We start from the raw sequence: 56275 nt of genomic DNA on the forward strand, positions 1-56275 counted from the left end.
CGGGCACGCATCAGTTGATACAGCAGACTGTCTTCCTTGCCGCCAGGCTTGGCCTGCTCGGCGCGGTTGCGTGTGTCGGCGATCCGCGATTCGCTGACCGGGTGAGTCAGCAGAAACTCCGGAGGTCTGGCGTCGAATCGATATTGGCGCATGAGGCGCTCGAACATGGTCGGCATGTTACGCGGGTCATAACCGGCCTTCTCCAGGTTGAGAATGCCGATGCGGTCGGCCTCCTGCTCGTTCTGGCGCGAAAAGCGACGTTGCTCCTGGATTGCAGCCGCCTGTGAGCCGGCGATGGTGGCGATACCGGCATCACCGGCACCTGCGGCAGCCATGACAATACCCGCCAGCATCGCGGCCATTACCGGCACCTGCATACGCTGCTGGGCCTCCATGCCTCTGGCGAAGTGGCGTTGCGACAAGTGAGCCAGCTCGTGGGCCAGTACCGACGCGTATTCGCCCTCGGTCTGGGCGTTGAGGAACAGGCCGCCGTTGACACCGATGATCCCGCCGGGTGCGGCAAAGGCGTTGAGTTGCGGGCTGTTGATCAGGATGAATTCAAGACGCCGGTCCTGAACCTGGCTGGTCTCGGCCAGGCGGTACACCGAGGTCTCGACGTAGTCCTTGAGTTGCGGGTCCGACAGCTGCGCCACCTGGCCACGCAGCAATCCCAGCCACGCTCGACCCAGGCGGTGTTCCTGTTCGGGGGAGACAATCGAGGAGCTGGCGTCGCCAAGTGAAGGCAGGTCATCAGCCATGCCATGCGTAGCGAACAGGCAAGCGAGGGTGAGCAGTGTAGGACGCAAAAAATTCATGCACGAAGCTCTGGTCAGAAGAACCTGTACTGTAGCTGGCTCAATGGCGTGCTGACCAGAGTGAGGTATTCTTGCCGCCTTATCCGCCATGCCTTTTCGGACATGGTTTGTAATTCGATGTGTCCGCCTGGAGAGAAACGATGTCTGACGCTGTAGTGCGCCCCAAGGTGTGCGACGCCGAACTGGATGCCAGTGGTCTCAACTGTCCGCTGCCTCTGCTGAAAGCCAAGATGGAACTCAATCGTCTGGCCAGTGGCGCGGTGCTGAAGGTGATCGCGACTGACGCCGGATCGCAGCGGGATTTTCGAACTTTTGCCAGACTTTCCGGGCATGAGTTGCTGCATGAAGAGGTCGACGCCGGCACTTATCTTTATTGGCTGCGCAAGGCTTGAATCACCACTGCCGTTTTTTTTGAAAAGGATGTTTGATGTTCAATGTGCTTCGCAATTGGGTGCAGCGCTACTTCTCCGATGAGGAAGCGGTGGTACTGGCGGTCTTGCTGTTTCTGGCGTTTACCCTTGTCCTGACCCTGGGCGGAATGCTCGCGCCGGTCATTGCGGGGTTGGTGCTGGCCTTCCTGATGCACGGGTTGGTCAGTGTTCTGGAGCGCCTGCGCATGCCTGAAATGGCCGCAGTCGGCTTGGTCTTCACGCTGTTCATCGGTGCGCTGCTGCTGTTCCTGCTGGTGCTGGTACCACTGCTCTGGCACCAGTTGATCACGCTGTTCAACGAAGCACCGGGCATGCTTGCCAAGTGGCAGTCTGTACTGCTGTTGCTGCCCGAACGTTACCCGCATCTGGTTTCCGACGAGCAAGTGTTGCTGGCGATCGAAGTCGCCCGTGGTGAAGTGGGCAAGATCGGTCAGTTGGCGCTTACCTTCTCGATCTCCAGCCTGCCATTGCTGGTCAACCTGATGATCTACCTGGTGCTGGTGCCGATTCTGGTGTTCTTCTTTCTGAAGGATCGGCACATGATCGGCCGCTGGGCGCGCGGCTATCTGCCTCGCGAGCGTGCGTTGATCAACCGGGTGGCGGATGAGATGAAGCGTCAGATTGCCAATTATATTCGCGGCAAGGTCATCGAGATTTTCATCTGTGGTGGCGTGACCTACATCGCGTTCGCCGCGCTCGGGCTCAACTACGCAGCGCTGCTGGCGATGCTGGTCGGCATATCTGTGGTCGTGCCTTACGTTGGCGCGGTGGTGGTCACAGTGCCGGTGGCGTTGATCGGATTGTTCCAGTGGGGCTGGGGGGATCAGTTCATCTACCTGATGATTGCCCACGGCATCATTCAGGCGCTGGATGGCAACGTTCTGGTGCCGTTGCTGTTTTCCGAGGCCGTCAACCTGCACCCGGTTGCAATCATTTGCGCCGTGCTGCTGTTTGGCGGGCTGTGGGGATTCTGGGGGATCTTCTTTGCGATTCCGCTGGCCACGTTGTTCAAGGCCGTCCTCGATGCCTGGCCGCGTAATGAACCCACTGTGGCACCACTGCTTTAAGCAGCAAGTCTGGATCGTTGCGGCACCTTGCGTGCCGCAACGCTTATCGGAATATCAGCCTTTGTTCAGGGCCTCGGCCTGCGCCAGTACTTCAGCCACATGGCCCGGCACTTTCACGCCGCGCCATTCCTGACGCAGTACGCCTTCCTTGTCGATCAGAAAGGTGCTGCGGTCAACGCCCAGGTATTCCTTGCCATACAGCTTCTTGAGCTTGATGACGTCGAACAACTGGCAGACGGCTTCGTCCTTATCCGAAATAAGCTCGAACGGGAAAGACTGCTTGGCCTTGAAGTTTTCATGGGTCTTCAGGCTGTCTCGGGAAACACCGAGCACAACCGTATTGGCCGCCTGAAACTGCGCGATATGGTCACGAAAGTCCTGACCCTGCGTGGTGCAGCCGGGCGTGTTGTCTTTCGGGTAAAAATAAATCACGACCTGCTGACCCTTGAGCGCGGACAGCTCTACGGTCTGTCCGCTGGTCGCAGGTGCCTGAAAGTCGGGAACCGGTTGATCTACTGTGACGGTCATGGGAACTCCTTACATTGGGGCTTGTGGGCGCCAGGGTTCGATCAGTGCGTCGAGATTCAGCGCGTCGGCGAAATCGAGGAATTGATCGCGCAGCCAGCTGATCTGGGTCCCGGCAGGCAGTGTCACCGTGAATGTGGCATTAAGCATGGTGCCACCGGTCTGCGGAGCCTGATACGTGTCACAGATCAGATTTTCCAGCTCGACGTTGTGGTCAATGAAGAACTGGCACAGCTCATTGATGATGTCCGGGCGGTACGCCGAGCTGACGTAAGCTACGTAGGGCAGGGCTTCCGGGCGGTTCTCCAAGGTAGCGCTGCGTACCACGCTGGTGGTGAACGCATGCTTCTTGGAGAGGCTCGACAGGCCGGTTTCAAGGCGCGCCAGAGCGTCCCAACTGCCTGACACCTGAAGAATCAGCGCACTGCACTCACCGTGGCGAGTAAGGCGCGAGGTGACTACCGAGCAGCGGTTTTCATGGCTGGCACGGCACAGGACGTTGGTCAGCTCCATGGGGTTTGCGCCAAGGGCACTGATGACAAGGAATTGTTCGCGAACTGTGGGGGTGGACGACATGCAGCATTCCTAGACGATGAGCGGTCGGTACTTTTTCGGACTTGCGGGGCTGTTTCGACAATCGATGGCGCGAGATACCTTCCCGGGTCCCGGAGCGCCTGCCTTGCATGGAAGTACCATGACGGGGCTGGAGTGCACTGGGGCAGGGCTTCTGGCGACAAATTCGACCGATTGAGCGAGGTGCGCAGGTGACCAGTACCGATCAAAGGACGAAGGGTAGCGAAAACCATCGCTCAGGGGAATGCTCAGAGCGCGGTACTTCGCTTGTACAAGGCTGATAGCGCCAGTACCATTACGGCTCTCTTTTTCCGGCAGGAGCGGTTGCATGATTGCGGGCAGTATGGTGGCACTGGTCACACCAATGGATGCACAAGGTCGTCTGGACTGGGACAGCCTGAGCAAACTGGTTGACTTCCACTTGCAAGAGGGCACCAACGCCATTGTTGCCGTCGGCACCACCGGTGAATCGGCGACGCTGGATGTGAGCGAACACATCGAGGTCATCCGCCGTGTGGTTGCCCAGGTTGCAGGACGTATTCCGGTCATCGCCGGTACAGGCGCCAACTCGACGCGCGAAGCCGTCGAGCTGACCACCAACGCCAAGACCGCTGGCGCCGATGCGTGCCTGCTGGTAACGCCTTATTACAACAAGCCGACGCAAGAAGGCCTGTTTCAGCATTTCAGCCACATCGCCAATGCCGTAGACATCCCGCAGATCCTCTACAACGTGCCGGGCCGTACGGCCTGCGACATGCTGCCAGAGACTGTTGCGCGTCTGTCTGCGGTAAAAAACATCATCGGCATCAAGGAAGCCACCGGCAACCTGCAGCGCGCCAAGGACATTCTGGCCAGCGTCAGCAGTGATTTTCTGGTGTACTCCGGTGACGACGCTACGGCAGTCGAATTGATGCTGCTGGGCGGCAAGGGCAATATTTCCGTCACTGCCAACGTTGCACCGCGCCTCATGAGCGATCTGTGCGAAGCGGCCATGCGTGGCGATGCCGAGACGGCGCGGGCGATTCACGAAAAGCTCATGCCGCTCAACAACACCCTGTTTATCGAATCCAACCCTATCCCCGTGAAGTGGGCCTTGCATGAAATGGGTAAGATGCCAGCCGGTATCCGTCTGCCGCTTACCTGGCTCAGCGAAGCCTGTCACGAACCGCTGCGTCAGGCCCTGCGCCAGTCCGGCGTCCTGGTTTAATTGAGGAAGTATCACGCAATGAAGCGATTGGCCGGACTTTCCGCACTTGCTCTTATTATCTCCAGCACCAGCGGTTGCGGTTGGCTCTGGGGCGAAGATGGTTACTTCCGTGATCGCGGTAGCGATTACCTCCAGGCTACCCAGACCCCACCCATGCAGGTGCCTGCCGATGTGTCCGGCGTCAAGCGCCTCGACCCGTTGCTGCCGATCCCGCGCAATGTGGCTGACAGCACCCAGAAAGAAGGCGAATACACGGTTCCTCGCCCTCTGCCACTGGGCACGACTTCCGAGTCGAGCGATTTCAGTCTGCAGAAAAGCGGCGATGCGCGCTGGATTCTGGCTCAGCGTCAGCCAGCCGAAGTCTGGCCGGTGGCTCATCAATACTTTGAAGACAATGGTTTCCGTATCGCTGAAGAGCGCCCGCAGACTGGCGAATTCAGCTCCTCGTGGCAGCGTCTTGATGAACTGTCCGCTTCGGTTGCCAAGCGCCTGAGCGCCGCTGGCGTTTCAGCCGACGCTGAAACCCGCGTGCGGGTTCGTATTGAGCCGGGCGTGCAGCGCAATACCAGTGAAGTCTATGTGGTAAGCGTCGAGCGTCCTGCCGGCAGCACTGCCGATGTGGCCTTCCCGACGCGCACCACCAACCTGGGCCTCGATGCCGCACTGACCGACGATCTGCTGGCCAGCATGGGTCGCAACGCCGAGAAGGGCGGTTCTATTTCCCTGTTGGCGGCACGTGACTACGACACCCCGAGCCGTGTTGCCTTGAGCGAAGACGGTAGCGGCAACCCGGTATTGAACCTCGGTGCCGATCTCGACCGTGCGTGGTCGAGTGTCGGCCGTGCGCTGGATCAAGGTGACTGGCGCGTCGAGGACATAAACCGCAGCCTGGGTCTGTACTACATCAACCTGGCTGAAAAGGCCAAAACGCCTGAAAACGAGCCTGGTTTCTTCGGTCGCCTGTTTGGCAGCAAGTCGAGCAAGGAAGAGATCGATGCCCGTGCCGAGCGTTATCAGGTTCGCCTGAGCAAGGTGGGTGATAACGTTCAAGTGACCGTCGAGAAGAACATCAATACCGTTGCGCCTGCGGATATCGCGCGTCGGGTGTTGAGCGTTATTCAAGACAACCTGGGTTAAGTGCGTTTCGCGGTTCTCGGCAGCGGCAGTCGTGGCAACGGCACGCTGGTCGCAAGCAACGATACATACGTACTGGTCGATTGCGGTTTCTCCCTGCGGGAAACCGAACGGCGCCTGGCGCGTCTGGGCGTCGCTGCAAACCAGTTGAGTGCGATTCTGGTAACCCACGAGCATGCCGATCATGTGCATGGCGTGGGTTTGCTGTCGCGGCGCTACAATGTGCCGGTCTACCTCAGCAGCGGCACATTGCGCGGTATGCGCAAACCGGTTGAAGTTGCCGGTTTGCTGGCGGGCGGAGAGAGCTTGCAGGTTGGCGCGCTGGGCATCGATGTGGTGTCTGTCGCTCATGATGCGCTTGAACCGACGCAGTTTGTCTTCAATGACGGCAAGCGCCGCTTCGGTCTACTGACCGACCTGGGCTCTTACTGCTCCAACGTATTGCAGCATTATCAAGGCCTGGATGCCTTGATGATCGAGGCCAATCACTGTCGCGACATGCTTGCCCGAGGCCAGTATCCGGTCTTTCTCAAGCAGCGCGTTGGCTGTGAAACAGGTCATTTGAACAATCATCAGGCCGCCAGCCTGGTGAGCGAGCTGGGATGGCAGGACCTTCAGCACCTGGTGCTGGCGCATCTGAGCAGCAAGAACAACCTGCCGCATCTGGCCCGGCAATGTTTTGTCGACACCCTTGGGTGCGACCCGGACTGGCTGCAACTGGCCGATCAAGATTCAGGGCTCGACTGGCGACATATCGCCTAGCCCAACTACTTAGCAAGCGGAGCCCATCATGGAAAAACGTGAAGAACTCTACCGCGGCAAAGCCAAATCGGTTTACAAGACCGACGACGCTGACCGCTTGATCCTGCTGTTCCGTAACGACACTTCGGCGTTCGACGGCAAGCGCATCGAACAACTGGACCGCAAAGGCATGGTGAACAACAAGTTCAACGCCTTCATCATGCAGAAGCTTGAAGAAGCGGGTATTCCCACCCAATTCGACAAGCTGCTGGGCGACAACGAGTGCCTGGTCAAGAAGCTCGACATGATCCCGGTCGAGTGCGTCGTGCGTAACTATGCTGCCGGCAGCCTGGTCAAACGTCTGGGCATCGAAGAGGGTACCAGGCTCAATCCGTACACCTTCGAACTGTTCCTCAAGGACGACGCCAAGGGCGACCCGTTCATCAACGAATCCCACGTTGTGGCATTTGGCTGGGGCACTGCCGAGCAACTGGTTCGCATGAAAGAGTTGTCGATCAAGGTCAACGAAGTTCTGACCAAACTGTTCGACGACGCTGGCCTGCTGCTGGTCGACTTCAAACTCGAATTCGGCGTATTCCACGGTGAAATCGTCCTCGGCGACGAATTCAGCCCGGACGGCTGCCGCCTCTGGGACAAGGACACTCGCAAGAAAATGGACAAGGACCGCTTCCGCCAGGGTCTGGGCGACGTCATCGAAGCTTACGAAGAAGTCGCAAACCGTCTGGGCGTGCCGCTATAAGCGGAAAAAACACGCAAGCGCTTGATAGCACGAAAAAAAACAGCAGAAGGGCTTCGCCTTCTGCGCTGATACTGTTATGATGCGCGCCGTTGGAGAGATGCCAGAGTGGCCGAATGGGACGGATTCGAAATCCGTTGTACCTTCACCGGTACCTAGGGTTCGAATCCCTATCTCTCCGCCATATTTAGCTAGGAAATAAGCTACTTACGATAAAGTGTAAAGTAAGGTGTTTTTTAGCAAGAGAGAAGTGATCCCAAAAAGCCCGCATGGCGTGATAACGTTTTGCGGGCTTTTTGTTTTCCGTTGCCAAGGGTAACCAGAGAACCTTAGTCGTGACGGCTTGCTCCTGGCTGTCTACTCACCTTTTCCTCTGCATTTATTTACTGCAAGAGTCCTGTGAGCGCGTGAGCGGGCTTCTCGGGGAGGTCGGTAGTCCCTACGGCTGGGTCTTGTTCCCGCTCGTCTTGACGGTAGGGCTAAAGCACCACTAGATAGGCTGGCTCTCAAACCACCGGAGCCCTTGTGGTATCGTGGAGGGATGCCTATCTGACGGTACAATTTGCTCTGCCGGTAGGCCAAACACTTTTCAGTTAGTTAGCTGCAAAGCAGCTCGTTCAGGGCGCGAACCCAAAGAGAACAACGAAGCTTATGAGACCTCCAAAGCAACATACTGCGAAAACCAAGGATGACATTGCGAGTGCGGAGGCTCAGATTGTTGAGCTATCGAAGCGAATTGAATTCTATCTGACTGAATATTCTATTGAGCTTTTGTCTGCCAAGGTCACGAATGGCGAATTTGTAGTCCCTCCCTATCAGCGTAGCTTCACGTGGGAAGACGACCGAAAATCACGATTTATCGAATCGGTCCTTTTGGGCTTACCAATCCCGTTTCTGTTTTTCTGGGAGATGCCAAACGGTAAACTGGAAATCGTCGATGGATCACAGCGACTGAGGACCATTGCTGAATTCGTGCATGGTGATTTTCGCTTAGGAGAGCTTGAGAGCTTGACCAAGCTTTCAAATTTTAAATTTTCTGATCTGCCCGAGTCTCGAAAACGGAAAATCAATAATAGGTCGATTCGAGGCATTGTCTTGAATGAGCATGCTGATGAACAGGCACGCTTCGATCTATTTGAGCGGATCAATACTGGTAGCAAAATCGCAAATCATGCTGAGGTGCGTAGGGGAGCACTGGCAGGTGATTTTATGAGCCTCATCATTGAACTCGCCGTGGACCCTCGGTTGAAGGCTCTCGCACCAGTCTCAACCAAGGATGAGAAAGAAAGGGGGCGGGAAGATCTTGTTACGCGACTTTTTGCTTACGGTGACGGGTTGCAGGGCTACAAAGATCGTCCGGCTGAATTCCTCTTTGGTTACGTCAAAGTTATGAATGAGCGAGTGGCTGCGGACCCTAATCTGATTCAGGAGTATCGCCGTCAATTCGATCTGGTCATGAGTTTTGTTGAGCGGGTATTTCCTTATGGCTTTAGGAAAACGCTCACCGCGAAGGCAACTCCTAGAGCGAGATTCGAAGCAATAGCTATAGGAGCAAGATTAGCTCTAAATGAAGACCCAGCACTCCATAATGCTCAAAATATAGACGTGCAAAGATGGCTGGATGGCGATGAGTTCAAAAGGGTCACTGGCTCTGACGGGGCCAACGCTATCGCTCGTCTGCGTGAGCGCATTGGTTTTGTGCAACAGCGATTGTTGGGCAACTGATCATGGAAGAACTAAGAGCTGCTTTCGAAGAAAGGTTGGCCGAAGTCGAGGAGTACCTAGAGTTTCTCAAGTTATTGCAAGCCAGCATGCAAGCAGGGCCGCCTAAATTTTCAGGGACGGATAAAGTTATAAATGTCCAGCAGCAAAAAATTCTCTATGCAGGTGTATATTTGCAGCTGTACAACCTTGTGGAGTCGACAATGACAAGATGCATAGACTTTATCGCTCAAAGCGCTTTCAAAGATGCTACGTGGCGACCTAATGATTTAAGTCAGACTCTGTTTCGAGAGTGGATACGGTTGACTGCTAGGACTCACACGGAACTCACACCTGAGCATCGATTGGATCACGCTTTGACTCTTTGCAGCTTGCTAGTTTCCGCAAGCCCGCTTACAGGGTTTTCCATCGAAAAAGGTGGTGGTGGGAACTGGGATGATAATGAAATCGAGGCTATGGCTACTCGTTTGGGTTTTCGATTGAATGTCAGTCGAAGGGTATATAGTGATGTTAAGAGAAAATTTAGAGACGATTTAGGCCCGCTTGGCTTAGTCAAAAAACTTAGAAATATGCTCGCGCATGGATCGATTTCTTTTACAGAAAGCGCGGAGGCGGAGACGGTTGTTCGCCTAGTAGAACTGAAGGATAAGACAGCTAATTATTTAAAAGAGGTAATAGTCTGCTTTGGCGGCTATGTCGAAAGATATGAATTCCTTATTCCTGAGCGGCGCCCAGCTTGAACCAGTCAGTTAACTTTAATGCTGTAAGCACTCCAGTTATAACCGCAATTGACTTGTTTTGTGGCGTAGGCGGTCTTACGCGTGGGCTAATTGATGGTGGTATTTCTGTTGCGGCAGGTGTTGATATCGACCCCAATAGCCGATATCCATTCGAAAAAAATAACTCAGCGGTTTTTCTAGAACGTGATATCAGTCAGCTAAAAGGAGAGGATCTGAGAGCATTCTATAATGGCTCTGGGCTGACGATGTTAGCTGGATGTGCACCTTGTCAGCCATTTTCGACTTATAGCCGAAGTGGGCGAAATAGCCAATATGAAGCACAATGGCCTTTGGCTTTGGCCTTCGCAAACCTGGTAAATGAGTTGAAGCCGGATTTAGTTGCGATGGAAAATGTGCCGCAGCTTGCGGATCATCCAGTTTTTCAAGACTTTGTAGATGGCCTGATTGGATATCACACATGGTGGGGCGTAGTAGATTGTTCTTTGTATGGGATTCCTCAAACGCGGAAGCGTCTTGTGCTGCTTGCTTCGCGATTAGGTGACCAAAACCTAAAGCTGTTACCTACTCATACTAAGGCTGTTACAGTAAGAGATGTTATTGGGGGGCTGCCTGCATTAACCGCCGGAGGTAAGGATCCTAACGATGCACTTCACTACGCATCCTCACTAAGTGAACTGAATCATCTGAGGATAGAGGCCTCAGTACCGGGTGGTACTTGGCGAGATTGGCCTGAAGCTTTACAGGCTGCCTGCCACAAAAAGTCTACTGGAGCGACTTATCCTAGCGTCTATGGTCGGATGGAGTGGGATAAACCAGGTCCCACAATAACTACGCAGTGTTTCGGATATGGTAATGGCAGATTTGGTCATCCAGTACAAAATCGGGCGATATCACTTCGAGAGGCAGCAATGCTTCAAACCTTTCCCCCGAACTATCAATTTGTACCTTTAGGTGCTCCAATTAGATTTAGTAAAATGGGGAGACTTATTGGTAATGCAGTTCCCGTAAGGTTGGGGGAAGTTATAGCGCAAACATTAGTTTCGCATGTTAAGTGTTATCGATAAGGCGGATTTATGTTGGGCTTAGAAGTAATACAAAAAAGCGGCTGCTAGTCGCTTTTTTTTGAACGTCTACACGTAATGCTAACAATCTATTTAAAGTAAGAAGATGCAAGCGTTTTTAAAACTCTTAAGATTATTATATGCTTTAAGTTTTTTAGGTTTGCAAGTCTACTTGCGTATTCCACGGGTGCCTGGCCTACAACTGGAGACGTATAGAGCGCTCTATCGAGGCTGGTTTTTTACCCATCGACAACAACGCTGCCGAAAGAGCGATCAGACCATTCGCCATCGGATGAAAAGCCTGGCTGTTCAACGACACGCCCAAAGGCTCCACCGCCAGCGCCCAGATCTACAACCTAGTTGAGACCGCCAAACTCAATGGCACCCCTACACGTGCATACGCCATGTATTTGAGCGTTTGCCGTATGCTGCATCGATAGAAGATTACGAAGCACTGTTGCCGTGGAAATGCCCACCAGAGATGTCTCGGTAAACCAGATACTCATTTTTCGTCAGCGTCTAGATGGGGAGCGTGGGGTGGATGCCTTGTAACTCATACTCTCCGTAATTGAAATCAATCCCGTAGGGTGAAGTGTGCGTTTTTCGGGCAATAAGCAGCATTTTTCGCTGCCTATTTCAAAAAGCCAAAGGTGTGTTTAGTACAATAATACAACTCCTATTTTTTTTGTTTTCCTTGATATCGTCTTGAAGTGATGATTGAAGCCAGCCAGCTAAGCATAGTTATAAAAACCAAAGAGACGATAAGCAGTACGCTGATTATCAATGTTTCGGCCTGCTCGGATCCATTGACGTTGAAGAGATTGGAAAGTGTTGTATACAGCGCGTCGCCGATAGAGGTATTCAGTCCTTTTCGAACCAGTCCGCTTCCGATAAGGTATCGTGTGAGGAACGACGCTATCAAAAAAATCATGAAAGATTTAATGAGTACTTTAATAATGCTCATCTTTTTCTTTCTCTCGGGTCTATTACATCTAAAATCCCGAAGTATCTCTGTCCTGATCCTTGAAGTCTATCTCCCTCCATGTTGTGTAGGTATTTGCTTAGCTGATCAAATGCTATTTTAGATGTCATGGTGACACACCCTTCGCTCCGGCCCAGAGGGCCGACAGGATGTATTCTGAAATTTGCTCTTGTTACGTCATTGACGGTTGTTTGATCATCAATGCGCCCATCATCTCGGTAAAGTGACAACCAGCCACTGCGATCAGTTCGCGCATAAAAATCCTTTATTGGATCTCTGATCCAACCCAGCATCCCACCACTCTCCCTGTCCAGTATGTAATATCTGCCGGGCGGCAGCGGTCCGAATTCAGCATTGCTAATCTCGGCTGGGTCATTGACAAAGCCTTCTCGTCCCGAAAAAGCCTCATAACTCTCATTATTGCTGCAGTGCAGCATACTGGTTGTCTGGCTATTCAGCTCATAGGTGCAATACGCAATCTTGTTCGTGTCAATAGTTGGAGAAACCATGAACGCAGTCCTCTTGGTTTCAGGCATATACTTTATTGGCTATACCGTCCCAACCACCTACAACCTGACCTCCGCCCTGACCATCTGTACGTTTTTGGTGCGTATACGTCTTTTCATACGACCATAGTTTAAACGTATTGTTTCCGTAGGAAAACCGCCCTCAACGCTACCATTTCCGTTTAGCGTAACCGATGAAATAATCACTTCTTCAAGTGTAATCTCCAAATACTTTACCTTTTCTGCTCCCGCTCGATTGACTGCAATGGTAACTTCTTTGAAGTGCTTTCCGCTGCAGCATGCCTCATGAAGCTTCGGTGTAGATTTGTCCACGGTCTTGCGAAAAAAAAGGTCGCTCATACGTGCTCGGCCACCTGTGGCTCCGCCAGCACTTGTCGAAGTGACCGAAGCGGATTGGCTTGCTCCTACGTCGAAATCCTCCATTTCAATCCAGTCTTTGAATTGAGCGTCAAGCGCTTCGCCGGGGATACCTTCTATTTTCAAATAAGCGTCAAAAGCCATGAGTTTTTCTTCCTTCCATGTTGGTTTTTTATGTAATTCTCAGCGCGGCACTTTAGATCATAAAGGCTGTTCGCGCAAAAAATAGTCGGATTGAACTGTGCTTGGTGCAGCGTTTAAATCGCGTTTCGGTAAAATTTCATGCCTCCATTCGCTATGAGTCAGCCAACTGTCGCATCGAAATTGATAAAGTCAATCTGATCTCCTTGCTTTGCTACATTGGATCAAGGGTAGCTTTGTTCAGGCGCTCAGCCAACTGGTCGACTGATGCAGTTGTCCATACTGGATTATGCTTAGCCAGTTTTATGTAGTACCAATCCGCTAGCTATGTAAGTGCTTTCCTGTTTCGACCAGCTGCCAAATGCCGCATAACACCTTGCATCCTACTCACAGATATCAACATCCGAGGCTTGCAACTCGAACAGTGGGCGTGCAGAGCACTGCTGCCGTGGAGCTGCTCGCCAGAGATGCCTCGCTAACCCTAATCCTCATTTTTTGTTAGGTGGGGGTCGTGACGTGGATACGTTTTTTGAGTCGCAGACTGGTTTCCGGAAATCTTGAGCGAAAATCCGACCCCGGCTTCTGTTAGGGTCTGTCTCGGCAATATTTGAGACGTTGCGTATGAACACCCACAGCTTGCTCACACACCTGCAATCCCGATTGCCTGATCTGCTGGCTGTCTACCTGTTCGGCAGTCAGGCGACTGGTCATGCCAACTCTGAAAGCGACCTGGATTTGGCTGTGCTCGTGCCTGGCACTCTCGATCCTTTGGATTTATGGCGTTTGGCGGGGGAAATTGCAGACATCGTTAATTTGCCTGTGGACTTGATCGATCTGCGCACCGCCTCGACCGTGATGAAATATCAGATCATTACCAAAGGCCGTCGTCTCTGGTGTAAGGATGAGGCTGCAGGAATCTTTGAGGCATTTGTACTCAGCGAAAAGACTTCACTTGATTGCGCAAGGGCAGGCTTGCTCGAAGATATACAAAAGAATGGAGTCGTTCATGGTCGATGATGTGCTCGTCAACAAGGCTGCTGCCATTGAGCGCTGCGTGGTAAGGGTGCGGGAGGAATATGAAAAAGACCCTGCGACCTTTGAGGTCGATTTCACTCGTCAGGACGCTGCGATCCTGAATATCCAGCGCGCCTGCGAAGCGGCTCTTGATATGGGTCAGCACCTGATAAGACGTGAGGGGCTGGGAGTGCCACAGAGCGCCCGAGATGTCTTTGAACTGCTTCATCGTGGAGGGTCGCTCGCTCCATCGCTGTTGCCGATGATGAAGAATATGGTCGGATTCAAGAACATCGCGGTTCACGAGTATCAAACGCTGCAGTTGCCGATCACTGTGGCAATCATTACCCGGCATCTGGGTGATTTCATTCTGTTCAGCTCAGCAGTTTTGCGCAAGGATGCAGCGCTTCCGAACGACTGAACAAAGTCAGAACGATCAAGCCCCCATCACCAACCCCAAACTATTCACTCCTCCCGGTTTCCCCTTTAGCCCTTTCTGATCTATACCTTGGGTTCAACGTTTTGTGAGGCGAGGAGCTATCAGATGTCGGACGTAGATCAGGTACAAAAGTCGCAACCCTCTCCCAGTCAGAGCCATGATGATGTGATTGCCCAGTTCAAGTGGCAGGGCAAGCAGATCGACTGGTTGCTGCAATGGCTGGTCAAGTTTGTCGCGAACACCAAGGTGGAGCTGGGCGTGACGCTGTCGGTGGGCGGGAATCTGGTTTCCGGGCATCTGATTTCTCACGACACCTATTTTGAGCAGTTGGCCGACGATATTTCGGCGCCGTTCAGTTCGTTTGCCAATGGCACTGACGCGACGATGAAAGAAATGATTCTGTCCTTCAAGCCCGGGGAGTCTTCCGAAGACACGCCAGCATTCCATTTCATTCACCTGAAGGATTGCCGGACCTATTCCACTGACGGTAATCCGATTTGCGACGCAGGTGTGTTGTGGCGCGGCAGGATCTCTGCGGTGGACGGCTTCACCATCGGGCTCATCGCTGAAAAACCAGGCGTTTCCTGACCTTTTCAGGCCCCGGCTTTCGCCGGGGCATTCTCATCCATTCTGACGACGGTCTCCAGCGTGCTATGTGCACCCGCTGGTCTGGAAAGCTGCGCCGGTAGTAGCGTCACTTAGCCATTCTTTGCGCGACAAAATGTCGCAATGGGCCTTTAGCCGGGTAATATGTTCGCCCTGACCTTACACGCCGAATGGTTTTCGGCATGGCCTGATAGATAACTGGCGACAAGAAAAAATAACAAGAAACGAGCCAGGCTGCCCGCCCCGGTCGACGTAAAGAATTAATGAGTAGACGAAAAAGGCGATTAGAGAAAATGACCAAAACTTCGCGACCTTTGTATATTTCCTATGCAGGACCCTCACTGCTGGAAATGCCCCTGCTGAACAAAGGCAGTGCCTTCACCCCGCAAGAGCGGGTCGAATTCAATCTGATCGGGCTCCTGCCGCAGAACGTAGAGACCATCGAAGAGCAAGTCACCCGGGTCTACAGCCAGTACAAGCAGTGCGCGAGCGATCTGGACAAGCATATCTACCTGCGTTCGATCCAGGACAACAACGAAACCCTGTTCTTCCGCCTGCTGGACTCGCATCTGGACGAGATGCTGCCGATTATCTACACCCCGACGGTGGGTCAGGCGTGTCAGGAATTCTCCAAGATCTACCGCACGCACCGTGGCCTGTTCATTTCCTACCCCGAGCGCGACCGCATCGATGACATTCTGCGCAGCGCCACCAAAGACCGGATCAAAATCATTGTCGTGACCGACAGCGAGCGAATTCTCGGTCTGGGCGATCAGGGCATCGGCGGCATGGGCATTCCGATTGGCAAACTGTCGCTGTACACCGCCTGTGGCGGGATCAGCCCGGCGTACACGCTGCCGATCGTGCTGGATGTGGGCACCAACAACCGTGAGCTGCTGGATGACCCGATGTACATGGGCTGGCGTCACGAGCGGGTATCGGGCAAGGAATACGAAGACTTCATCGCACTGTTCATCGATGCCGTACAGCGTCGATGGCCGGATGTGCTGTTGCAGTTTGAAGATTTTGCCCAGTCCAACGCCATGCCGTTGCTTGAGAAGTATCGGGATGAGCTGTGCTGCTTCAACGATGACATTCAGGGCACTGCGTCGGTTGCCGTGGGTACATTGCTGGCGGCCTGCAAGGCCAAGAATGAAACCCTTGGCCAGCAGAAAGTGGTGTTTGTCGGTGCCGGTTCGGCGGGCTGCGGGATCGCCGAGCACATCATCGCAGCGATGCGCATTGAAGGCCTGAGTGAAAGCGAAGCGCGCAAACGAATCTTCATGGTTGATCGCTTCGGCCTGCTGACCGAAAGCATGGATAACCTGCTCGATTTCCAGAAGCGCCTGGCGCAAAAGACCGCCGATGTGTCTGGCTGGACTGCTGGCACAGAAGCCTTCCCGCAGTTGCTCGACGTGGTGACGAACGCCGGGGCCACGGTGTTGATCGGCGTGTCCGGGCAGCGTGGTCTGTTCACCGAGCAAGTGATTCGCGAACTGCACAAACATTGCGCCAAACCACTGGTAATGCCGCTATCCAATCCGACTTCCAAGGTAGAAGCCACGCCGGAAGAAATCCTGCGCTGGACGGATGGCAATGCGCTGGTTGCTACCGGCAGTCCGTTCGCGCCGGTGGAGATCAACGGTCGCACCGTGCACATCGCTCAGTGCAACAACTCCTATATCTTTCCGGGCATCGGCCTCGGCGTGGTGGCTTGCAATGCGTCGCGCATCACCGACCGTATGCTGATGGCGGCATCCAATGCGCTGGCCGAGTGTTCGCCGATGGTCACGGGGCAGGGCGATGCGGTGTTGCCGCCACTCAAGGAGATCCAGCAGGTGAGCCGCAAAATTGCGCTGGCTGTGGCCAAAGAGGCCCAGGCTGAAGGCTTGGCATTGGAAATTTCCGAAGAGGCACTGCTTGAAGCCATCGAGCGTAATTTCTGGCTGCCGGGCTATCGTGCCTATCGCCGTCGTTCGGTCTGATCGAGCGTTTCCAGAGTGACAGCGTCTGCGCGAGCTTGCTTGCGCAGACGCTTTGTTGGCGGGGTAAGTGCACGTTTATGGGCGCGTATTGCTTCACGGTGAAATAAGCTTCATTCAACCCAATCCTCTCACCGTTTTCACATAAAATTGATGAAGCGCTGCCTACAGTGCGCGCCATCGGGAGTTATCTGGCTCCTGAATGCCCGATGCATATTAATTCGATAAGCAGACCACGATGCCGACACCCAGAACTGTTCGTCCAGAGGTTGTTACCTTACTTGCCAGCGCCTTTCTGTTACTGGGTTTCAATATAAATCTGTGGCAGCATCTTTTCGCGATTACCAGCTCCGATGCCAAAGGCCTGGCCATGCGCTTTGCATTCGGGCTGATGATTTTCTGCGTATTCAATATCGTTCTGACGCTGTTGGCATTTCGCCGTGTGTTTAAGCCTGTGGTGATCGCTCTGTTTATGATCAGCGCCGGGGTGGTGTATTTCATGACCGAGTACGGTGTCATGATTGACGCCGGGATGTTCCGAAACTTTGCCGAAACCAACGTGACGGAAGTGCAGGGGCTGCTGTCTTTTAAACTGGCGTTGTATATCGTTCTGTTGGGTGTACTGCCTTCGCTGATTCTGTGGAAACTGCCGATCAGCTACCGTCGCTGGCACCTGGAACTGTTCAGCAAGCTGGTGGTAGGCGTGGTCTGTTGCGTGGCAATAGGCGGCGTTGCGCTGGCGAATTATCAAGGTTTGTCCTCGTTGTTCCGCAACCATCACGAATTGCGCCTGATGGTCGTGCCAAGCAATTACATCGGTGCCTCGCTTGGCTACCTGAGCGAGCAAGTGATCTCCGCACAGCGCCCGTTCGTCAAGATTGGCGAGGACGCCAAGCGGTCGGCGGACTGGGCCACGCATGCCCGCAAGTCGTTGACCGTATTGGTCGTGGGTGAAAGTGCCCGTGCCGAAAACTTCGGAATTCTTGGCTATGGTCGCGACACCACGCCCAACCTGAACAAGGAGAGCGGGTTGGTGGCGTTTACCGATGTTTACTCGTGCGGCACCGAAACCGCAGTGTCGGTGCCGTGCATGTTCTCCAACATGGGTCGAAAGAACTACAACGCAACCAAGGCTCGTAATCAGGAAGGTTTGCTGGATGTCCTGAAGCGTGCCGGTATAGAAGTGGTGTGGCGTGATAATCAGGCGGGCTGCAAAGGGACCTGTGATCGAGTGACCTTCCAGGATGTCAGTAATCTCAAGGACCCGCTGTTGTGCAGCAGCCATGAATGCCGCGACGAGATACTGTTGCAAAACCTGCAGGGTTTTATCGACAGCCTCGACAAGGACACTGTTCTGGTGCTGCACCAGATGGGTAGCCATGGCCCTGAATACTTCAAGCGTTACCCTAAAGAGTTTGAAAAGTTTACGCCGGTGTGTGAAAGCAATGCCTTGAACAATTGCAGCCGGGACAGCATCGTCAATGCCTACGACAACACACTGTTGTATACCGATCACGTACTGGCCACGTTGATTGATCTGTTGCGCAGTAATCAAAACAAGGTCGACACTGCCATGGTGTACCTGTCGGACCATGGTGAGTCGCTTGGCGAGTACAACTTGTTCTTGCACGGCACACCGTATGTGCTGGCTCCTGATCAGCAAAAGCATGTGCCGATGCTTATCTGGTTGTCCGATACCTATCAGAAGTCCTTTGCAGTCAGCCCGGAGTGCCTGGCCAAACAGCGCAATGCGCCGTTGAGCCAGGACAATCTCTTTCATTCAATGCTCGGCTTGTTGAAAGTCGACACTCAGGTCTACAACCCAAGCCTGGATATGTTCGCCGGGTGCCGCACTGAGCTGGCGGCCGCTGACAAGCAGTAAAATCTGTGCTTGCTCAGGATAGAGATCGTTTCCACGCTTGCGTGGGGACGCTCATCCTTGGCCCTTTTGCCAGGCAACAGTTCCTCCTGTCCGTCATTTGCGTGAAGATACGCCAGACCGGGACGACAGACGCGCGATAATCTCCCATCACGATATATACTGCGCGCCATTGTTGAAGGGAGAGCCGTGTGGCCATCGATATTCACTGGATTCGCGACGACGACAGCCTCGCCCGGCATTGCGCAGAATGGCAGTTGCTGCCTTTTGTCGCGCTCGACACCGAGTTTATGCGGGTCGATACTTTTTACCCGATAGCAGCGTTGCTGCAGATTGGCGACGGGCAAAGCGCCTGGCTTATTGATCCTTTGCTGATCAACGACTGGCAGCCGCTGTCTGCGCTGCTCGAAAACCCCGACGTCATCAAGGTAGTGCACGCGTGCAGCGAGGACCTCGAAGTTTTGCTGCGTCTGACTGGCAGCCTGCCGGTGCCGTTGTTTGATACCCAGTTGGCAGCCGCTTACCTGAACCTCGGTTTTTCCATGGGCTATTCGCGTCTGGTGCAGGAGGTCCTCAACATCGACCTGCCCAAGGGCGAAACCCGTTCTGACTGGCTGCAACGTCCGCTGTCGGAAACGCAGATCAGCTATGCCGCTGAAGATGCAGTGCACCTTGCCGAGCTTTTCTCCATCCTGCGTCCGCGTTTGTCCGATGACAAATACGCCTGGCTGCTGGATGACGGTGCCGAACTGGTCGCCAACCTGCGCCGCGAAGTTGACCCGTACGATGTCTACCGTGAGGCCAAATTGGCCTGGAAGCTGTCCCGCGCCCAATTGGCGGTGCTGCGTGAGTTGTGTGCCTGGCGTGAGCGCGAGGCGCGCGCCCGCAACCTGCCGCGCAACCGCATTGTGCGTGAGCACTCGCTGTGGCCATTGGCCAAGACGCAGCCGGATAACCTCGCTGCACTGGGGCGTATCGAAGACATGCACCCCCGCACCGTTCGTCATGACGGCGAGTTTCTGCTTGAGCTGATAAAGACCGCAGGCACGCTTCCGCCAGAAGAGTGGCCGCCTGCATTGCCTGAGCCACTGCCCATTGATGCGGCCGGGTCGATCAAGCGTCTGCGTGCAATCGGTCAGCAATACGCCGAGCAACTGGACATGGCCCCGGAGTTGATGCTGCGCAAGAAGACTCTCGAAGCGCTGCTCAAGAGCGGCTACCCCGACGGTCCTTACCAATTGCCCGACTCGCTGCGTGGCTGGCGTCGCGAGTTGATGGGTCAGGCGCTGCTGGACAGCCTGGCCACCCCCGGAGAACAGTCTTGAAGCGTATCTGCTCGATTTATCGCAGCCCGAAAAGAAACGAGATGTACCTTTACGTCTTGAAAAGCGATGTCCTCAAACGCGTGCCGCCTGAACTGTTGGTTGCGTTTGGCAAGCCGGTTCATGCATTTGACCTGGTCCTGAGTCCCGAGCGTGCGCTGTCGCGCGAGGACATCAATGTGGTGCTGGAGAATCTCGACAGCCAGGGCTATCACCTGCAGATGCCCCCTGCCGAAGATGACTACATCGAGCATTTGCCGGAAGAGCTGCTGCGCCGCAACGATCCGATGTAATAGTTGCTCACGTTGTAAAGCGGTCCACATCGCCGTGGGCTGCCTGTCCTGTTTTTAAGGTTTTTGAAACATGCGCGTTCTGATTGCCGAGCACGATTATCACGTTTACACCCAATTGTTGCGCAAGGCTGCGCCTGATCTGGAAGTCTTCAGCACGGGCGACTCTGCCGAGCTGTCGCGAATGGCCAGCGATTGCCCGGTCTGGCTGGGACAGCCGGACCTGATGGCCAACCTGCTGCGTCAAGGGCACAAGCCTCAGTGGCTGCAATCCACCTGGGCGGGTATTACGCCACTGCTGGCCGACAGCCTGTCGCGCGAATATCGCCTGACACGTGCAGTCGGGATTTTCGGTCAGGTCATGGCCGAATTTGTTTTGACCTACATGCTCGGCCACGAGCGTGAGGTGCTGGCGCGTTTGATGAGTCAGGTCGAGCGCAAGTGGGACAATCGTACTGGCCAGAGTCTGTCTGGTCGCAAGGTATTGATCGTGGGCGCCGGTGATATCGGCCAGCGTGTTGCCGAGTTTCTATTGCCGTTCGGTGTGCAGGTTTACGGCGTTGCCTCCAGTGCGCGCACTCAGGCGCCGTTCATCGAGGTAACAGCGCTGTCTGACATGACGCGGCTGCTTGGCGAGATGGATTACGTCATCAATCTACTGCCCAATACACCTGAGACCCACGACCTGTATGACGCGAAGCTGTTCGCCAGCTTCAAGCCAACGGCGCTGTTCATTAACGTTGGGCGCGGTGTAGCGGTTGTGGACGCAGATCTGGTCGAGGCGTTGAAGGAAGGCCATCTGGCCGGTGCGGTCATTGACGTCTGCCGTCAGGAGCCTTTGCCGCAGCGCCATCCATTCTGGACGGCCTATGGTCTGCTGTTGACCGGTCACAGTTCGGCACCGACATCGCCGGTAGCCATGACCGAGCTTTTCGTTGAAAACCTCAAAGCGTTTCAGGCTGGAGAAGCACTGCGCGGAGAGGTCGATTTTTCGCGAGGTTATTGAAGCCGTTGCGAACGAGCCGACGTTTAGGCGTCGGCTCGTCGGCATCGATTGCAGAGAACAGTCAGTTACAGCGAAAAATCACCTTCAGCGGCCAGTTCTGCCAGTGGCTTGCGCGGGCTTGGCGCTTCGCGGCCTTGCAGGTATTCCGGCAGTGTCGACTTGTCACCGATCTTGCCGATGGCCACCGCGGCGTGCAGTGCGTAATCCTCGGGAATGTTCAGCTCCTTGCGGGTCAGGTCCTGATCGAAGCCCGCCATGCCGTGGGTGTGCCAGCCGCTCAGGCTCGCTTGCAGCGCAAGATAACCCCAGGCCGAGCCGGTATCGAAGGTGTGCCACAAGGCCGGGCTTTCTTCGGTTGCGCCTGGCGCGACGAAGGTGGTCTTGGAGACGATGATCACCAATGCTGCTGCATGTTGCGCCCAGTTGCGGTTGAACTCGTTGAGCAGGCCCAGATAACGCTCCCAGTTAGGCGTGTCGCGACGTGCATACAGAAAACGCCAAGGCTGCGTGTTGTAGGCCGAGGGTGCCCAGCGTGCCGCTTCGAAAAAGCTCAGCAGGGTTTCCTGATCGATGCTTTCGCCACTGAATGCACGTGGCGACCAGCGCTCGGTGAATTGCGGGTCGATAGGGTGATCGGCGATGCGAGGGTTCGTGCTCATGAAAGTCCTTGATAGCGAAGGTGAAAAACGAGCGTGGCTTGATGGGCCGTGGTCGGCAGGCATCGCTTGAGCGCACTGGAAACCCCGTTAACGCTACTGTTTTGCCCTGTCGCTGACAAGTCCCGGCTACCGGCAGTCGCAAGTGCTTGGCCCGCACCCCTTGTACCTCTAGACTGACGGCCTTTTCATTTTCGATACCGTTGTCCGAACCATGGCCGCTAAAGTTGAACCCTTCTGGATTCGCAAGACCCTCGACCAGCTCAACACCGAGGAGTGGGAATCGTTGTGCGATGGCTGTGGCTTGTGCTGCCTGCAGAAGCTGGAAGACGAAGAAGACAACAGCGTTTATTACACGCGGATCGCTTGCAAGCTGCTGGACCTGAAGACCTGCCAGTGCTCCGACTACGCCAATCGTCGTGCGTCGGTGCCTGACTGTATTCAGCTGACGCCGGGGCAGGCAGATGAATTCAAATGGCTACCGCCGACCTGTGGCTATCGGCTGGTCAGCGAGGGCAAGGATTTGCCGCTCTGGCATCACTTGGTGTGTGGTGATCGCACGGCTGTGCATCACGAGCGTATCTCCCAGTCAGGCCGCATGCTCAGCGAGAACAGTGTGGCCGAAGACGACTGGGAGGATTACCTGATCTTTCGCGCAGGTTGAGCGTTTAAACGACCGGCTTTGGCTCGGCCAGCGCTTCCACACCTTTGACGGCAGCGTTTTTCACCGCGTTTTCGGCGTCGTCTTTCAGGTTGTTCAACTGGGCACCGGCACGTTCGATAGTCGAGCGGGCGCTGTGCAGGTCGCTGCGACCTTTTTCCACCAGGCTTTTGGCCGAGCAGTGACCGCTGATGCCGCGAGCCAGCACTGCGCCGCCGATGGCCAGTTGGATCAGGCCCAGAAAGCCGCCACGACGGACACCTTTGCCCATCATCAGTACACCGCCAGCCAGTGAGCCAATGCGCTCCCAGCCGTGGACGTTCTGATCAGGGTTGCGCTGCAGCAGTTCAGGTGTGTCGATGCGTTCGATAATCGGGGTGTCGCGCATGATGGCTCTCCATGAGGCGGTAATTCGCAGGAAGTAGGTAGTAAACCGGTTCAGAGAAACTGACTGCTCGCCCGCGACACAGGTTCAATGCTTTTCCGTCAGCGGTCGCTGGCCGGATCGATTTTCTCGCGACCGAACTGTGGCCCAGAGCGGGTATTGATGCCTTTGGCCATACGGTCGTAGAGCACCACGTTGACGGTTGCGGCCAGATTCATGCAGCCCTCGGTCGGGATATAGACCACGTCTTCACACCAGTCGCGAATGTCCTGATCCAGCGAGCCGTCTTCCGGGCCGAAGATATACAGCGCGCGGTCAGGGTGCGTGTATTCAGGCAGGGCACGGGCACCGTCCACCAGTTCGACGGCCACCGGAATACAACCCAGCGGCAGAATGCTCTTGAGGTCTTCGATGCCGATCAGCGGGATGTCCTGATGGATTTTCTTGGTGTCGGTGATGAAGTCCCGCGCACGCTCATAGCGTTTACCGGTATAGAACACCGACGCCACACCGTAGCAGCCGGCTGCTCGCATGACGGAGCCGACATTTTCCGGGGACTTGGGGTTGTAAAGACCGATGCAGGCGTACCGTTTATTGGCCACGGGGAGGGTGCTCTGAAGAAAACCGGGGATTATACGGCAGCGTCAGAGCAATGCCATTTTCAATTCCGACGCTCTCAGAACCACATGCGTAAACCGACGACCAGCCGTGCATCGGCAACGTCCTCGCCGTCTTCGCGTGCGTAATCGGCGGTATTGCCGTAGGACCGATCCCAGGTTACGCCCACGTAAGGAGCGAATTGCGGGGTGATTTCATAGCGCAGCCGAAGACCGAACTCACTGGTCGACAGGCCCGAGCCATTGCCGCGTTGCGGGTCGTTCTTGCCGTAGAAATTCAGCTCGGCAGTGGGTTGAAGAATCAGATTGTTGGTCAGCAACAGGTCGTAGTCAGCTTCCAGGCGCGCCGCGGTCTGCCCGGCCTCACCGATGAATGCGGTGGCTTCGATATCAAGATCCGAAATCGCCTGCCCTTGCAGGCCGAAAGCCGCCCAGGTTTGTGGCGCGCCAGGTTTGAAGTCCTGGCGTGCCCCAGCGACTACGTCCCACGATGAGCTGACGGCATGACCCCATAACGCCTGGATTTCCGCCTCCTCGGTCTTGCCGTTGATGCGCTCGCCCTCTGAACGCAACAGCAAGCGGTCGACATCACCGCCAATCCAGCCGGACAGGTCCCAGGCCAGCGCGCTGCCGTCGTTTGCGTCCTGCCATTCCAGCTTGTCGGCCAGAAAGTAACTGTTGATGGCGCTGTCGTGGACCTGATGCCCGCTATGGCTGGTGTACACCGCAGCCCGGTCGGCGTCGGTGACGGGCGGGATTGGTGTTCGGCTCTGCATGGGGACGGCATTGTGCTCGCTGGCGTCCATAGGCATCGAGTGGCTGCCATGATCCATGCCTTCCATGCCTTCCATTCCGGCAGCCAGCGTGGTTGCCCAGGGTGTTATGGCCAGGCCTGCCGTCAGCAGCAGGGTTGGCAGGCAGGACGAGTTGCGCAATCCATTCACCGGTAAAATCCTCATTCTTCCACCCGCACTTCGCGGAACATGCCCATTTCCATGTGGTACAGCATGTGACAGTGATAAGCCCAACGGCCCAGTGCGTCAGCGGTGACGCGATAGCTGCGGCGTGAACCCGGAGGCATGTCGATGGTGTGTTTGCGCACCATGAACTGACCGTTTTCGTCTTCCAGATCGCTCCACATGCCGTGCAGATGGATGGGGTGAGACATCATCGTGTCGTTGACCAGCAGGATACGCACTCGCTCGCCGTACTTGAGCATGAGCGGTTTGGCGTCCGAGAATTTCACACCGTCGAACGACCAGGCGAATTTTTCCATGTGCCCGGTCAGGTGCAGTTCGATCGTGCGGCTGGGCTCACGACCGTCCGGGTCTTCGAAGGTGCTGCGCAGGTCTGTGTAAGTCAGAACTCTGCGCCCGTTGTTCCTGAGGCCGATGCCCGGATCGTCGAGTTTGGGCGAGGTGCTCATGGCCTGCATGTCGACCAGCGGATTGTTTTGTTCGCTGTCCGGGTGTGACTGCATGGCAGGTGTTTCTTTCATCGGCATCTTGCTATGGTCCATGCCGGGCATCGAGTCATGGCCCATCTTGCTATGGTCCATGCCTGACATGTCGTCCATCGCCGGGGCTGCGCCGTGGTTCATGCTGCCATGATCCATACCCGCCATGCCCACATCATCCATGCTCAGCAATGGGCGTGGATCCAGGGGCGGGACCACGGCATGCAAGCCGGGCCTGCTGGCCAGGGTGCCGCGGGCGTAGCCGGTGCGGTCCATCGACTGGGCGAACAGCGTGTAGGCACCTTCGGCAGGCTCGACGATCACGTCGAAGGTTTCTGCCACTGCGATGCGCAATTCATCGACCGTTACTGGCTTGACGTGCAAGCCATCGCTGGCGACTACGGTCATTTTCAGGCCCGGAATACGCACGTCGAAATACGTCATGGCCGAGCCGTTGATCAAGCGCAGTCGAATCCGCTCGCCAGGCTTGAACAGGCCGGTCCAGTTCATGTCCGGGGCCTGGCCGTTCATCAGGTAGGTGTAGGTCGCGCCGCTGACATCCGCCAGGTCGGTCGGCTCCATCCCCATTTTCGCCCACATCCAGCGATCACGAGTGGTCTCGCTCCAGCCTTTCTCACCGACGTCGTTGATGAAGTCGCCGACAGTACGCTTGTTATTGTTGTAATAATCGGACTGTTTCTTGAGCGTTTTCATCAGTTGAAGCGGCTCTTCGTCGGTCCAGTCGCTGAGCATGATCACGTGTTCGCGGTCGTACTTGAATGGCTCTGGCTCTTTGGCGTCGATCACCAGCGGCCCGTAAACCCCCGACTGTTCCTGAAAGCCCGAGTGGCTGTGGTACCAATAGGTGCCGTTCTGTTTGACCTTGAAGCGATAGACGTACATGCCATCGGCCGCGATACCGTCGAAGCTCAGCCCCGGCACGCCGTCCATGTTGGCGGGCAGAATGATGCCGTGCCAGTGGATCGAGGTGGCTTCGTCGAGACGGTTTTTTACCCTGATGGTCACCGTATCGCCTTCGCGCCAGCGCAACAGCGGGCCTGGAATACCGCCGTTGATCGTCATCGCGGTTCTGGTATTACCCGTGATATTGACCTGGGTTTCGCCGACATACAGATCGAACTCGGTGCCGGACAGCCCGGCCGGCTGACCCGGGTTCGGAACCGCCCATGCCGGACTGCGCCACAGCCCCAGGCCACCGAGGATGCCACTGGCGGCAAGCCCTTTCACAAAGGTTCGTCTTGAGGTACAGGAGGGCATGGCGAAGTATCCGGTCAGTCGGTTGGCCGCAGGTCGAAGACTGCGTGGGTAGGGCGGGGAAATACGGTGGCGGGAAAGTACCGGGTTACTCGTCCTTCTTCATCAATCCCGCCAGCGCGGCGAACGGGTTGTGGGTTGCCTTGGCGGTTTTCGGAGTGCTCAGCGAACCGTCGGCGAAATACTGCTGATCGGTGTAACGCGAGTGCTCGTTGTCGTGGCAATACAGGCACAGCAGCTCCCAGTTGGAACCGTCCTGCGGGTTGTTGTCATGGTTGTGGTCGCGGTGGTGCACGGTCAGTTCGCTGAGGCGTTTGCCAGCGAACTCGCGGGCGCAACGGCCGCAAACGTGCGGGTACATGCGCAACGCCTTGTCGCGGTAACCCATTTCTCGGTCGCGCTGGGCGTCGGCCAGAATGCGGTCCAGCTTGGCAGTATGGGAAGGAGGATTGGCCGTGCTCATGGTGTCACCTGTGCGTGTGCGCATTGAAAGCGGAATATCGGCAAGTTTAGCGCCAGATGGGCAAACTCACACCTGCTGCGACAGTAATTGGCCGTCGACCATGCGCAGGCGCCTGGACAACGAGATGGCCAGGGCACGAATGATCTTGGCGGCGATTTTCGGCGCTTCGTCGAGCATCTTGTCCAGAGAGTCGCGTCCCAGGTTCAATAACTGGCATTGGGTGGCCGCGATACAGCTGGCCGAGCGACGTTCGCCATCCAGTACAGCCATTTCCCCGAACGCCCGCCCGCGCCGCAGAACGGCGATTTCGACCTGTTGACCGTCTGCGGCAAGTTTCTGCACAGACACAGTGCCTTGATGAATGATGCACATGAATGTCCCGGCATCGCCCTCGGCAAAGATGGTCTCGCCTTTTTCGATGTCGGTAATGCTGAAATACCCGGCTACAGTCACGAAGTCGCCGGGCAGCAGCGTGTCGAACAGGCCGCAGTCCAGCAGCATGTCGCGTATGGCGTTGTTCAGGTTGGACAATGGTTCTGACATGGTTCGGTCTTTCAATCCTGATACGAAGGGGGCAGCTCCGTGCCCCCCGATGCTAGTAAGACAGGTGTTTCACGCCAAGTTCATTCGGCGATCTGCAATACCTTGAAGATAAACGCGTACTCCAGCGCCACGTCACGCAACCCTTGATAGCGACCGCTCATGCCGCCGTGTCCGGCACCCAGTTCGGTCTTGAGCAGCAGCAGATTATCGTCGGTTTTGCGGGCGCGTAACTTCGCGACCCATTTGGCGGCTTCCCAATACTGCACACGGCTGTCCTTGTAACCGGCGATGACCAGCATGGCCGGGTACGCCTGAGCGCTGACGTTCTCATAAGGCGCGTAGGACTTGATGCGCTCATAGACCTCAGGCTCCTGCGGGTTGCCCCATTCGTCGTATTCGGTGACGGTCAACGGCAGGTCCGGATCGAGCATGGTGTTCAGCACATCGACGAACGGCACTTCGGCAATTGCTGCCTTGAACAGCTCGGGTCGCTGATTGAGCACGGCACCGATCAGCAGGCCACCGGCGCTGCCGCCGCTGATCACAAGCTGTTCGGCGCTGGTCAGGCCCTGAGCAACAAGGTGTTCGGCGCAGGCAATGAAGTCGCCGAAGGTGTTCTGCTTGTGTTCCTGCTTGCCATTGCGATACCAGGCCTCGCCCAGCTCGCCACCGCCGCGTACATGGGCGATGGCAAACGCCACGCCACGTTCAAGCAGGCTCAGGCGCGCGTGGGAAAACCACGGGTCGAGGCTTTCGCCGTAGGCACCGTAGCCGTACAGATACAGCGGGGTCGCCTTGCCGGCCAGTTCGCGCTTGACCACCAGGCTGATCGGCACCTGAGTGCCATCACTGGCGGTCGCCCACAGACGCTGGCTGACGTAGGCGTCGGCGTTGAAAGTGCCCAGCACCGGTGTTTCCTTGAGCACTACCTGCTCGCCGCTGGCCAGGGTCAGTTGACGCACCTGTGCCGGACGGTTCAGCGACTGATAGCGCAGGCGAATTCTGTCGCTGTCGAACTCCAGGGTGTCCTGCACATACAGGCTGTACGCGGCGTCGGGCAACTGCACGCGATAGGCAGGCAGGTCCTGCGAGCGCACTTCGATGATCGGCAGGCCGCCCTCGCGCAGGCTCAGACTGATGGCCTTCGCGTTGAGGCTCACGCCTTCGAGCATGACCTTGTCATCGTGCGCAACCAGGGTCTGCCAGTCTTCGCGAGCCGGGGTGCCACTGGCGTGTTCCGCTGCGTGATACAGCGCGAAGTTGATGCCGCTCTGATTGCTGCGGATGAACCAGCTCCACACACCATCGAGCAGCCCGTGATCCGGATAATACTCGTGCCCTTCGCTGCGCGGCGCGAGGCAGGTGAAGGCCTGTTGCGGATGATCGGCGTCCAGCACCCAGGCTTCGCTGGTGGTTTTGCTGTTGAGCAGAATGATCAGTTGGCGTTCGGAACTGCTGCGGAAGCAGTGCAGGAAGAATCGACCGTCCGGCTCATCGAACACCAGCTCTGCCGATGCATTGCCCAATGTGTGGCGATGCAGCCTGCCGGGGCGATGGGTCTCGTCCAGCTCGCCGAAAAACAGGGTCTGGCTGTCGTTGGCCCAGGTCATGCTGCCGTCGCAGTCCTCAAACGGCAGGCTGCTGATCTGGCCGGTGCTCAGTTCCTTGACGTAAAGCTGGTACACCTCGTCGCCACTGGTGTCCAGGCTGTAGGCCAGGCGCTGGTGGTCGGGGCTGATGCTGAACGCGCCCAGCGAAAAGAAGCCGCCATCGGCCATGGCGTTCGGGTCCAGCAACAGTTCTTCAAGGCTTTCGTCCACGGTATTGGAGTCGTCGGCCGGGCGCGGGCAGCGATAGTGACGGGCGTATTCATCGCCTTGTGTGGTGCGCGTGTAATAAAGGTACGGCCCCCAAGGGGAGGGCAGTGACAGATCGGTTTCAAGGATACGGCCCTTGATCTCCTGAAACAGGTTTTCGCGCAACCCGGTCTGCTCTGCCAGTTGCTGCTCCTGCCAGGCGTTTTCCGCCTTGAGGTAGTCGAGCACCTCGTCAGTGTCGCGGTTCTGTAGCCAGGCATAGGGATCGGAACCGTCGGCCTTGCGAGCAATCGGGGCGCTGGAGGTTGCATTCGAGAAGGACATGCTGGGCTCTCTGTTTAGGCATCAATCATGGAAATTCGGTACACGCTGAACCGATTACTGAAGCGAGGCAAGCCGCGTCAGGCAAAAGCCGTTATCATAAGCGCCTCTTTACCTGCCTTACCACGGACGTCATGACCGAAAACGACTATCTGATCGCCTGGAGCGTCTACGCCTTCGCCGCGTTGGGTTGCCTGCTGGTATGGTTCCTGATGACCCGCTGGATGTGGCGTTATCTCAAGGAACCGTTGCTGGTAGCAGTCGCGGTGCTGCTGTTTACGCCGACCATGGTCGACCCTGCCAAGGATGCGATGGCGCCAGCCGTGGCGATTACCGCGCTCGACCTGATGTTCAAGGTCGGCAGCAATGTCTGGACCGCTGTGTCGGATCTGGCCATGTATGGCATGTTCGCCTTCGCTGCGTACGCGCTGTTCGTGCTTATCCGCTGGCCGATCGAGCGCAGCCGCAAGGCTCGCCAGCCCCGGCCCGCCGCTCAGCCTGTCGACACAGACCCCGCTGACGAACCGTTTGCCGAGGACGATCATTACCCTCGCAAATCCGCTGCGCCGCTTCCTCCGACCAGGGCTGCGCGAGTCGAACCGCGGTTGTAGATCCCGCTTCGTTGGCATGCGCCGTCATTGTCGGCGCATGACCTGCTGCAAAACGTCTTGAAGCGAGAACCTGAGCATGTGTGAACTACTGGGCATGAGCGCCAATGTCCCCACCGACATAGTCTTCAGCTTTACCGGGCTGATGCAGCGTGGCGGGCGTACTGGTCCGCATCGCGATGGCTGGGGCATTGCCTTCTACGAGGGTCGCGGCCTGCGCTTGTTCCAGGACCCCGCAGCCAGCAGTGAATCTGAAGTTGCGCAACTGGTGCAGCGCTATCCGATCAAAAGCGAAGTGGTTATTGGCCATATTCGTCAGGCCAACGTCGGCAAGGTCTGTCTGTCCAACACACATCCTTTCGTGCGTGAACTCTGGGGTCGCAACTGGTGCTTTGCGCACAATGGCCAGCTGGCGGATTTCACCCCCGGTGCCACTTTCTACAGGCCGGTGGGCGATACCGACAGCGAAGCTGCATTCTGCGACCTGCTCAATCGCGTTCGCGAAGCCTTTCCCGAGCCGGTTGAGGTTGAGCAATTACTGCCTTCACTGATCCAGGCCTGCACTGAATACCGTAGTAAAGGCGTGTTCAACTGCCTGTTGAGCGATGGCGACTGGCTGTTTTGCTTTTGCAGTACCAAACTGGTCCAGATCACCCGGCGCGCGCCGTTCGGCCCGGCAAGGTTGAAAGATGTCGACGTGATTGTCGATTTTCAGGCTGAAACAACGCCGCACGACGTGGTGACTGTGATCGCCACCGAGCCATTGACCGAGAACGAAAACTGGAAGCGCTATGAACCGGGCCAGTGGAGCCTGTGGCGCAAGGGTGAGTGCGTGGCGCAAGGCTCGGTCGAGACAGCAGTGCAGTAACAGCGCCTCCACCGGCATACTGGATAAAAGAAGAGGGATATTGATGCTGCGAAGTTATCTGCGATTGGTCCTGTTCACGACAGGCCTGCTGTTCGGGGTACAGATCCCCGGATTCATCAGTGATTACAGCAAGCGTGTCGAAGCGCATCTGATCGAGGCGCAACAGGCCGTCAAGGGCTACACCGCTACTGCGCAGCAGTTCTTCAAGGGCGATATACAGGCGCTGATCCAGCACTATCGCAGCAGCGAAGACCCGGTTTTCCGAGCCGATGCGGACAACATCGATACGTTGATGAGTCGTACCCATATCCTTGAGCGTCAGTGGCTCGGACTCCAGGGACCGTGGTATTCCAAAGCCCTGTTCGTCGTCACGTCTGCCGATGCGGATATTCGCCGGGAAACGTTCAACGGTTATACATGGCAAGTCCTGCTGGCCCCCGAAGTCATTGCCTGGGGCATCATCAGTGCATTGCTGCTGGCCCTTGCGGTGGAAAGCATCGGGCTGTTACTCGGCTGGGTGATCCACGGTGGACGACGCAAGCCGCAACTTGAGCGGGACTGGCGTTGATCGCTGGAGAGGGTAATAACGAGAACGGGCGTTGCGTAGAGTCAGCACGCGCCCGTCATGCTTATTTCGCCAGATGACGCATGCCTTCCTCCAGGCCGCGCAGGGTTAGCGGGTACATCTGTCCTTCAATCAGGTCGCGCACGATATGCGTGGACGTGGTGTAGTCCCAGGCATCCTTGGGGTAGGGATTGATCCAGATGATCTTCTTGAATTTGGCCATGAAGCGCTGCATCCATACATAGCCTGCTTCTTCATTCCAGTGTTCGACGCTGCCACCGGGCTGGGTGATTTCATACGGTGCCATTGAAGCGTCGCCGATGAAAATCACTTTGTAGTCTGCGCCGTACTTGTGCAGCAGGTCTTGAGTGGCGGTCCGCTCCGAGCCGCGGCGCAGGTTGTTCTTCCACACCGATTCGTAGATGAAATTATGGAAGTAGAAATACTCCATATGCTTGAACTCGGTCTTGCAGGCCGAGAACAGCTCTTCGCAGATCTTGACGTGCGCGTCCATCGAACCGCCGATGTCGAACAGCAGCAATAATTTGATGGTGTTGCGCCGCTCAGGGCGCATCTGAATGTTCAGCAGGCCCGCATCGCGAGCGGTGTGATCAATGGTGCCGTCGATGTCCAGTTCATCCGCAGCGCCCTGGCGGGCAAACTTGCGCAGACGGCGCAGGGCCACCTTGATGTTGCGCGTACCCAGCTCGACCTGATCGTCCAGGTTTTTATATTCGCGCTGATCCCACACCTTGACTGCCTTGCCCTTGCGTTCCCCTGCGTCGCCGACACGAATGCCTTCAGGGTTATAGCCCCCCGAGCCGAAAGGGCTGGTGCCACCTGTGCCGATCCATTTGTTGCCACCGGCGTGGCGTTCCTTCTGTTCTTCCAGACGCTTCTTGAATTCCTCGATCAGCTTGTCGAGGCCGCCGAGGGACTGAATCTGCGCGCGTTCCTCGTCACTCAACGAGCGCTCGAACTCTTTGCGCAGCCAGTCTTCGGGGATCAATGCCTGCAAATGATCGTCGAGATTTTCCAGACCTTTGAAATACGCACCGAAGGCCCGGTCGAACTTGTCGAAATGGCGCTCGTCCTTGACCAGAATCGTGCGCGCAAGAAAGTAGAACTCATCGATATCGGCAAAGATAACCCGCTGTTTCAGCGCATTGATCAGGTCCAGCAATTCACGCAGAGACACCGGCACTCTGGCCGCGCGCATTTCGTTGAACAGGTTGAGCAGCATGGCTGTCGCCCTTTTACGTAACGGGGTTGATGGAGGCGCTCAACGGTTGCCGCGGCGGCTCATGAACGCCAGACGCTCAAGCAAATGCACATCCTGTTCATTCTTGACCAGCGCCCCGGCCAGCGGCGGGATCGCCTTGGTCGGGTCGCGCTCACGCAGTACGGCTTCACCGATGTTGTCGGCCATCAGCAGCTTCAGCCAGTCCACCAGTTCGGACGTGGAGGGCTTCTTCTTCAGGCCCGGCACTTTGCGCACGTCGAAAAACACGTCCAGCGCTTCGCTCACTAGGTCTTTCTTGATGTCCGGGTAATGCACGTCGACGATGCGTTGCAGCGTGGCACGGTCCGGGAAGGCGATGTAGTGGAAGAAGCAGCGACGCAGGAAGGCGTCCGGCAATTCCTTTTCGTTGTTGGAGGTAATGATGATGATCGGGCGCTTTTTGGCCTTGATCGTTTCATCGATTTCGTAGACGTAGAACTCCATCTTGTCGAGTTCCTGCAACAGGTCGTTGGGGAACTCGATGTCGGCCTTGTCGATCTCGTCGATCAGCAAAATGACCCGCTCATCGGACTCGAAGGCTTCCCAGAGCTTGCCCTTTTTCAGGTAATTACGTACGTCGTGGACTTTGTCGACGCCCAGTTGCGAGTCACGCAGACGGCTGACGGCATCGTATTCGTAGAGGCCCTGATGTGCCTTGGTGGTGGACTTGATGTGCCAGGTGATCAGCTTCGCGCCAAAGGACTCGGCCAGTTGCTCGGCCAGCATGGTCTTGCCGGTGCCGGGCTCGCCCTTGACCAACAGCGGACGCTCCAGCGTGATTGCCGCGTTGACCGCCAGCTTGAGATCGTCAGTGGCGACGTATGCCGGGGTGCCTTCGAACTTCATGATCAATCCTTTTCACGTGGGTAGGCGCAGCCTGTCGGCGCGCACACCGTAACAGGGACAAGCAATGCCGGAACTATAACGTGGCTGCCGGACGGCTGTGAACGCAGACGCCTCATTCAGTTCTTGAATGGGGCGTCACGCAGTGACCGGGTCGAAATTGTAACGCTGCTTTCTGTATGGCTAATTTGGCTATACCATACACTTCATGTCGACTAAATACAGATTCAGGGATAAATACAGGATTCAGTTGAGGGAAAAAGACCACCTGCCGCCGCATGTGCATCTGACCGGTGGTGGTCTGGATGTACTGATTTGCCTTGAGCTCGTAGAGCCCATGCGCGGACATGCCCCGACTGTTGTGCTTAAGGAAGCTCTCGAATGGATACGAATTCACCGCGACGAACTGATGGAGGAGTGGAAACGATGGCATCCATGAAACGACCCCGGCTCAAGGATGTTCAGGCGCAGTCCGGATACCGGCTGGCCCTGACATTCATCGACGATCAACAATTCGTCCTCGACATGAGCGCTGATGTGCAGGCTTTTCCGGGGTTACGACCCTTGATTGCTGCTGAAGCTTTCGCCCACGCCCAAGTGGGCGATGATGGCTGGACGGTTGAATGGCCGGAACTGGATATCCAGATCGGTGCGGATACCCTGTATCTCGACGCTCAGGCTCAAGCTGCCACCGACGAAAACACGCGTATTTTCATCGGGTGGCGTGCCCGCACGGGTTTGCCCTTGGCTAAGGCCGCACAGGCGTTGGGTGTCAGCCCTCGCAGTATCACTCGCTACAGCAACTCTCGCGAAGCTACGCCACGTACCCTTGCGCTGGCTTGCCTGGGCTGGGATGCATTGCAGCAACAGGCACATGCCGCCGAGGAGCGGGGCGTTTATTCCGTGGATAAAAAAAACCACTAAGACCCCTTGCTGCTCTCATACCGCGCATTAAATGCCTGTACGAAGGCGTTGCGCAGAATCTGCAGAAACGCCTGGAAGCCGCTGATGTCCTGCTGATGGACGCTGCCGCTCAGGTCGACACGGGTGGCGAACTGGTTTTCCCGCTGGTTTTTCAACACGGTTTCGCTGGTGCCGACCAGCGCTTCCCAGATCGAGCGGAAAACGCCCTTGTCCTTGTTCTCGACGTCCTGATGCCAGTTGAACACGTCCACGTTGCGTAGCAGGGGCTTTATGTAGCCGCTGAGCTGCCCTTTATCCGCTTGCGCTTCAATCACAAGATCGCCGTCACCGGCGTTAAAGTCGAACTTGCCATACGCCGACGAGAAGTCGTTGAGCTTCTTGAGCTGAATGCCGGTGGCGCGCAGTTTGAAGTCGAAATCTTCAAAGTTGCTGAACGGATCGAATCTGGCGGTGCTCTCCAGATCGGCATGGCCCAGCAGACGTGCCTTGCCCTTGAACTCGGCATCGCGGTTGCCTTCCACGTCGACCACGTTGGTCAGGTTATAGATGCTGGCATTGACCTGATCCGCCTCGATTTTTACTTTGGGCGTGGAGTTGAAGTTATTGAACGTGATGCGCCCGTTATCGATGCGCAATTCGTTGAGGGTGATGGGTAGCAGCTTGTCCATCTGGGTACGCCAGTCGGTGCCCTGACCGGTCTGCGAGTTCTGCTTGCTCCCGCCGTCCACGAAGTTTATCTGCGGGCCAGTGAAGAGGGCTTTCGCGACCACTGCATGGTCATACCAGAGTGAATGCCAGCTGACAGCCAGTTCGATCATCGGTGCGTCGAAAAAGGGCACCGGGACCTTGCCATCGGTCTTTACGATCTTCAGTCCCTTGATCCGGTAAGCCCCTCGCCATAGTGCGAGGTCTACGTCGGTGATCTCACCTCGGTAGTCGCCCATGTCGGCCAGTTTGTCGTTCAGATAGTCGCGCACCAGATAGGGCAAGGCGATATTGATCGCGATCAGCAGAACTACCAGAGCGGCCAGGGTCCATAGCGGCCAGCTGTAGCGACGTTTCATGACATGAGTCTCCTGTTTCAATGAGGGATTGACTACGCACGCGGTCATCCGTTCGGTCAGACTGGACGCCCCAGGGCTGGCGGCATAGGCTTTGGGTCTTTAACCGATGTGCACAAGGACACTTTCATGAGCCGTATCTACGCTGATAACGCCCATTCCATCGGTAATACGCCGCTGGTGCAGATCAATCGTATTGCGCCACGCGGTGTCACGATTCTGGCCAAGATCGAGGGGCGTAATCCGGGCTACTCCGTCAAGTGCCGTATCGGCGCCAACATGATCTGGGACGCTGAAAGCAGCGGCAAACTCAAGCCCGGCATGACCATCGTCGAACCGACCTCGGGCAATACCGGGATTGGCCTGGCATTCGTTGCCGCCGCCCGTGGTTACAAATTGATGCTCACCATGCCCGCTTCCATGAGCATAGAACGTCGCAAGGTACTCAAGGCGTTGGGTGCCGAACTGGTGTTGACTGAACCGGCAAAGGGGATGAAAGGTGCGATTGCCAAGGCAGAAGAGCTGCTGGCGGGCGATCCGGAAAAATATTTCATGCCCGCACAGTTCGAGAACCCGGCCAACCCGGCCATCCATGAAAAGACCACCGGCCCTGAAATCTGGGCGGACACCGACGGCGCTATCGACGTACTGGTGGCAGGCGTCGGGACTGGCGGGACTATCACCGGTATTTCCCGCTATATCAAGCACACCGCAGGCAAGCCGATCCTGTCGGTTGCGGTCGAGCCAGACGGTTCGCCGATTATCACCCAGGCGATGGCCGGTGAAGAGATCAAACCCAGCCCGCACAAGATTCAAGGCATCGGTGCCGGTTTCATTCCGAAAAACCTCGATCTGTCGATTGTCGACCGGGTAGAGCGTGTCACCGATGAAGAGTCCAAGGCCATGGCCCGGCGTCTGATGCAGGAGGAGGGCATTCTCTGTGGTATTTCCTGCGGCGCGGCCATGGCGGCAGCCGTTCGTCTGGCTGAAAAACCGGAGATGCAGGGCAAGACTATCGTGGTGATCCTGCCTGACTCTGGCGAACGTTACCTGTCCAGCATGCTGTTCAGCGACCTGTTTACCGATCAGGAGCTTTCTCAGTAACACATCTTCGCAAGTGTGCACTTCATGCGGGCAACGCAAGGGTTTATGATGGCCAGCTTACGCGTCACCGGACGATTATCTCTGTTCGTCCGGTGCTTGCGGTCCTTCATTCAGAATCATGCATCAGTACTGCCCGCGTGACGTTTGGCGTTATCTGCCCGCTTCAAGGAGAGCTTCATGACCCTTTCATTTGTTGCCAAGGCATCGATCCTGATGCTGTTTCTGGGCAGCACGCTGTACGTTCATTTGCGCGGTCGGGCCCGGCTGCCCCTGTTGCGGCAGTTCGTCAACCATTCGGCATTGTTCGCGCCTTACAACGCACTGATGTACCTGTTTTCCCGTGTGCCGTCCGAACCTTATCTGGATCGCAGCAAATTCCCTGAGCTGGATATCCTCAAGGACAACTGGGAAACCATTCGCGACGAAGCCATGCACCTGTTCGATGAAGGCTACATTCGTGCGGCCGAGAAGAATAACGACGTCGGTTTCGGCTCGTTCTTCAAGAAGGGCTGGAAGCGTTTTTATCTGAAATGGTATGACAAGGCACTGCCATCTGCCGAAGCGCTGTGCCCGAAGACCGTTGAGTTGGTCAACAGCATTCCCAACGTCAAAGGCGCGATGTTCGCGCTGTTGCCGGGCGGCAGCCACCTCAATCCGCACCGCGATCCGTTTGCCGGTTCCCTGCGTTATCACCTGGGGCTGTCCACGCCGAACTCCGATGACTGCCGGATCTTTGTCGATGGCAAGGAATACGCCTGGCGTGACGGCCAGGACGTGATGTTCGACGAGACCTACGTGCACTGGGTCAAGAATGAAACGCCGCAGACCCGGGTGATTCTGTTCTGTGACGTCGAGCGTCCGCTGACCAACCGCTTCATGACGCGTGTGAACCGCAGCGTCAGTGCGTTTTTGGGCCGCGCAACCGCGCCGCAGAATCTGGACGACGAGCGGGTCGGCGGGATCAATCAGGCGTATGCGTTCAGCAAGCGCTTCAGCGACGGCTTCAGTGGCAAGGTCAAGCAGTTCAAGCGCGCCAATCCCAAGGCTTACCGCGTTTTGCGGCCTGTGCTGGCGGTAGTGGTGCTGACATTGTTGGGCTACTGGTTGTTTGGTTAAGCAACCGCTTTGATCCGGTTGTCCGCGGTCACGGCGAACAACCGTCAGCCCTTTCTCAGTCCAGATTCACATGCCGGCTCAGCAGCGCTCGCAGCGCTGCAGGCTTGACCGGTTTTGGCAGATAATCGAGTCCTGCTGCGTGCACCTGAGCGATCAACTCCGGACGACCATCGGCGCTGATCAGCACGCCCGGCACTGGTTGCCCCAGGCGTGTTCTTAGCCAGGCCATCAGTTCAGTGCCGGTTTCGCCCTCATCCAGATGGTAATCCACCAACGCAATCTGCGGCCTGACGCCATTGTTCAGCAGTGCTTCGCATTCCTGACGACTGCGAGCGGTCCACACCTGACAACCCCAGCGTGATAGCAGGCTGTTCATGCCGATCAGGATGCTGTCTTCATTGTCGACACACAGCACCTGCGTGCCGTTCAGCGCGGGTCGGCTGACATCCGGCAGCGTGTCGGGCATTGTCGCCGGGGCTGCTGCCAGTGGCACCCGCACGCTGAAAACGCTGCCTTTGCCAAGCCACGAACGCACCTGCAAAGGGTGCTCGAGAATGCGACACAAACCATCGGCAATAGCCAGCCCCAGGCCCAGCCCCTTCGCTGCGTGAGTCTTGTGGCTGTCGAGGCGTTTGAATTCTTCGAAGATCACCTGGCGCTTATCTTCGGGGATGCCCGGCCCGCGGTCCCAGACCTCAAGGCTCAGGCTGTCGCCGTAACGCCTGACACCCAGCAGAATAGGGCCTTTGGCATAGCGGAAAGCATTGGTCAGGAAGTTTTGCAGGACCCGGCGCAATAGCTTGATGTCGCTGTCGACGCGCAGCGAAGTGCCTCTGACACGAAAATTCAGACCTTGCTCCTGGGCCAGCGCTTTGAATTCGGCGCCCAGGGTGTCAAACAGCGCGTTGAGCGGGAATGGTTGGCGGTCCGGGGCGATCTTGCCGTTTTCCAGGCGCGAGATGTCCAGCAGGTCGCTGATCAGGTCTTCGGCAGAACGCAACGAGCTGTCCAGATGCTGGACCAATTGCTGGGCGTCGCTGGAAATTCCGTCCTGCTGATGCGACAGCGCAGCAGAAAACAGCCTTGCAGCATTCAGCGGCTGCATCAGGTCATGGCTGACGGCGGCCAGAAAGCGGGTTTTCGATTCGTTGGCGGCTTCGGCGATGCCCTTGGCCTCGGTCAGCGCCTGATTGAGCTGCGACAACTCATGGGTACGTGCGGCGACACGCTGCTCAAGGCTTTCATTGACGCCTTTGAGGGCCTGTTCGGCGGCACGAAACGCGGTGATGTCGGTGAAACTCATGACGAAACCGCCGCCGGGCATCGGATTGCCGATCAGCTCGATCACCTGCCCGTTGGGGAACAGCCGCTCCGAGGTGTGCGCGCGGCCCTGACGCATCCAGTGCAGACGTCGCGCTACATGCACTTCGGCCTCACCCGGCCCGCACAGCCCACGTTCGGCGTTGTAGCGAATGATGTCGGCAATCGGCCGGCCGACGCCAATTAGGCCTTCGGGGTAATTGAACAGCTCGAGGTAGCGGCGATTCCAGGCCACCAGCCTCAAGGACTGATCCACCACACTGATGCCCTGAGTAATGTTTTCGATGGCCCCCTGCAACAGCGCACGGTTGAACTGCAAGACTTCGGACGCTTCGTCGGCGATGCGTACGACGTCTTCCAGCTGCATGTCGCGCCCTTCAATAGCAGCCTTGACCACGGCGCGGGTCGAGGAAGTGCCGAGCACGCCAGCCAGCAGCCGCTCGGTGTGCGCGATCCATTCTCCGTTGGCATTCAAACTGGGGTTGAAACCCTTGCCTTGTCTGTTGGCGAAGCGAATGAAGCTCTGACGCGCCCGGTCTTCACCAACAAAGCGCGCCGAGAGGTTGAGCAGGTCTTCTATCTGGACGGCGAGCAGCGGTCGGCTGAAGTCGCGCCCCTGGGTTTCCTGGCCAATGAAACGACCTGCCTGCCAGTGCTCCGCCACTCGGGTGCGGGACAACATCGACACCCAGGCGAACAGCGTGCAGTTGCCGGCCATCGACAGCACCACGCCCTGAGTCATCGGTGAGATCGGCAGGTCGAACGGGTTGCTGTGCAGCCAGGACAGTAGCGGGAAATTGCTCAGCGACCAGCCCATGCCATGCGCCGCGACCGGCAATACTAAGGTGTAGAACCAGATGAAGATCCCCGCCGCCAGGCCTGCAAAGACACCACGCCGGTTAGCCTGCTTCCAGTACAGCGCACCGAACATGGCCGGTGCCAACTGGGTGATCGCGGCGAAGGCAATCTGCCCGATAGTCGCCAGGCTGGCCGTTGAGCCCAGCATCCGGTAGCTGACATAGGCCAGCAGGAGAATCATCACAATGCTGATGCGCCTTACCGAGAGCATCCAGTGACGAAACGCTTCGAACGGCCGCTCGGTGTTTTTGCGCCTTAACAGCCAGGGCAGCAGCATGTCGTTGGATATCATCGTCGACAGCGCCACGCAGGCGACGATCACCATACCGGTTGCCGCCGATGCGCCGCCGATGAAGGCCAGCAAGGCGAGTGACGGGTGAGCGTGCGCCAGTGGCAGACTGATCACGAACGAGTCGGGCAGCATGGACGCGGGCAGCAGCATTTGTCCGGCCAGCGCAATCGGCACGACGAACAATGCCGCCAGTGCCAGATAGGCCGGGAACACCCATTTGGCGAGATTCAGGTCCTGAGGCTCGATGTTTTCGACCACCGTGACGTGAAACTGTCGCGGCAGGCAGACAATCGCCATCATCGCCACACCGGTCTGCACGAACATCGACGGCCAGTTGATCGTGTCTTGCCAGTATTCCTCGAGGCGTGGCGCAAGTTTGGCCTGATTGAACAGGTCGTCGAATCCGTCGTACAGGCCGAACGTGACAAACACGCCGACTGCCATGAACGCGAACAGCTTGACCAGCGCTTCGAAAGCAATAGCCAGCACCATACCGCGATGGTGTTCAGTCACATCCAGATTGCGTGCGCCGAAGACGATGGTGAACAACGCCAGAATCAGCGACACCACCAGCGCGGTGTCCTGAGCGCGGGTGCCGGTGGAATCAGCCACGGCACCGATCAGGATATTCACGCCCAGCACGATGCCTTTCAGTTGCAGCGCGATATACGGCAGCATACCGATCAGGCAAATCAGCGCGACCATGACCGCCAGTGACTGGGACTTGCCGTAGCGTGCCGCGATGAAGTCGGCAATGGAGGTGATGTTCTCCTGCTTGCTAATCAGCACCATCTTCTGCAGCACCCATGGCGCCAGCACCATCAGCACGATAGGCCCCAGATAAATCGGCAGGAACGACCACAGCTGTTCGGCGGCCTGACCCACCGCACCGAAAAACGTCCAGCTGGTGCAATACACCGCCAGCGACAGGCTGTAGACCCAGGCGCGCATGGTCGGGCGCAGCGATGCGCTGTAGCGGTCGCCGTAAAAGGCGATAGCAAACATGATGGCCATATAGGACAAGGCAACGGCCGCAATCAGCCCGCTGGACAGCGACATATGAAATTCCACACCGTATCGATAGCGCGCAGTCTCGCACGATGGCCGCGCTTCGTCTTTGTCGACCAAGGTCGAGCGTGGCGGGGGAGCAATGGGCACGATGCTTTACGGAATAATCCTTGATGGCTACTGGCCCTGTGTCTAGTATTCCCGGTTTTTGATCAGACGATCAGTTGCACACAACGGGTCGCGCGCATAAGGGATAAAAGATGAAGGCGCATGGACGCTCGTTGGCTGATTTCGGCCCGCTGAAACCGGCTGAGCAGAGTTTGCTGGATTGTTGTCGTTTCGGGACGATGGCGAAGATAGGCCCGGTTGTTCCCGAAGAGCCATCAACTGACAACACTGTTCGCGCGGGCTTTCTGCGTTTTCTTGTTTTGGGGGGCGATGGCAGCGCACCTGTTCACGAGCGTGGTGTTCAGCTCAAAGGCGCTTATATTCAAGGCTGGCTGAATCTGAACTCGACAGTTGTGCCGTCTCCGCTGCTCATTCAATTCTGTCATGTACAGCGTGAGATCATACTGACAGATGCCACATTCGCGCATTCACTGGTTTTATCCCACTCGACCCTTCATGGACTTGATGCATCCCGGGTTCTGATCGAAGGACGGCTGTTCCTTATCAAAACGACATCCAGCGGTAAGATTAATATTAACGGTGCTCATATCTCGGGTCATGTGAGTTGCTCAGGTGCACAGCTTGATGGTTGTGGTTCCTGGGCGCTGTCTGCCGAAAATGTACTCTGTGGAGGCAATTTTCAATTACGTGGTGGTTTTTCGGCCAAGGGTGGCGTCAACCTGATGGCCGCTAAAGTAGAGGGGCAATTGGCCTGCGAGGGCGGCATCACCGCCTCAACAGGTCCAGCGTTCCAGGCTGACAGGATTCATGTGAAGGGCAGCGTCTTTTTTTATAAAGGTTTTTCATCCGTTGGCACTCTGCGTTTTCTAGGTGCGAACGTGCACGGACAGTTCAATTGCAATACTGCGCGCTTGAATGGGAACGGTCGTACTGCGCTAAGCCTGGACGCGGCAGTTATTGCGGGTTCGTTGTTTTTAGGAAGAAAATTCAGTGCTGTCGGTAGCGTGGTACTGCACAGTACGCACATCAAGGGAGACTTGGTGATGCGTGGAGCAGACCGCTTGAGCACACTCTCCGCCAAACGGATCAATATAGGCGGCGCCCTGGTATTGCGAGACTTGCTCAACCCTCTTGATAGCGCCTCATTTGCTGGAGGAAGGGCTGGATCGCTGGATGATGACAAGAAGTCGTGGGGTAAGGACATCGATCTTGATGGCTTTGTATTCAAATTTATTCATGTTCACTCAGCCATGTCGATTACGGATCGTCTGGACTGGCTCAGTAGTAAGCAGCGCCTTGTTCCCGTGAAAGCAAAACCTGTGGAGTTTCGTCCTCAACCGTGGCGACATCTACAAAGTGTTCTTGATGAAATGGGCCACGCTGAAGAGGCTCGTCAGGTAGGCATAGAGTTCGAAAAGCGCCTTCGCGCTGCCGGTTTGATCGGCCAAAGCCCTAAGCGCTGGAACCCTTTACGGCGTTACTTCTACAAAAAACTCATGACCTTCTTGCATGTCATGTACGGCTACCTGACAGGTTACGGTTACAGGCCGATGCTGCTGTTACGTTCGTTTCTGATGGTCTGGTTAGTGTGTTCAGGCATCTATTGGCTGGCCGCTAACGAAGGCGCAATTTTTGCTCCAAGCGACCCGCTTGTTTTTCAAAACGAGAAGTATGCGTCATGCATGCCTCCGGCCTCACCCACAGGGCAAGAGCCATCCGATACAGGTAACTGGTATCTCTGCGCTGAGCTGCCAGAGGCCTATACCGGCTTCAGCCCACTTGCATTCTCTCTTGATTTGCTGCTCCCGCTGGTAGACCTGCACCAGGAAAAAGACTGGGCTCCGTTGATTGAAACCCCGAAGGCGAATATTTTTGCAGAGCTGTGGGGTTTCTTCAGTGCCAAGCGGTTGGTGCGTTTTGTAATGTGGGTCGAGATACTTGCGGGATGGGGCTTCAGCTTGCTGTTCGTGGCCGTCGTATCAGGGTTGGCACGACGCAAAGAGTAGCGTTTGGTTTGACAGGCTTCGCATCGTGAGTCGGTAGAAGCAAGAGCACTATCGACATATGCCTGCTTAACGTCTTCAATGGCGCACTTGCCGGAGCGACATGCTCCGGTCAACAGCCTCTCAGGACCACGGACGATGAGCCAACAGTCACAATTCAGCTTGCTCGGGAAACGCCGTTTCCTGCCGTTTTTCATCACGCAGTCCCTCGGGGCGTTCAATGACAATATTTTCAAGCAGTCATTGATCCTCGCCATCCTCTATAAGCTGAGCATCGACGGGGATCGTTCGATCTATGTCAATCTGTGTGCCTTGCTGTTCATCCTGCCGTTCTTCCTGTTCTCGGCGCTGGCCGGGCAGTTCGGCGAGAAGTACCCCAAGGACACGCTGATCCGCATTATCAAGTTCGGCGAGATCGTCATCATGGCGGTAGGGGCTGCGGGCTTTCTGTTCGATCACCTTGAATTGATGCTGGCGGCGCTGTTCGCCATGGGCACACATTCAGCGCTGTTCGGGCCGGTCAAATATTCGATCCTGCCCCAGCACCTGCGCGAGAGCGAACTGGTCGGTGGCAACGCGCTGGTCGAGATGGGCACCTTTCTGGCGATTCTGGCCGGCACCATCAGTGCTGGCGTGATGATGTCTTCTGCGCACTACGCCTGGGTGGTGGCGGCTGCCATCGTGCTGGTCGCCTGCCTGGGGTTCCTGGCCAGCTTCGGTATCCCGCGCGCCGATGCCGCCTCGCCGGAGATGAAGCTCAACTGGAACATCTTCACCCAGTCATGGGCGACCTTGCGCATGGGGCTGGGGCAAACGCCTGCGGTTTCGCGCTCGATTGTCGGCAACTCGTGGTTCTGGTTCGTGGGGGCGATCTACCTGACGCAGATCCCGGCTTATGCTAAGGAGTGGATGTACGGCGACGAAACGGTTGTTACGCTGATCCTGACCGTGTTCTCCATCGGCATCGCGCTGGGCTCGCTGCTTTGCGAGCGGTTATCCGGGCATAAGGTCGAGATCGGGCTGGTGCCCTTTGGCTCGATGGGCCTGACGATTTTCGGTCTGTTGCTGTGGTGGCATTCGGGCGGTTTCCCGCAGAACGTGCAGGCCAACGACTGGCTGGCAGTCCTTTCCTACGGGCAGGGCTGGCTGGTGCTGTTCGATATTCTGGGTATTGGCGTGTTCGGCGGCTTCTATATCGTGCCGTTGTACGCCCTGATCCAGTCGCGCACGCCGGTGAAAGAGCGCTCGCGCGTCATCGCCGCCAACAACATCCTCAACGCGCTGTTCATGGTGGTTTCGGCGATTGTTTCGATCCTGCTGCTGAGCTTCGCCAAACTGTCGATTCCGCAGCTGTTTCTGGCGGTGTCGCTGATGAACATCGCCGTCAATATCTACATCTTCAAAATCGTCCCCGAGTTCACCATGCGCTTCATGATCTGGCTGCTGGGCCATTCCATGTACCGCGTCGAGCATCGCGATTTGAACCGGATACCAGATGAGGGCGCAGCGCTGCTGGTCTGCAACCATGTCTCCTTTGTCGATGCGTTGCTGATTGCCGGTGCAGTGCGGCGGCCGATCCGATTTGTTATGTACTACAAGATCTACCAGTTGCCGGTCCTCAACTTTATCTTCCGCACGGCCGGGACCATCCCGATTGCCGGGCGCAACGAGGACATGGACATCTACGAGCAATCGTTCAAGCGCATCGCTCAGTACCTCGCGGAAGGCGAGCTGGTGTGCATCTTCCCGGAAGGCAAGCTGACCACCGACGGCGAGATCAGCGGCTTCAAGAGCGGCATGAGCCGCATCATTGAGGAAACCCCGGTGCCGGTCATTCCGCTGGCACTACAAGGGTTGTGGGGTAGCTTTTTCAGCCGTGACCCGAGCAAGACCCTGTTCCGTCGCCTCTGGTCGCGTGTGGTGCTGGTCGCGGGTTCGCCCATTGCAGCAGATGTTGCAACGCCGGTGGATGTGCGTGAAGAAGTGAAGGCGCTGAGAGGGAAGGTGCAATAAGCGCTCCGCGCTGCATTGGCACGATATGACTATCGTGCCAATGCTCGTAGGCATGCATTTCTGCATCCCAGTCATGCGCCGCTCATCAACGACCCTGCCTGGTTTCTTCCTCCGGCATCTTCCTGAAATACGTCGATAGCAGCGCACCGGAAATGTTGTGCCAGACGCTGAACAGCGCGCTCGGCACCGCCGCCAACGGCGAGAAATGTGCGCTGGCCAGCGCAGCGCCCAGGCCGGAGTTCTGCATGCCGACTTCCAGCGCCAGTGACTTGCGTTGCGCCAATGGCAGCTTGAAGACCTTGCCGGTGAAATAACCCAGCAAAAAGCCGAAGGTGTTATGGAGGATCACCACGGCCATGATCAACAAGCCCGATTCGGCGATTTTCGCCTGGCTGGCGGCAACTACGGCGCAGACGATCATCACGATGCTCACCACCGAGACCAGCGGCAGCACGTCCACGGCGTAGCTGACCCGCGCACCCAGCAGACGCTGTGCAACCACACCGAGCACGATCGGCAGCATGACCAGTTGCAGGATTGACCAGAACATATCGAGGAAGGACACCGGCAGCCACGCCGACGCCAGGAACCAGATCAGGGTCGGGGTCAGCAGCGGGGCGAGCAGGGTGGTCACCGCCGCGATTGCCACCGCCAGCGCCAGATCACCTTTGGCCAGCCAGGCCATGACGTTGGATGACGTACCGCTCGGGCAGCAGCCGACCAGAATCACACCCACAGCGATTTCCGGCGGCAGTTGAAACACCTGACACAGCAACCAGGCCACGCCGGGCATGATCACAAAGTGCGCGACCACACCCAGCGCAACGCGCCACGGGTTTCGCGCCACCTCAGAGAAGTCTTCCAGCTTCAAGGTAAGACCCATGCCGAACATGACCAGACCCAGCAGCGGTACGATCCAGCTTTTCAGACCGATAAAGGCCTGCGGGAACAGAAACGCCAGGATGGCGAACAGCAGCACCCAATAAGCAAAGGTATTACCGACAAACCGACTCAAGGCTGCCAACGCACGCATGGAGTGCTCCCTCCTGTAAAAAAACCTGTGTGAAATGAACGCGCCGTCTCACAGGACGGCGCGGTGTTGCAGGCAGTGACGGGCGGGGATCAGATCCCCTGCGGGATTTCCTCGCCGCCCAGCGCGTCGAACAGTTCCGGCAGGAACTCGCCGAAGGTCAACATCATCAGTGTGAAGCTGGCGTCCAGCTGGCCCAGTGCTTCGTCGCCACCGTCCTGTTCCGCCTGATCCTGCAGCAGGTCTTCGAACTTCAGGCGCTTGACCACCAGCTTGTCGTCCAGCACGAACGACAGTTTGTCCTGCCAGGCCAGCGACAGCTGGGTGACGACCTTGCCGGTGTTCAAGTGCAGCTGAATTTCGTCGCTGGTCAGGTCCTGACGCTTGCAACGTACGATGCCGCCGTCTTCGTGGGTGTCGCGCAGTTCGCATTCGTCAAGCACGAAGAAGTTGTCGGCCGCTTTCTGGGTCTTGACCCAGTCGGTCATGGTCGCACTCGGCGAAACCTTGACGGTCAGCGGACGTACCGGCAACGAGCCGATCACTTCACGCAGTGTCGACAGCAGGTCTTCGGCGCGTTTCGGGCTGGAGGCGTTGACCAGAATCAGGCCCTGCTTTGGCGCGATGGCAGCGAAGGTCGCGGAGCGGCGGATAAACGCACGCGGCAGAAAGGCCTGGATGATTTCATCCTTGAGCTGATCGCGCTCCTTCTTGTAGACCTTGCGCATCTGCTCGGCTTCGATCTCGTCGACCTTTTCCTTGAGCGCGTCGCGTAAAACGCTGCCCGGCAGAATGCGCTCTTCCTTGCGTGCAGCAATCAGCAGGAAGTCCTGGCTGATGTGTACCAATGGAGCGTCCTCGCCCTTGCCGAAAGGAGCGACGAAACCATAGGTGGCCACCTCCTGGCTGGCGCAGGCACGAGCCGGTTTGGTTGCCAGTGCTGTCTCCAGCGCTTCGGCATCGAAAGGCACGTCCTGGGTCAGGCGATAGACAAGCAGGTTTTTGAACCACATGAGGTGAGTCTCTCTTTCTATACAAAGGCGGGCATTATTCGCTCCTCGGCGGCTGCGGCCAACCCTGCACAGAGCGTTTGTAAGCCTTTGGAAGGATTATAAAAATTATTTAAAAAAGTGCTTGCCAGAGTGCAGGTCGCTCCGTAGAATGCGCGCCACACCGAGAGTGAAGGGTGATTAGCTCAGCTGGGAGAGCAGCTGCCTTACAAGCAGCGGGTCGGCGGTTCGATCCCGTCATCACCCACCAAACTCGCTTTTAGTGTTACGCGCAGCGGTAGTTCAGTCGGTTAGAATACCGGCCTGTCACGCCGGGGGTCGCGGGTTCGAGTCCCGTCCGCTGCGCCATATTCAGCTTCAAGGCCCTTGAACTCCTTGAAGCAAACAGAAAGCCCGCCTTGTGCGGGCTTTCTGCTTTCTGCTTTCCTGAAACGATGAAGTCTTCGTTCATTCATCGGGGTGTGACAGGCAGCTACCGAGCCATCCTGGTAAGCATACGACCAAGCTATTTCCGCCCAGGCTTTCGACCATGCGCGGGCCATCTGCATCGGCCACGTTGGCCAAGGTCAGCAGTCCATTTTGATGCGCGTTGTGAAAACAATATTCAGTGCAGTCATCGCAGTTCAATACCCTTGACGTTTGGTTTCTGACGGCACGGTCTGGTTGATTGTTGCAGAGGAGCGCGGTTTTCATGTGATACAACGTTGTGTGCTTCCACGCATCATCAGGTAAGACTTCCTCTTAACCAATGTAAGTTATTTCCTTATTTATTGAAGTTTATGACTTGCTCTTTGTTTAATGCGATCAGGTCCTTGATTTCTCATCTTCGCTGGTATTAGCTGGTTTTGTCGGTTGGTGCCTTCAGTGTGCTGATCGAATGTCTTATATCTGATTCTGTAAGGTCGCCCTGTCAGGGCGATTGAATGCTCTATATTTAAATAAGGAAATTATATGAACACTGGTCTTAAACTGCTAATGGCTGCATCTGTCATGGCCGCCTCCGTCAGCGCGTTGGCCTTGCCTGTGCTGCACACCGCGACTATCGATCAGCACGGCACTGTCGTTGCTCAATCGTCTCCGTGGATCAAGTCCGTAAGTTACAGTAGTAAGAGCGACTATTTCGCAACGTATAAAGTGATTTTCAATGAAGACCACTTCAAACGCTCGCCTGGTTTCTGCTCGGCATCTTCTATTGATACCAGTGACTATGAACGGTTGTTCTACGGGCACGTCAAGTTGGGTGGCGCTGCCACCACAAAAGAAGTCAATGTGTTAGGTCTCATGGTCGGTAAGGACGGTGCCTCGGGTGACGCTTCTATGAGTTTTCAGCTGGCGTGCAGCAACTGATTGAATGAGCCTCACCGGGGTTGGGGGGTGGCGAGGGCAGAACCTTGTCAAACGCCTCCGGCTTTCCATCCACCGCATTTGCGCAGATCATCTATCCATTCCCAACAAGAACGGACGTGTCATGAACTTACCTCTTCAGGGCATCAAGGTGGTGGAGCTGGGCCAGCTTATTGCCGGACCTTTTGCGGCGAAGATCCTTGCCGAGTTCGGTGCCGAGGTCATCAAGGTCGAGCCGCCGCTGACCGGTGATCCTTTGCGCAAATGGCGGTTGCTGCACAACGGCACATCCGTATGGTGGGCGGTGCAGTCGCGCAACAAGCAGTCGGTGACCCTCGACCTGCGTCAACCAAAGGCGCAGGAGATGGCCCGCCAGCTGATCCGTGATGCCGATGTGCTGGTGGAGAATTTCCGCCCCGGTACGCTTGAGGGTTGGGGGCTCAGTTGGGAAGAGCTACATGCCCTCAATCCGAAACTGATCATGCTGCGCGTCTCCGGCTATGGGCAGACCGGCCCGTACCGTGACAGGCCGGGTTTTGGCGTAATAGGCGAGGCGATGGGCGGTTTGCGTCATTTGTCGGGCGAGCCAGGGCGTACGCCGGTGCGTGTCGGTGTGTCGATCGGCGATTCACTTGCAGCGTTGCACGGCGTGATCGGCATTCTGCTGGCGCTTCGTCACCGCGAGCAGAATGGCGGTGATGGGCAGCAGATAGATGTCGCGTTGTACGAGTCAGTGTTCAACGTGATGGAAAGCCTGATTCCCGAGTATTCGGTATTCAATACTGTCCGTGAGCCAGCAGGCAGCAGCATGCCAGGCATTGCACCAACCAACGCCTACCGCTGCAATGATGGCAAGTACGCGCTGATCGCAGGTAATGGCGACAGTATCTACCGCCGGTTGATGGAAAAAATCGGTCGAATGGATCTGGCCAATGACCCCGAGCTTGAGCACAACGACGGGCGGGTCAGGCATGTGGCACGCATTGATGCTGCCATTTCGACCTGGACCGCCGAGCGCTCGATGGACGAAGTTCTTGCTGCACTCAACGAGGCGCGTATCCCGGCAGGCAAGATCTACGACGCTGCCGATATCGCCGGTGACCCGCATTATCAGGCGCGTGACATGTTGTTGCAGAGCGCGCTGGATGACGGCACGCCCGTTACCCTCCCGGGGATTGTGCCTAAACTTCAAGGCACGCCGGGCCAGGTAAGAACGCCCGCGCCGACCTTGGGTCAGCACACCGACGCCGTTCTCGAAGCACATGGTATAGACGCAGCCACTCGCGCCGAATGGCGTCGGCTTGGCATCATCTGATCCGAAATGCGGCCTTTGCCGTAAACAGAACTCTATTCCAAACGGAGCTGATCCCGTGATTGATCATCTGGACCATCTTGTATTGACCACTGCTGATGTTGACGCCTGCAAGGATTTTTACGTACGTGTCATGGGTATGGCCCCTGAACGCTTTCGCCAGGGCCGACTGGCGTTTCGCTTCGGCAATCAGAAAATCAATGTCCATGAGCGTGGTAAAGAGTTCGAGCCCAAGGCCCATCTGCCTGTGCCAGGTGCTCTGGACTTGTGTTTCATTGCCAGCATCCCGCTGGCTCAAGTCATCGCGCACCTGCAGGAGCAGGACTGGCCTATCGTTGAGGGTCCGGTGGAGCGTACCGGCGCCACCGGGCCGATTCGTTCTGTGTACGTGCGCGATCCTGATCTGAACCTGATCGAAATTTCCGAATTGGCCTGATTCAGGTCGGCGACGGACTGATCCCTTCCGTGATCGCGGCAGGTCTGGCCTGACCGGTTTTCGGCAGGGGCAAAGGCTCGGGTTGTTTCGGCTCGTCCTCGCCATTCAGCGCCCGGTGCATCTTTTCGCTGTCCAGTGCGCCGACCCATTTGGCGATGGCCATGGTGCCGACGCCGTTGCCGATGGTATTGGTGATCGCTCTCGCTTCCGACATGAAACGGTCCACGCCCAGTAACAGCACCATGCCCGCGACCGGGATGGTGCCTAGGGACGCGAGGGTCGCGGCGAGAATGATGAAGCCTGAACCCGTGACACCCGCCGACCCCTTGGAGGTGAACATCAGCACCACCAGTACGATCAACTGGTCGGCCAGGGTCAGTGGCGTATTGGTCGCCTGGGCGATGAAGATCGCGGCAATCGTATAGTAGATCGCCTGTCCGTCCGGGTTGAAGGTCAGGCCGGATGGAATGATCATTCCTGCAACCGGTTTTGACACGCCGGCTTTCTCCATTTTCGAGATCATCTGTGGCAGCACCGATTCAGATGAACTGGTGCCCAGCACCGTGAACAGTTCTTCCTTGATGAAACGCAGAAATTTCCAGAGGCTGAACCCGCTGTAGCGGCATATCGGCCCGAGTACGAAGATCACGAACACTGCGCAGGTCAGGTAGACGCAGGCCATCAGTTTGCCGAGAGAAAACAGCGAACCGAAACCATATTTACCTATGGTGAAGGCAATTGCGCCGAATGCGCCGAGCGGTGCCAGGCGCATGACCATGTTGACGATTCTGAACATGCCCTGCATCAGGCTGTCCAGCGCATCGACAAAAGGTTTGGCGCGCGGGCCTACCTGCGCCAGAGCGATCCCGAGCAGGATCGAGAACAGCAGGATTTGCAGAATATTGCCCTTGGCGAATGCGTCGATGATGGTGTCGGGAATGATGCCCATCAAAAAGTCCATGAACGACGAATGCTTCGCCGCGCTGGTGTAGGTGCTCAGGCTGGAAGAGTCCAGCGTTGCCACATCAATGTTCATCCCGGCACCGGGTTTGAATACATCCACCACGACCAGACCAATGACCAGCGCCAGGGTCGACACCACTTCAAAATAGATCAGTGCCCGAAACCCGACGCGGCCCAGCTCCTTCATGTTTTCCATGCGCGCGATGCCGGACACCACTGTCAGGAAAATCACTGGTGCGAGCAGCATCTTGATCAGCTTGATGAATGCATCGCCGATGGGTTTGAGCGCTGCGCCGGTCTCCGGTGCCACAACGCCAACGATGGCGCCTAGAATGACCGCGAGTAAAACCTGTACGTACAGTTTGCCTAGAATGCTTTTCATGACCGGGTCCTGAGTTTTTATTGTTGTCAGGAAATGCCCGGAGACTCGGCAGGCCGGTCTCCGTGGCGTTGTACCGCGATACGACGATGATCTGGCGAACGCGCCTCAGCGGTTGATCAGTTGCAGTACCGCGTCGGTGACCTGCCTGGTGGTGGCCGTGCCGCCGAGGTCCGGGGTATGCAGACCGCTTTCGGTGACCGCCTCGATGGCCGACATCAGGGTCTTGGCCGCTGCCGATTCACCCAGATGCTCAAGCATCATCGCAGCGGTCCAGAACGTTGCAATCGGGTTGGCGACGCCTTTGCCGGTGATATCGAAGGCCGAGCCATGAATCGGTTCGAACATCGACGGGAAGTTGCGGCCTGGGTTGAGGTTGGCGGTAGGGGCGATGCCCAGGCTGCCGGACAGGGCGGCAGCCAGATCGGAAAGGATGTCGGCGTGCAGGTTGGTGGCGACGATGACATCCAGCGACGATGGCTTGAGCACCATGCGCGTGGTCACGGCATCCACCAGCTCCTTGTCGATCCTGACGTCCGGGAAGTCCTTGGCCACTTCGTAGAAAATCTCGTCCCACAACACCATGCCATGGCGTTGCGCGTTGGACTTGGTGACCATGGTCAGGTGCTTGCGCGGGCGAGTGCGCGCCAGTTCGAAAGCGAAGCGATGAATGCGCTCTACACCGGCCCGTGTGAACACCGAAACCTCGGTTGCGACTTCTTCTGGCAAACCACGATGCACGCGCCCGCCATTGCCGGAGTACTCGCCCTCGGAGTTTTCGCGAACGACGACCCAGTCGATCTCGTGGCCGTTGTGCAGCGGGCTCTTTACGCCAGGCAGAACGCGCGCTGGACGTACGTTGGCGTATTGGTCAAAGCCCTGGCAGATCGGCAGGCGCAAACCCCACAGGGAAATATGGTCGGGTACATTCAAGGCACCCACTGCGCCGAAGAAAATCGCATCGAATGTCTTGAGTTCGGCCAGACCGCCTTCAGGAATGTAGTGTCCGTTCTTCAGGTAGTTATCCGAATTCCAGTCAAAGTGTTTGAAGGTCAGGTCGAAGCCGGATTTTTTCGACAGCGCCTGCAGGACTTCAACACCTGCGGCGATCACTTCCACGCCAATGCCGTCGCCGGGTACTGCTGCAATGTTGTAACTGTTCATGGTCCACTCCACTGTCCGGTGCTTTTTGTTGTGCCTGCGAACGCTCTGTTCGACAGGGTGTGGACGGAGTATATGTAGTGAACCGGAACGTATGAGTTACTCGAAATCACTACATAATTAACTTTGAGTTACCAATGAACCAGACACAGGACCTGTCGTTTTTCCATCTGTTGGCTCAGCAGGGCAGTCTTGCCGCGACAGCCCGCGAACTGGGCGTGACGCCGCCTGCCATCAGCAAACGCTTGAGCCTTCTGGAAGCGCGGCTCGGCACACGCCTGGTGAATCGCACCACGCGGTCCATGAGTCTGACTGCCGAGGGCGAGTTGTATTTCAGCCATGCGGCGCGGATTCTGACCCAGATCGATGAAGTCGAGCAGTTGATCACCAGCAGTTCTGCCAGCCCCAAAGGGCTCATCAGGGTCAACGCTTCACTGGGTTTCGGTCGCCGCCATATAGGCCCGGCACTGGCGGCTTTTTTTGCCCGTTACCCCGAGGTTCAGATCCAGCTGGAAATCAGTGACCACCCACTGGATTTGGCCACCCATGGTTTTGATCTGGGCATTCGTTTCGGCAGCCTTTCGGACGCGGCCTTTCATGCGCGCAAGATCGCATCCAATCGACGTCTGCTCTGCGCATCACCGCTGTACCTGGAAAAGCACGGTACGCCGACACGTCTGGCGGAACTGCAGCATCACAATTGTATTTTTCTGCGTCAGAACGAAACACCCTACGGGGTATGGAGCTTCAGCAACGGGGGGCGTACGCAGAACGTCAAGGTACATGGCGCATTGGGCTGCAATGACGGTGAGGTCGCGCTGAACTGGGCGCTGGAAGGGTTCGGCATTTTGCTGCGGGCTGAATGGGACATTGCCCGGTACGTGCGCAGTGGCCGTCTGCGTCTGGTGCTTGAAGACCAGACACCCACTCGGGCGGACGTCTACGCGGTCTATCCGCAGCAGTTGCATTTGTCCGCCAGGGTGCGTTGTCTGATCGATTTTCTGGTGGAGCGTTTTGCCAGTCTGGATCAGGTTGTCCCGCTGCAAGACCCGCATTGAGCTCTGGAGGTCAGCAGCCCTTCGAAGCAGCTCCGTCCTTTGGTACGAATGCAGCCTTGTCGCCTGGTTTGGTAATGACGTAAGCGCGTCGCCACGGCTGGTCGTCTATCAGTTTCCAGCGATGGCCAGGGCCGGTGGTGTCCTGTGCCAATAATATTTCCCCTGGGCGCAGTACGAAATTCTCTCCACCCGTGGTGGAAAATTCGAGCGTGCCTGAAAGGGTGATCACGTATTGCTCTTCCGGTGCGGCGTGCCAGTCATATTGCGAGTGCGCCGGGGTTTCCTTGAAGTGCAGGGCGTTCACATCGGTCATTGCCTTTTGATCAATCGAGCCTTCGATGACGTGTGACAGATTGTCGGGGCCTGTGCACAGCCTGTATGCCTTGATGCCCTCGGTTACAACAATAGGTGGCTTCTTGGTCGCGTAGGCTGAGCTGACCGGCAACATGACTGCTGCGGTGATGGCTGCAAGGCCTGCCAATTGGCAAACTCTCGAGCGCATCGGGCGAAAACGATTGTTCGATTGCATAACACGTTCCTGAGCACGACAAACTGCATAAGCCCTGATCGCCAGTCGTGGTGATCGAAACAGGGGCTGGGCAGATTCGCCCACGCAGCGGATCGAACCACATCCGTTAACGGTTAAAAATTATCTTTAGTTTCATGTTGCCGGGTGCCGCGGCGTCTACCTGTTGTCATATTCATCTATGTCACCCGCCACCCTGAGTTTCCTTACGCTAATGACTCAATCAGTCAGGCTTTCAAGGAGCCTCGGATGCACCCCAGAAAAAGAATTGAAAAACGGTCCGTTGACCATCATCCCGGCATGCCAGCGTTTAGCGTGCCTTTCGATCATCCTGATGATGCGGCGCGCTATGCCCATGAGCGGATCGGCAATCGGCGTGACCGTGAATACGGCGGCTTTATTCTGGTTCGCAAGGATGGCAAGTACGTTGCGACCGAACCCATGAACGGCAGCCGGTTCAGCTTTGACCCCAACGAAGTCTTTCCGCGCAACGATGAGGAGGGGTATGTGCTCTACCCGCAAGGGTATGACGACTATGCGATTTACCATTCTCACCCGTCACTTCAGGCCGGGCTTGAAGAATGGCCGGAGCGTGAAAAGGTTACCTACCCGAACAGTTTTTCAGCGGGCGACATCTATGCAGCGATCGATGACCAGGAGGTTTGTCCGGCGACTTATCTTTCCGGACCTGACGGCTCCTTGATCAAATACACGCTGTCCCGTTCTGCCGCCGAAGACACGCTGTTCGCGCGCGTAGCCGGACCGCCAGGCATGCCGCACCTGAGTGAACTCAGTCAGATCCACAAGGCGCTGCAGAACCTCACCATGCTGCCCAGTGATGTGGTCCGGTTGCTCGCAGGTGCCGGGGATCTGGAAGTGATAGTGCCCAGTCGTCTGTGGGGGCGGGTCGGGAAAGTGTCTACAGACTGGCGCCCTTATCCGGACGATGCCGCCACTCGCACGCCTCCTGTGACATCGCCTGCAAGCTGCGCCGTGCAATGGCCACCCAGGCCTCTGAGCCTCAGCGTGCCGTTCACCCGTGCTGATGAAGCTGCACGTTACGCGCACGGCCGGATTGGTACTCGCATTCATTCGCAGATCATCGGTTTCCTACTGTTCAACCCGGTAACGCGCGCTTACCTGATCGCCGAGCCGATCCTTGAAGATGGCGCTCCGGTCTACGCACCCTGTTCGGCGTTTCACCCCGATGCTTACTACCGGCCTGCATTACCTGATGGCTATCGTGTTGACGGCATGTATTTTTCATCTGCCAACCTCGTAGCTGAGGGCGGGCGTGAAGTAGTGAGTGATTTCTTCGACCCGGACGATCTGCATCGCATGTTCAGTTATCGGTACAAGCCTGCACAGCGACCCAAAGGCTCGCCAATTCGTTACGGCTTCGAGATGTCGGCAGTTTATTTCTCGGCAGCCGATGGTGCGCTGCTCGCGTACACACCCAGCCGGTCCGACGAGGAGCTTCGGCTTTTACGAAGCGTATCGCGCGTGTACTCGGGGGCTGAGTCCATCCAGGCGCAACTCGCCGCAGGTAC

The 56275-nt window shown here is 56.7% G+C and carries 53 protein-coding genes, 3 tRNA genes and 2 pseudogenes (2 of these 58 cut by a window edge); 36 read left to right on the top strand and 22 right to left on the bottom strand.

Annotated features, from left to right (window positions below; translation table 11 throughout):
* A protein-coding gene (locus tag RYC18_RS17030) for a M48 family metalloprotease (protein ID WP_005732870.1) crosses the window boundary here: on the bottom strand, positions 1 to 815 show its 5' portion. 619 nt of this gene lie to the left of the window's left edge; 815 of the gene's 1434 nt are visible here — the first part of the coding sequence; it begins with the start codon at positions 813 to 815; its stop codon lies off the left edge, out of view.
* Between the two features lie 140 nt (positions 816 to 955).
* Between RYC18_RS17030 and RYC18_RS17035 the strand changes: the two genes are divergently transcribed.
* Positions 956 to 1207 carry a sulfurtransferase TusA family protein gene (locus tag RYC18_RS17035; protein ID WP_005740980.1) on the top strand — a complete coding sequence of 84 codons (252 nt, stop codon included), beginning with the start codon at positions 956 to 958 and terminating at the stop codon, positions 1205 to 1207.
* 35 nt (positions 1208 to 1242) lie between these two features.
* Entirely contained in the window at positions 1243 to 2313 is a 1071-nt protein-coding gene (locus tag RYC18_RS17040) for an AI-2E family transporter (RefSeq protein WP_005740979.1), read from the top strand.
* A gap of 54 nt (positions 2314 to 2367) precedes the next feature.
* On the opposite strand, the gene RYC18_RS17045 is transcribed toward RYC18_RS17040, so the two are convergent.
* Both RYC18_RS17045 and RYC18_RS17050 read right to left on the bottom strand, forming a co-directional pair.
* Positions 2368 to 2841, bottom strand: coding sequence for a peroxiredoxin (locus tag RYC18_RS17045; RefSeq protein ID WP_002552589.1), 474 nt, complete (start codon positions 2839 to 2841; stop codon positions 2368 to 2370).
* Between the two features lie 9 nt (positions 2842 to 2850).
* Positions 2851 to 3414: a glycine cleavage system protein R gene (locus RYC18_RS17050; protein ID WP_003317383.1), complete on the bottom strand. Its 564-nt coding sequence runs from the start codon at positions 3412 to 3414 to the stop codon at positions 2851 to 2853.
* Between the two features lie 325 nt (positions 3415 to 3739).
* Between RYC18_RS17050 and dapA the strand changes: the two genes are divergently transcribed.
* From dapA to RYC18_RS17095, 9 genes and pseudogenes are all read left to right on the top strand, one after another.
* Positions 3740 to 4618, top strand: a complete 879-nt coding sequence (dapA, locus tag RYC18_RS17055; protein ID WP_005782838.1) for a 4-hydroxy-tetrahydrodipicolinate synthase — start codon at positions 3740 to 3742, stop codon at positions 4616 to 4618.
* Between the two features lie 18 nt (positions 4619 to 4636).
* Positions 4637 to 5755, top strand: a complete 1119-nt coding sequence (gene bamC, locus RYC18_RS17060) for an outer membrane protein assembly factor BamC (protein ID WP_005732873.1) — start codon at positions 4637 to 4639, stop codon at positions 5753 to 5755.
* On the top strand, positions 5756 to 6514 hold the full coding sequence (locus RYC18_RS17065; RefSeq protein WP_005782836.1) for an MBL fold metallo-hydrolase: 759 nt from the start codon (positions 5756 to 5758) through the stop codon (positions 6512 to 6514).
* A 28-nt stretch (positions 6515 to 6542) separates the two neighbouring features.
* On the top strand, positions 6543 to 7253 hold the full coding sequence (purC, locus tag RYC18_RS17070) for a phosphoribosylaminoimidazolesuccinocarboxamide synthase (RefSeq protein ID WP_005760457.1): 711 nt from the start codon (positions 6543 to 6545) through the stop codon (positions 7251 to 7253).
* A gap of 91 nt (positions 7254 to 7344) precedes the next feature.
* Positions 7345 to 7434: transfer RNA gene (locus RYC18_RS17075), tRNA-Ser, on the top strand.
* A gap of 467 nt (positions 7435 to 7901) precedes the next feature.
* The gene (locus tag RYC18_RS17080; protein WP_316886512.1) at positions 7902 to 8975 is read left to right on the top strand and encodes a DUF262 domain-containing protein; all 1074 of its coding nucleotides are present in this window, start codon (positions 7902 to 7904) and stop codon (positions 8973 to 8975) included.
* Between the two features lie 2 nt (positions 8976 to 8977).
* Positions 8978 to 9712 (top strand): MAE_28990/MAE_18760 family HEPN-like nuclease, encoded by a 735-nt coding sequence (locus RYC18_RS17085; RefSeq protein WP_316886513.1) that lies wholly within the window; start codon positions 8978 to 8980, stop codon positions 9710 to 9712.
* Positions 9709 to 10776, top strand: a complete 1068-nt coding sequence (locus RYC18_RS17090; protein ID WP_316886514.1) for a DNA cytosine methyltransferase — start codon at positions 9709 to 9711, stop codon at positions 10774 to 10776. Before RYC18_RS17085 ends, RYC18_RS17090 begins: the two co-directional genes overlap by 4 nt.
* 188 nt (positions 10777 to 10964) lie before the next feature.
* A pseudogene (locus RYC18_RS17095) lies at positions 10965 to 11266 on the top strand (IS66 family transposase); the annotation flags it as partial.
* Between the two features lie 467 nt (positions 11267 to 11733).
* Here RYC18_RS17095 and RYC18_RS17100 read toward each other — a convergent pair.
* Entirely contained in the window at positions 11734 to 12264 is a 531-nt protein-coding gene (locus RYC18_RS17100; protein ID WP_316886515.1) for a DUF2778 domain-containing protein, read from the bottom strand.
* A gap of 19 nt (positions 12265 to 12283) precedes the next feature.
* Positions 12284 to 12783, bottom strand: a pseudogene (locus RYC18_RS17105) (Hcp family type VI secretion system effector).
* Between the two features lie 618 nt (positions 12784 to 13401).
* Here RYC18_RS17105 and mntA point away from each other — a divergent pair.
* The 8 genes from mntA (at position 13402) to RYC18_RS17145 (ending at position 21318) form a co-directional block, all read left to right on the top strand.
* A complete protein-coding gene (mntA, locus tag RYC18_RS17110) occupies positions 13402 to 13797 on the top strand; it encodes a type VII toxin-antitoxin system MntA family adenylyltransferase antitoxin (protein WP_316886516.1) in 396 nt (131 codons plus the stop codon).
* Positions 13787 to 14215 carry a type VII toxin-antitoxin system HepT family RNase toxin gene (gene hepT / locus RYC18_RS17115; RefSeq protein WP_316886517.1) on the top strand — a complete coding sequence of 143 codons (429 nt, stop codon included), beginning with the start codon at positions 13787 to 13789 and terminating at the stop codon, positions 14213 to 14215. The genes mntA and hepT overlap by 11 nt, the downstream gene beginning before the upstream one ends.
* A gap of 123 nt (positions 14216 to 14338) precedes the next feature.
* Positions 14339 to 14821: a gas vesicle accessory protein GvpU gene (gene gvpU / locus RYC18_RS17120; RefSeq protein WP_002552597.1), complete on the top strand. Its 483-nt coding sequence runs from the start codon at positions 14339 to 14341 to the stop codon at positions 14819 to 14821.
* 311 nt (positions 14822 to 15132) lie between these two features.
* Complete coding sequence (locus RYC18_RS17125; RefSeq protein ID WP_316886518.1) at positions 15133 to 16824, top strand: NAD-dependent malic enzyme; 1692 nt, start codon at positions 15133 to 15135, stop codon at positions 16822 to 16824.
* A gap of 235 nt (positions 16825 to 17059) precedes the next feature.
* Positions 17060 to 18703 (top strand): phosphoethanolamine transferase, encoded by a 1644-nt coding sequence (locus tag RYC18_RS17130; protein WP_117139799.1) that lies wholly within the window; start codon positions 17060 to 17062, stop codon positions 18701 to 18703.
* Positions 18704 to 18891: 188 nt separating this feature from the next.
* Positions 18892 to 20025 (top strand): ribonuclease D, encoded by a 1134-nt coding sequence (rnd, locus tag RYC18_RS17135; protein ID WP_316886519.1) that lies wholly within the window; start codon positions 18892 to 18894, stop codon positions 20023 to 20025.
* The gene (locus RYC18_RS17140; RefSeq protein WP_003407219.1) at positions 20022 to 20315 is read left to right on the top strand and encodes a YcgL domain-containing protein; all 294 of its coding nucleotides are present in this window, start codon (positions 20022 to 20024) and stop codon (positions 20313 to 20315) included. The genes rnd and RYC18_RS17140 overlap by 4 nt, the downstream gene beginning before the upstream one ends.
* A gap of 70 nt (positions 20316 to 20385) precedes the next feature.
* On the top strand, positions 20386 to 21318 hold the full coding sequence (locus tag RYC18_RS17145) for a D-2-hydroxyacid dehydrogenase (RefSeq protein WP_004664280.1): 933 nt from the start codon (positions 20386 to 20388) through the stop codon (positions 21316 to 21318).
* A gap of 65 nt (positions 21319 to 21383) precedes the next feature.
* Here the strand turns inward: RYC18_RS17145 and RYC18_RS17150 are convergent, their stop codons facing one another.
* Positions 21384 to 21977, bottom strand: coding sequence for a nitroreductase family protein (locus tag RYC18_RS17150; RefSeq protein ID WP_004657710.1), 594 nt, complete (start codon positions 21975 to 21977; stop codon positions 21384 to 21386).
* Between the two features lie 211 nt (positions 21978 to 22188).
* Here RYC18_RS17150 and RYC18_RS17155 point away from each other — a divergent pair, with 211 nt between their 5' ends.
* The gene (locus RYC18_RS17155) at positions 22189 to 22638 is read left to right on the top strand and encodes a YcgN family cysteine cluster protein (RefSeq protein WP_002552606.1); all 450 of its coding nucleotides are present in this window, start codon (positions 22189 to 22191) and stop codon (positions 22636 to 22638) included.
* A 4-nt stretch (positions 22639 to 22642) separates the two neighbouring features.
* Here RYC18_RS17155 and RYC18_RS17160 read toward each other — a convergent pair whose 3' ends face one another.
* From RYC18_RS17160 to RYC18_RS17190, 7 genes are all read right to left on the bottom strand, one after another.
* Positions 22643 to 23023, bottom strand: coding sequence for a DUF2892 domain-containing protein (locus RYC18_RS17160; RefSeq protein ID WP_002552607.1), 381 nt, complete (start codon positions 23021 to 23023; stop codon positions 22643 to 22645).
* A 98-nt stretch (positions 23024 to 23121) separates the two neighbouring features.
* A complete protein-coding gene (locus RYC18_RS17165; RefSeq protein WP_002552608.1) occupies positions 23122 to 23622 on the bottom strand; it encodes an RNA methyltransferase in 501 nt (166 codons plus the stop codon).
* A gap of 74 nt (positions 23623 to 23696) precedes the next feature.
* Positions 23697 to 24581, bottom strand: a complete 885-nt coding sequence (locus tag RYC18_RS17170) for a copper resistance protein B (protein ID WP_057402096.1) — start codon at positions 24579 to 24581, stop codon at positions 23697 to 23699.
* 11 nt (positions 24582 to 24592) lie between these two features.
* The gene (locus RYC18_RS17175; protein ID WP_316886520.1) at positions 24593 to 26371 is read right to left on the bottom strand and encodes a copper resistance system multicopper oxidase; all 1779 of its coding nucleotides are present in this window, start codon (positions 26369 to 26371) and stop codon (positions 24593 to 24595) included.
* 85 nt (positions 26372 to 26456) lie between these two features.
* Positions 26457 to 26831, bottom strand: coding sequence for a YajD family HNH nuclease (locus tag RYC18_RS17180; protein WP_002552611.1), 375 nt, complete (start codon positions 26829 to 26831; stop codon positions 26457 to 26459).
* A gap of 66 nt (positions 26832 to 26897) precedes the next feature.
* Entirely contained in the window at positions 26898 to 27374 is a 477-nt protein-coding gene (locus tag RYC18_RS17185; protein WP_002552612.1) for a cyclic nucleotide-binding domain-containing protein, read from the bottom strand.
* A gap of 80 nt (positions 27375 to 27454) precedes the next feature.
* Complete coding sequence (locus RYC18_RS17190; protein ID WP_316886522.1) at positions 27455 to 29515, bottom strand: S9 family peptidase; 2061 nt, start codon at positions 29513 to 29515, stop codon at positions 27455 to 27457.
* A gap of 131 nt (positions 29516 to 29646) precedes the next feature.
* Here RYC18_RS17190 and RYC18_RS17195 point away from each other — a divergent pair, with 131 nt between their 5' ends.
* The 3 genes from RYC18_RS17195 to RYC18_RS17205 all read left to right on the top strand — a co-directional run bounded on the left by RYC18_RS17195 (position 29647) and on the right by RYC18_RS17205 (position 31556).
* Positions 29647 to 30123 (top strand): hypothetical protein, encoded by a 477-nt coding sequence (locus tag RYC18_RS17195; RefSeq protein WP_005740964.1) that lies wholly within the window; start codon positions 29647 to 29649, stop codon positions 30121 to 30123.
* Between the two features lie 76 nt (positions 30124 to 30199).
* Positions 30200 to 30988 carry a class II glutamine amidotransferase gene (locus tag RYC18_RS17200; RefSeq protein WP_005782804.1) on the top strand — a complete coding sequence of 263 codons (789 nt, stop codon included), beginning with the start codon at positions 30200 to 30202 and terminating at the stop codon, positions 30986 to 30988.
* Positions 30989 to 31031: 43 nt separating this feature from the next.
* Entirely contained in the window at positions 31032 to 31556 is a 525-nt protein-coding gene (locus tag RYC18_RS17205; protein ID WP_005782803.1) for a DUF2937 family protein, read from the top strand.
* Positions 31557 to 31617: 61 nt separating this feature from the next.
* On the opposite strand, the gene RYC18_RS17210 is transcribed toward RYC18_RS17205, so the two are convergent.
* The gene (locus RYC18_RS17210) at positions 31618 to 32796 is read right to left on the bottom strand and encodes a vWA domain-containing protein (RefSeq protein WP_004664285.1); all 1179 of its coding nucleotides are present in this window, start codon (positions 32794 to 32796) and stop codon (positions 31618 to 31620) included.
* A gap of 39 nt (positions 32797 to 32835) precedes the next feature.
* On the bottom strand, positions 32836 to 33681 hold the full coding sequence (locus RYC18_RS17215) for an AAA family ATPase (protein WP_002552618.1): 846 nt from the start codon (positions 33679 to 33681) through the stop codon (positions 32836 to 32838).
* A 205-nt stretch (positions 33682 to 33886) separates the two neighbouring features.
* Between RYC18_RS17215 and RYC18_RS17220 the strand changes: the two genes are divergently transcribed.
* Together RYC18_RS17220 and RYC18_RS17225 are read left to right on the top strand one after the other, a co-directional pair.
* Positions 33887 to 34117 (top strand): DUF4160 domain-containing protein, encoded by a 231-nt coding sequence (locus RYC18_RS17220; RefSeq protein WP_044317730.1) that lies wholly within the window; start codon positions 33887 to 33889, stop codon positions 34115 to 34117.
* The gene (locus RYC18_RS17225; protein WP_004657733.1) at positions 34114 to 34602 is read left to right on the top strand and encodes a DUF2442 domain-containing protein; all 489 of its coding nucleotides are present in this window, start codon (positions 34114 to 34116) and stop codon (positions 34600 to 34602) included. The genes RYC18_RS17220 and RYC18_RS17225 overlap by 4 nt, the downstream gene beginning before the upstream one ends.
* Here RYC18_RS17225 and RYC18_RS17230 read toward each other — a convergent pair.
* Positions 34599 to 35666: a DUF748 domain-containing protein gene (locus RYC18_RS17230; RefSeq protein WP_005740961.1), complete on the bottom strand. Its 1068-nt coding sequence runs from the start codon at positions 35664 to 35666 to the stop codon at positions 34599 to 34601. The two genes, RYC18_RS17225 and RYC18_RS17230, sit on opposite strands and share 4 nt — an antisense overlap.
* A gap of 126 nt (positions 35667 to 35792) precedes the next feature.
* Here RYC18_RS17230 and cysK point away from each other — a divergent pair, with 126 nt between their 5' ends.
* Together cysK and RYC18_RS17240 are read left to right on the top strand one after the other, a co-directional pair.
* Entirely contained in the window at positions 35793 to 36767 is a 975-nt protein-coding gene (gene cysK / locus RYC18_RS17235; RefSeq protein WP_002552621.1) for a cysteine synthase A, read from the top strand.
* A gap of 177 nt (positions 36768 to 36944) precedes the next feature.
* Positions 36945 to 37883 carry an aspartyl/asparaginyl beta-hydroxylase domain-containing protein gene (locus RYC18_RS17240; protein WP_005782799.1) on the top strand — a complete coding sequence of 313 codons (939 nt, stop codon included), beginning with the start codon at positions 36945 to 36947 and terminating at the stop codon, positions 37881 to 37883.
* A gap of 55 nt (positions 37884 to 37938) precedes the next feature.
* Here RYC18_RS17240 and RYC18_RS17245 read toward each other — a convergent pair whose 3' ends face one another.
* Positions 37939 to 41412 carry a NahK/ErcS family hybrid sensor histidine kinase/response regulator gene (locus RYC18_RS17245; protein ID WP_316886524.1) on the bottom strand — a complete coding sequence of 1158 codons (3474 nt, stop codon included), beginning with the start codon at positions 41410 to 41412 and terminating at the stop codon, positions 37939 to 37941.
* A gap of 209 nt (positions 41413 to 41621) precedes the next feature.
* Here RYC18_RS17245 and RYC18_RS17250 point away from each other — a divergent pair, with 209 nt between their 5' ends.
* Both RYC18_RS17250 and RYC18_RS17255 read left to right on the top strand, forming a co-directional pair.
* Positions 41622 to 43496 carry a membrane-associated oxidoreductase gene (locus RYC18_RS17250; RefSeq protein ID WP_235813716.1) on the top strand — a complete coding sequence of 625 codons (1875 nt, stop codon included), beginning with the start codon at positions 41622 to 41624 and terminating at the stop codon, positions 43494 to 43496.
* 135 nt (positions 43497 to 43631) lie between these two features.
* Positions 43632 to 45506: an MFS transporter gene (locus RYC18_RS17255; RefSeq protein WP_005732890.1), complete on the top strand. Its 1875-nt coding sequence runs from the start codon at positions 43632 to 43634 to the stop codon at positions 45504 to 45506.
* A gap of 85 nt (positions 45507 to 45591) precedes the next feature.
* Here RYC18_RS17255 and RYC18_RS17260 read toward each other — a convergent pair whose 3' ends face one another.
* Complete coding sequence (locus RYC18_RS17260; protein ID WP_005747132.1) at positions 45592 to 46539, bottom strand: bile acid:sodium symporter family protein; 948 nt, start codon at positions 46537 to 46539, stop codon at positions 45592 to 45594.
* A gap of 89 nt (positions 46540 to 46628) precedes the next feature.
* The gene (gene rdgC, locus RYC18_RS17265) at positions 46629 to 47549 is read right to left on the bottom strand and encodes a recombination-associated protein RdgC (protein WP_316886525.1); all 921 of its coding nucleotides are present in this window, start codon (positions 47547 to 47549) and stop codon (positions 46629 to 46631) included.
* A gap of 171 nt (positions 47550 to 47720) precedes the next feature.
* On the opposite strand from rdgC, the gene RYC18_RS17270 reads away from it, so the two are divergent.
* From RYC18_RS17270 to RYC18_RS17295, 5 genes are all read left to right on the top strand, one after another.
* Positions 47721 to 47796, top strand: a tRNA-Val gene (locus RYC18_RS17270).
* A 21-nt stretch (positions 47797 to 47817) separates the two neighbouring features.
* Positions 47818 to 47894, top strand: a tRNA-Asp gene (locus RYC18_RS17275).
* A gap of 603 nt (positions 47895 to 48497) precedes the next feature.
* On the top strand, positions 48498 to 48893 hold the full coding sequence (locus RYC18_RS17285; protein ID WP_004643774.1) for a hypothetical protein: 396 nt from the start codon (positions 48498 to 48500) through the stop codon (positions 48891 to 48893).
* A 121-nt stretch (positions 48894 to 49014) separates the two neighbouring features.
* Positions 49015 to 50205 carry a CaiB/BaiF CoA transferase family protein gene (locus RYC18_RS17290; RefSeq protein ID WP_005743810.1) on the top strand — a complete coding sequence of 397 codons (1191 nt, stop codon included), beginning with the start codon at positions 49015 to 49017 and terminating at the stop codon, positions 50203 to 50205.
* A 55-nt stretch (positions 50206 to 50260) separates the two neighbouring features.
* Positions 50261 to 50638: a VOC family protein gene (locus RYC18_RS17295; protein WP_002552629.1), complete on the top strand. Its 378-nt coding sequence runs from the start codon at positions 50261 to 50263 to the stop codon at positions 50636 to 50638.
* 1 nt (position 50639) lies between these two features.
* Here RYC18_RS17295 and RYC18_RS17300 read toward each other — a convergent pair whose 3' ends face one another.
* Positions 50640 to 51983: a dicarboxylate/amino acid:cation symporter gene (locus RYC18_RS17300; protein WP_044323699.1), complete on the bottom strand. Its 1344-nt coding sequence runs from the start codon at positions 51981 to 51983 to the stop codon at positions 50640 to 50642.
* Between the two features lie 105 nt (positions 51984 to 52088).
* The gene (locus RYC18_RS17305; RefSeq protein WP_004657745.1) at positions 52089 to 53144 is read right to left on the bottom strand and encodes a tartrate dehydrogenase; all 1056 of its coding nucleotides are present in this window, start codon (positions 53142 to 53144) and stop codon (positions 52089 to 52091) included.
* Between the two features lie 134 nt (positions 53145 to 53278).
* Here RYC18_RS17305 and RYC18_RS17310 point away from each other — a divergent pair, with 134 nt between their 5' ends.
* A complete protein-coding gene (locus RYC18_RS17310) occupies positions 53279 to 54199 on the top strand; it encodes a LysR family transcriptional regulator (protein WP_316886526.1) in 921 nt (306 codons plus the stop codon).
* A gap of 10 nt (positions 54200 to 54209) precedes the next feature.
* Here the strand turns inward: RYC18_RS17310 and RYC18_RS17315 are convergent, their stop codons facing one another.
* On the bottom strand, positions 54210 to 54728 hold the full coding sequence (locus RYC18_RS17315; RefSeq protein WP_005782786.1) for a hypothetical protein: 519 nt from the start codon (positions 54726 to 54728) through the stop codon (positions 54210 to 54212).
* Between the two features lie 246 nt (positions 54729 to 54974).
* On the opposite strand from RYC18_RS17315, the gene RYC18_RS17320 reads away from it, so the two are divergent.
* Positions 54975 to 56275, top strand: the 5' portion of a protein-coding gene (locus RYC18_RS17320; RefSeq protein WP_005782785.1) for a DUF4329 domain-containing protein. The gene runs 109 nt beyond the window's last position; 1301 of the gene's 1410 nt are visible here — the first part of the coding sequence; its start codon is at positions 54975 to 54977; the stop codon falls past the right edge of the window.

The sequence above is a fragment of the Pseudomonas syringae group sp. 247E2 genome, from assembly GCF_032587795.1.
GTDB classification, from domain to species: Bacteria; Pseudomonadota; Gammaproteobacteria; order Pseudomonadales; family Pseudomonadaceae; genus Aquipseudomonas; species Aquipseudomonas amygdali.

What these genes read in the sequence shown, in the direction of transcription:
- RYC18_RS17035 (WP_005740980.1), top strand. Translation starts at nt 956, where the DNA reads ATGTCTGACGCTGTAGTGCGCCCCAAGGTGTGCGACGCCGAACTGGAT.
- RYC18_RS17040 (WP_005740979.1), top strand. Translation starts at nt 1,243, where the DNA reads ATGTTCAATGTGCTTCGCAATTGGGTGCAGCGCTACTTCTCCGATGAG.
- RYC18_RS17045 (WP_002552589.1), bottom strand. Translation starts at nt 2,841, where the DNA reads ATGACCGTCACAGTAGATCAACCGGTTCCCGACTTTCAGGCACCTGCG.
- RYC18_RS17050 (WP_003317383.1), bottom strand. Translation starts at nt 3,414, where the DNA reads ATGTCGTCCACCCCCACAGTTCGCGAACAATTCCTTGTCATCAGTGCC.
- dapA (WP_005782838.1), top strand. Translation starts at nt 3,740, where the DNA reads ATGATTGCGGGCAGTATGGTGGCACTGGTCACACCAATGGATGCACAA.
- bamC (WP_005732873.1), top strand. Translation starts at nt 4,637, where the DNA reads ATGAAGCGATTGGCCGGACTTTCCGCACTTGCTCTTATTATCTCCAGC.
- purC (WP_005760457.1), top strand. Translation starts at nt 6,543, where the DNA reads ATGGAAAAACGTGAAGAACTCTACCGCGGCAAAGCCAAATCGGTTTAC.
- RYC18_RS17080 (WP_316886512.1), top strand. Translation starts at nt 7,902, where the DNA reads ATGAGACCTCCAAAGCAACATACTGCGAAAACCAAGGATGACATTGCG.
- RYC18_RS17085 (WP_316886513.1), top strand. Translation starts at nt 8,978, where the DNA reads ATGGAAGAACTAAGAGCTGCTTTCGAAGAAAGGTTGGCCGAAGTCGAG.
- RYC18_RS17100 (WP_316886515.1), bottom strand. Translation starts at nt 12,264, where the DNA reads ATGGTTTCTCCAACTATTGACACGAACAAGATTGCGTATTGCACCTAT.
- mntA (WP_316886516.1), top strand. Translation starts at nt 13,402, where the DNA reads ATGAACACCCACAGCTTGCTCACACACCTGCAATCCCGATTGCCTGAT.
- hepT (WP_316886517.1), top strand. Translation starts at nt 13,787, where the DNA reads ATGGTCGATGATGTGCTCGTCAACAAGGCTGCTGCCATTGAGCGCTGC.
- gvpU (WP_002552597.1), top strand. Translation starts at nt 14,339, where the DNA reads ATGTCGGACGTAGATCAGGTACAAAAGTCGCAACCCTCTCCCAGTCAG.
- RYC18_RS17125 (WP_316886518.1), top strand. Translation starts at nt 15,133, where the DNA reads ATGACCAAAACTTCGCGACCTTTGTATATTTCCTATGCAGGACCCTCA.
- RYC18_RS17130 (WP_117139799.1), top strand. Translation starts at nt 17,060, where the DNA reads ATGCCGACACCCAGAACTGTTCGTCCAGAGGTTGTTACCTTACTTGCC.
- RYC18_RS17145 (WP_004664280.1), top strand. Translation starts at nt 20,386, where the DNA reads ATGCGCGTTCTGATTGCCGAGCACGATTATCACGTTTACACCCAATTG.
- RYC18_RS17150 (WP_004657710.1), bottom strand. Translation starts at nt 21,977, where the DNA reads ATGAGCACGAACCCTCGCATCGCCGATCACCCTATCGACCCGCAATTC.
- RYC18_RS17155 (WP_002552606.1), top strand. Translation starts at nt 22,189, where the DNA reads ATGGCCGCTAAAGTTGAACCCTTCTGGATTCGCAAGACCCTCGACCAG.
- RYC18_RS17160 (WP_002552607.1), bottom strand. Translation starts at nt 23,023, where the DNA reads ATGCGCGACACCCCGATTATCGAACGCATCGACACACCTGAACTGCTG.
- RYC18_RS17175 (WP_316886520.1), bottom strand. Translation starts at nt 26,371, where the DNA reads ATGCCCTCCTGTACCTCAAGACGAACCTTTGTGAAAGGGCTTGCCGCC.
- RYC18_RS17180 (WP_002552611.1), bottom strand. Translation starts at nt 26,831, where the DNA reads ATGAGCACGGCCAATCCTCCTTCCCATACTGCCAAGCTGGACCGCATT.
- RYC18_RS17185 (WP_002552612.1), bottom strand. Translation starts at nt 27,374, where the DNA reads ATGTCAGAACCATTGTCCAACCTGAACAACGCCATACGCGACATGCTG.
- RYC18_RS17190 (WP_316886522.1), bottom strand. Translation starts at nt 29,515, where the DNA reads ATGTCCTTCTCGAATGCAACCTCCAGCGCCCCGATTGCTCGCAAGGCC.
- RYC18_RS17195 (WP_005740964.1), top strand. Translation starts at nt 29,647, where the DNA reads ATGACCGAAAACGACTATCTGATCGCCTGGAGCGTCTACGCCTTCGCC.
- RYC18_RS17200 (WP_005782804.1), top strand. Translation starts at nt 30,200, where the DNA reads ATGTGTGAACTACTGGGCATGAGCGCCAATGTCCCCACCGACATAGTC.
- RYC18_RS17205 (WP_005782803.1), top strand. Translation starts at nt 31,032, where the DNA reads ATGCTGCGAAGTTATCTGCGATTGGTCCTGTTCACGACAGGCCTGCTG.
- RYC18_RS17210 (WP_004664285.1), bottom strand. Translation starts at nt 32,796, where the DNA reads ATGCTGCTCAACCTGTTCAACGAAATGCGCGCGGCCAGAGTGCCGGTG.
- RYC18_RS17215 (WP_002552618.1), bottom strand. Translation starts at nt 33,681, where the DNA reads ATGAAGTTCGAAGGCACCCCGGCATACGTCGCCACTGACGATCTCAAG.
- RYC18_RS17220 (WP_044317730.1), top strand. Translation starts at nt 33,887, where the DNA reads ATGTCGACTAAATACAGATTCAGGGATAAATACAGGATTCAGTTGAGG.
- RYC18_RS17225 (WP_004657733.1), top strand. Translation starts at nt 34,114, where the DNA reads ATGAAACGACCCCGGCTCAAGGATGTTCAGGCGCAGTCCGGATACCGG.
- RYC18_RS17230 (WP_005740961.1), bottom strand. Translation starts at nt 35,666, where the DNA reads ATGAAACGTCGCTACAGCTGGCCGCTATGGACCCTGGCCGCTCTGGTA.
- cysK (WP_002552621.1), top strand. Translation starts at nt 35,793, where the DNA reads ATGAGCCGTATCTACGCTGATAACGCCCATTCCATCGGTAATACGCCG.
- RYC18_RS17240 (WP_005782799.1), top strand. Translation starts at nt 36,945, where the DNA reads ATGACCCTTTCATTTGTTGCCAAGGCATCGATCCTGATGCTGTTTCTG.
- RYC18_RS17245 (WP_316886524.1), bottom strand. Translation starts at nt 41,412, where the DNA reads ATGTCGCTGTCCAGCGGGCTGATTGCGGCCGTTGCCTTGTCCTATATG.
- RYC18_RS17250 (WP_235813716.1), top strand. Translation starts at nt 41,622, where the DNA reads ATGAAGGCGCATGGACGCTCGTTGGCTGATTTCGGCCCGCTGAAACCG.
- RYC18_RS17255 (WP_005732890.1), top strand. Translation starts at nt 43,632, where the DNA reads ATGAGCCAACAGTCACAATTCAGCTTGCTCGGGAAACGCCGTTTCCTG.
- RYC18_RS17260 (WP_005747132.1), bottom strand. Translation starts at nt 46,539, where the DNA reads ATGCGTGCGTTGGCAGCCTTGAGTCGGTTTGTCGGTAATACCTTTGCT.
- rdgC (WP_316886525.1), bottom strand. Translation starts at nt 47,549, where the DNA reads ATGTGGTTCAAAAACCTGCTTGTCTATCGCCTGACCCAGGACGTGCCT.
- RYC18_RS17285 (WP_004643774.1), top strand. Translation starts at nt 48,498, where the DNA reads ATGAACACTGGTCTTAAACTGCTAATGGCTGCATCTGTCATGGCCGCC.
- RYC18_RS17290 (WP_005743810.1), top strand. Translation starts at nt 49,015, where the DNA reads ATGAACTTACCTCTTCAGGGCATCAAGGTGGTGGAGCTGGGCCAGCTT.
- RYC18_RS17300 (WP_044323699.1), bottom strand. Translation starts at nt 51,983, where the DNA reads ATGAAAAGCATTCTAGGCAAACTGTACGTACAGGTTTTACTCGCGGTC.
- RYC18_RS17305 (WP_004657745.1), bottom strand. Translation starts at nt 53,144, where the DNA reads ATGAACAGTTACAACATTGCAGCAGTACCCGGCGACGGCATTGGCGTG.
- RYC18_RS17310 (WP_316886526.1), top strand. Translation starts at nt 53,279, where the DNA reads ATGAACCAGACACAGGACCTGTCGTTTTTCCATCTGTTGGCTCAGCAG.
- RYC18_RS17315 (WP_005782786.1), bottom strand. Translation starts at nt 54,728, where the DNA reads ATGCAATCGAACAATCGTTTTCGCCCGATGCGCTCGAGAGTTTGCCAA.